Origin of the sequence: Micromonospora sp. MP36, from assembly GCF_008119785.1 — a bacterium.
Classification (GTDB): domain Bacteria; phylum Actinomycetota; class Actinomycetes; order Mycobacteriales; family Micromonosporaceae; genus Micromonospora.
Genome location: NZ_VSFA01000003.1, coordinates 108,780 through 166,450, shown reverse-complemented (window position 1 = coordinate 166,450; position 57,671 = coordinate 108,780). Strand labels below are relative to the sequence as shown.

47 protein-coding genes (2 of these 47 cut by a window edge) are annotated in these 57,671 nt (G+C 72.9%); 28 read left to right on the top strand and 19 right to left on the bottom strand.

Going from position 1 to position 57,671, the window contains the following annotated elements; genetic code table 11:
- The 3 genes from FXF52_RS05840 to FXF52_RS05830 form a co-directional block, all read right to left on the bottom strand.
- Positions 1–638: the 5' portion of a hypothetical protein gene (locus FXF52_RS05840; protein WP_148794219.1), read on the bottom strand. Its footprint begins 28 nt before the window's first position; the window shows 638 of its 666 coding nt (coding positions 1–638); its start codon is at positions 636–638; the stop codon falls past the left edge of the window.
- A gap of 96 nt (positions 639–734) precedes the next feature.
- Positions 735–1,532: a peroxide stress protein YaaA gene (gene yaaA, locus FXF52_RS05835; protein WP_148794218.1), complete on the bottom strand. Its 798-nt coding sequence runs from the start codon at positions 1,530–1,532 to the stop codon at positions 735–737.
- A 22-nt stretch (positions 1,533–1,554) separates the two neighbouring features.
- Positions 1,555–3,165, bottom strand: coding sequence for a hypothetical protein (locus FXF52_RS05830; protein ID WP_187413342.1), 1,611 nt, complete (start codon positions 3,163–3,165; stop codon positions 1,555–1,557).
- A gap of 128 nt (positions 3,166–3,293) precedes the next feature.
- Between FXF52_RS05830 and FXF52_RS05825 the strand changes: the two genes are divergently transcribed.
- Together FXF52_RS05825 and FXF52_RS05820 are read left to right on the top strand one after the other, a co-directional pair.
- Positions 3,294–4,334 (top strand): App1 family protein, encoded by a 1,041-nt coding sequence (locus tag FXF52_RS05825; protein ID WP_148794217.1) that lies wholly within the window; start codon positions 3,294–3,296, stop codon positions 4,332–4,334.
- Positions 4,335–4,690: 356 nt separating this feature from the next.
- On the top strand, positions 4,691–5,854 hold the full coding sequence (locus FXF52_RS05820) for an acyltransferase (RefSeq protein ID WP_148794216.1): 1,164 nt from the start codon (positions 4,691–4,693) through the stop codon (positions 5,852–5,854).
- An 88-nt stretch (positions 5,855–5,942) separates the two neighbouring features.
- Here the strand turns inward: FXF52_RS05820 and glgB are convergent, their stop codons facing one another.
- Together glgB and FXF52_RS05810 are read right to left on the bottom strand one after the other, a co-directional pair.
- The gene (gene glgB / locus FXF52_RS05815; RefSeq protein WP_148794215.1) at positions 5,943–8,045 is read right to left on the bottom strand and encodes a 1,4-alpha-glucan branching protein GlgB; all 2,103 of its coding nucleotides are present in this window, start codon (positions 8,043–8,045) and stop codon (positions 5,943–5,945) included.
- Positions 8,033–10,129 carry an alpha-1,4-glucan--maltose-1-phosphate maltosyltransferase gene (locus FXF52_RS05810; protein ID WP_148794214.1) on the bottom strand — a complete coding sequence of 699 codons (2,097 nt, stop codon included), beginning with the start codon at positions 10,127–10,129 and terminating at the stop codon, positions 8,033–8,035. Before FXF52_RS05810 ends, glgB begins: the two co-directional genes overlap by 13 nt.
- Before the next feature lie 119 nt (positions 10,130–10,248).
- Between FXF52_RS05810 and FXF52_RS05805 the strand changes: the two genes are divergently transcribed.
- A complete protein-coding gene (locus tag FXF52_RS05805) occupies positions 10,249–10,488 on the top strand; it encodes an AbrB/MazE/SpoVT family DNA-binding domain-containing protein (protein WP_148794213.1) in 240 nt (79 codons plus the stop codon).
- Positions 10,478–10,933: a type II toxin-antitoxin system VapC family toxin gene (locus FXF52_RS05800; RefSeq protein ID WP_148794212.1), complete on the top strand. Its 456-nt coding sequence runs from the start codon at positions 10,478–10,480 to the stop codon at positions 10,931–10,933. The genes FXF52_RS05805 and FXF52_RS05800 overlap by 11 nt, the downstream gene beginning before the upstream one ends.
- Positions 10,934–10,940: 7 nt before the next feature.
- On the opposite strand, the gene glgA is transcribed toward FXF52_RS05800, so the two are convergent.
- Positions 10,941–12,149 (bottom strand): glycogen synthase, encoded by a 1,209-nt coding sequence (glgA, locus tag FXF52_RS05795; protein WP_148794211.1) that lies wholly within the window; start codon positions 12,147–12,149, stop codon positions 10,941–10,943.
- Between the two features lie 95 nt (positions 12,150–12,244).
- On the opposite strand from glgA, the gene glgC reads away from it, so the two are divergent.
- Both glgC and pgm read left to right on the top strand, forming a co-directional pair.
- The gene (glgC, locus tag FXF52_RS05790; protein WP_148794210.1) at positions 12,245–13,477 is read left to right on the top strand and encodes a glucose-1-phosphate adenylyltransferase; all 1,233 of its coding nucleotides are present in this window, start codon (positions 12,245–12,247) and stop codon (positions 13,475–13,477) included.
- Between the two features lie 32 nt (positions 13,478–13,509).
- Complete coding sequence (gene pgm / locus FXF52_RS05785; protein ID WP_148794209.1) at positions 13,510–15,153, top strand: phosphoglucomutase (alpha-D-glucose-1,6-bisphosphate-dependent); 1,644 nt, start codon at positions 13,510–13,512, stop codon at positions 15,151–15,153.
- A 30-nt stretch (positions 15,154–15,183) separates the two neighbouring features.
- Here the strand turns inward: pgm and FXF52_RS05780 are convergent, their stop codons facing one another.
- Positions 15,184–16,113, bottom strand: coding sequence for an NAD(+)/NADH kinase (locus tag FXF52_RS05780; RefSeq protein WP_148794208.1), 930 nt, complete (start codon positions 16,111–16,113; stop codon positions 15,184–15,186).
- 270 nt (positions 16,114–16,383) lie between these two features.
- On the opposite strand from FXF52_RS05780, the gene FXF52_RS05775 reads away from it, so the two are divergent.
- The 11 genes from FXF52_RS05775 (at position 16,384) to wecB (ending at position 30,298) form a co-directional block, all read left to right on the top strand.
- The gene (locus FXF52_RS05775) at positions 16,384–17,580 is read left to right on the top strand and encodes an acyltransferase (protein WP_255471755.1); all 1,197 of its coding nucleotides are present in this window, start codon (positions 16,384–16,386) and stop codon (positions 17,578–17,580) included.
- Between the two features lie 195 nt (positions 17,581–17,775).
- Positions 17,776–19,323: a lipopolysaccharide biosynthesis protein gene (locus FXF52_RS05770; protein ID WP_187413341.1), complete on the top strand. Its 1,548-nt coding sequence runs from the start codon at positions 17,776–17,778 to the stop codon at positions 19,321–19,323.
- A gap of 41 nt (positions 19,324–19,364) precedes the next feature.
- Positions 19,365–20,498 carry a hypothetical protein gene (locus FXF52_RS05765; RefSeq protein WP_148794205.1) on the top strand — a complete coding sequence of 378 codons (1,134 nt, stop codon included), beginning with the start codon at positions 19,365–19,367 and terminating at the stop codon, positions 20,496–20,498.
- 173 nt (positions 20,499–20,671) lie between these two features.
- Positions 20,672–21,661, top strand: coding sequence for an NAD-dependent epimerase/dehydratase family protein (locus tag FXF52_RS05760; protein WP_148794204.1), 990 nt, complete (start codon positions 20,672–20,674; stop codon positions 21,659–21,661).
- A gap of 24 nt (positions 21,662–21,685) precedes the next feature.
- Positions 21,686–22,948: an O-antigen ligase family protein gene (locus FXF52_RS05755; RefSeq protein ID WP_255471771.1), complete on the top strand. Its 1,263-nt coding sequence runs from the start codon at positions 21,686–21,688 to the stop codon at positions 22,946–22,948.
- On the top strand, positions 22,945–24,171 hold the full coding sequence (locus FXF52_RS05750; protein WP_187413340.1) for a glycosyltransferase family 4 protein: 1,227 nt from the start codon (positions 22,945–22,947) through the stop codon (positions 24,169–24,171). The genes FXF52_RS05755 and FXF52_RS05750 overlap by 4 nt, the downstream gene beginning before the upstream one ends.
- Positions 24,172–24,179: 8 nt before the next feature.
- Positions 24,180–25,343 (top strand): glycosyltransferase family 4 protein, encoded by a 1,164-nt coding sequence (locus tag FXF52_RS05745; protein WP_148794201.1) that lies wholly within the window; start codon positions 24,180–24,182, stop codon positions 25,341–25,343.
- Positions 25,340–26,749, top strand: coding sequence for a glycosyltransferase (locus tag FXF52_RS05740; RefSeq protein ID WP_148794200.1), 1,410 nt, complete (start codon positions 25,340–25,342; stop codon positions 26,747–26,749). Before FXF52_RS05745 ends, FXF52_RS05740 begins: the two co-directional genes overlap by 4 nt.
- A 231-nt stretch (positions 26,750–26,980) precedes the next feature.
- A complete protein-coding gene (locus FXF52_RS05735) occupies positions 26,981–28,021 on the top strand; it encodes a polysaccharide biosynthesis protein (protein WP_148794199.1) in 1,041 nt (346 codons plus the stop codon).
- Entirely contained in the window at positions 28,015–29,142 is a 1,128-nt protein-coding gene (locus FXF52_RS05730) for an NAD-dependent epimerase/dehydratase family protein (protein ID WP_148794198.1), read from the top strand. The genes FXF52_RS05735 and FXF52_RS05730 overlap by 7 nt, the downstream gene beginning before the upstream one ends.
- 31 nt (positions 29,143–29,173) lie before the next feature.
- Positions 29,174–30,298: a non-hydrolyzing UDP-N-acetylglucosamine 2-epimerase gene (gene wecB / locus FXF52_RS05725; protein ID WP_148794197.1), complete on the top strand. Its 1,125-nt coding sequence runs from the start codon at positions 29,174–29,176 to the stop codon at positions 30,296–30,298.
- 86 nt (positions 30,299–30,384) lie between these two features.
- On the opposite strand, the gene FXF52_RS05720 is transcribed toward wecB, so the two are convergent.
- On the bottom strand, positions 30,385–30,972 hold the full coding sequence (locus FXF52_RS05720) for a sugar transferase (protein ID WP_148794196.1): 588 nt from the start codon (positions 30,970–30,972) through the stop codon (positions 30,385–30,387).
- A complete protein-coding gene (locus tag FXF52_RS05715) occupies positions 30,969–32,123 on the bottom strand; it encodes a DegT/DnrJ/EryC1/StrS aminotransferase family protein (RefSeq protein ID WP_255471754.1) in 1,155 nt (384 codons plus the stop codon). The genes FXF52_RS05720 and FXF52_RS05715 overlap by 4 nt, the downstream gene beginning before the upstream one ends.
- Positions 32,124–32,235: 112 nt before the next feature.
- Here FXF52_RS05715 and FXF52_RS05710 point away from each other — a divergent pair, with 112 nt between their 5' ends.
- The 3 genes from FXF52_RS05710 to FXF52_RS05700 are packed head-to-tail and all read left to right on the top strand — an operon-like array spanning position 32,236 to position 35,194.
- Positions 32,236–33,477 carry a glycosyltransferase family 4 protein gene (locus tag FXF52_RS05710; RefSeq protein WP_148794194.1) on the top strand — a complete coding sequence of 414 codons (1,242 nt, stop codon included), beginning with the start codon at positions 32,236–32,238 and terminating at the stop codon, positions 33,475–33,477.
- The gene (locus FXF52_RS05705) at positions 33,474–34,124 is read left to right on the top strand and encodes an N-acetyltransferase (RefSeq protein ID WP_148794193.1); all 651 of its coding nucleotides are present in this window, start codon (positions 33,474–33,476) and stop codon (positions 34,122–34,124) included. The genes FXF52_RS05710 and FXF52_RS05705 overlap by 4 nt, the downstream gene beginning before the upstream one ends.
- Before the next feature lie 59 nt (positions 34,125–34,183).
- Positions 34,184–35,194 (top strand): DUF389 domain-containing protein, encoded by a 1,011-nt coding sequence (locus tag FXF52_RS05700; RefSeq protein ID WP_148794192.1) that lies wholly within the window; start codon positions 34,184–34,186, stop codon positions 35,192–35,194.
- On the opposite strand, the gene FXF52_RS05695 is transcribed toward FXF52_RS05700, so the two are convergent.
- Both FXF52_RS05695 and FXF52_RS05690 read right to left on the bottom strand, forming a co-directional pair.
- Positions 35,157–35,588: a hypothetical protein gene (locus FXF52_RS05695; RefSeq protein ID WP_148794191.1), complete on the bottom strand. Its 432-nt coding sequence runs from the start codon at positions 35,586–35,588 to the stop codon at positions 35,157–35,159. The genes FXF52_RS05700 and FXF52_RS05695 overlap by 38 nt on opposite strands.
- A 142-nt stretch (positions 35,589–35,730) precedes the next feature.
- Positions 35,731–38,151 (bottom strand): Tex family protein, encoded by a 2,421-nt coding sequence (locus FXF52_RS05690; protein WP_148794190.1) that lies wholly within the window; start codon positions 38,149–38,151, stop codon positions 35,731–35,733.
- Positions 38,152–38,326: 175 nt separating this feature from the next.
- Between FXF52_RS05690 and FXF52_RS05685 the strand changes: the two genes are divergently transcribed.
- The gene (locus FXF52_RS05685) at positions 38,327–39,838 is read left to right on the top strand and encodes a deoxyguanosinetriphosphate triphosphohydrolase family protein (RefSeq protein WP_148794189.1); all 1,512 of its coding nucleotides are present in this window, start codon (positions 38,327–38,329) and stop codon (positions 39,836–39,838) included.
- Positions 39,839–39,840: 2 nt separating this feature from the next.
- On the opposite strand, the gene FXF52_RS05680 is transcribed toward FXF52_RS05685, so the two are convergent.
- The 6 genes from FXF52_RS05680 to FXF52_RS05655 form a co-directional block, all read right to left on the bottom strand.
- Positions 39,841–40,983 (bottom strand): MBL fold metallo-hydrolase, encoded by a 1,143-nt coding sequence (locus FXF52_RS05680; RefSeq protein WP_148794188.1) that lies wholly within the window; start codon positions 40,981–40,983, stop codon positions 39,841–39,843.
- Between the two features lie 65 nt (positions 40,984–41,048).
- Positions 41,049–41,993: an SDR family NAD(P)-dependent oxidoreductase gene (locus FXF52_RS05675; RefSeq protein ID WP_148794187.1), complete on the bottom strand. Its 945-nt coding sequence runs from the start codon at positions 41,991–41,993 to the stop codon at positions 41,049–41,051.
- On the bottom strand, positions 41,990–42,403 hold the full coding sequence (locus FXF52_RS05670; protein ID WP_255471753.1) for a hypothetical protein: 414 nt from the start codon (positions 42,401–42,403) through the stop codon (positions 41,990–41,992). The genes FXF52_RS05675 and FXF52_RS05670 overlap by 4 nt, the downstream gene beginning before the upstream one ends.
- A 325-nt stretch (positions 42,404–42,728) precedes the next feature.
- A complete protein-coding gene (locus FXF52_RS05665) occupies positions 42,729–43,490 on the bottom strand; it encodes a succinate dehydrogenase/fumarate reductase iron-sulfur subunit (RefSeq protein ID WP_148794186.1) in 762 nt (253 codons plus the stop codon).
- The gene (locus tag FXF52_RS05660; RefSeq protein ID WP_148794185.1) at positions 43,487–45,421 is read right to left on the bottom strand and encodes a fumarate reductase/succinate dehydrogenase flavoprotein subunit; all 1,935 of its coding nucleotides are present in this window, start codon (positions 45,419–45,421) and stop codon (positions 43,487–43,489) included. The genes FXF52_RS05665 and FXF52_RS05660 overlap by 4 nt, the downstream gene beginning before the upstream one ends.
- 1 nt (position 45,422) lies before the next feature.
- On the bottom strand, positions 45,423–46,154 hold the full coding sequence (locus FXF52_RS05655) for a succinate dehydrogenase cytochrome b subunit (protein ID WP_148794184.1): 732 nt from the start codon (positions 46,152–46,154) through the stop codon (positions 45,423–45,425).
- A 35-nt stretch (positions 46,155–46,189) separates the two neighbouring features.
- Here FXF52_RS05655 and FXF52_RS05650 point away from each other — a divergent pair, with 35 nt between their 5' ends.
- Positions 46,190–47,119, top strand: a complete 930-nt coding sequence (locus FXF52_RS05650) for a LysR family transcriptional regulator (RefSeq protein ID WP_148794183.1) — start codon at positions 46,190–46,192, stop codon at positions 47,117–47,119.
- Positions 47,120–47,241: 122 nt separating this feature from the next.
- Entirely contained in the window at positions 47,242–48,549 is a 1,308-nt protein-coding gene (locus FXF52_RS05645) for a hypothetical protein (protein WP_148794182.1), read from the top strand.
- 62 nt (positions 48,550–48,611) lie between these two features.
- Here FXF52_RS05645 and hrpA read toward each other — a convergent pair whose 3' ends face one another.
- Positions 48,612–52,652: an ATP-dependent RNA helicase HrpA gene (hrpA, locus tag FXF52_RS05640; RefSeq protein WP_148794181.1), complete on the bottom strand. Its 4,041-nt coding sequence runs from the start codon at positions 52,650–52,652 to the stop codon at positions 48,612–48,614.
- A gap of 146 nt (positions 52,653–52,798) precedes the next feature.
- On the opposite strand from hrpA, the gene FXF52_RS05635 reads away from it, so the two are divergent.
- A complete protein-coding gene (locus FXF52_RS05635; protein WP_255471752.1) occupies positions 52,799–53,266 on the top strand; it encodes a cytidine deaminase in 468 nt (155 codons plus the stop codon).
- 6 nt (positions 53,267–53,272) lie between these two features.
- Here FXF52_RS05635 and FXF52_RS05630 read toward each other — a convergent pair whose 3' ends face one another.
- Positions 53,273–53,632 carry a YciI family protein gene (locus tag FXF52_RS05630; RefSeq protein ID WP_148794348.1) on the bottom strand — a complete coding sequence of 120 codons (360 nt, stop codon included), beginning with the start codon at positions 53,630–53,632 and terminating at the stop codon, positions 53,273–53,275.
- 301 nt (positions 53,633–53,933) lie between these two features.
- On the opposite strand from FXF52_RS05630, the gene FXF52_RS05620 reads away from it, so the two are divergent.
- The 4 genes in view from FXF52_RS05620 to FXF52_RS05605 are tightly spaced (at most 33 nt apart) and all read left to right on the top strand, a layout consistent with a single transcriptional unit that may run on beyond the window.
- Positions 53,934–54,980, top strand: a complete 1,047-nt coding sequence (locus FXF52_RS05620) for an iron ABC transporter permease (RefSeq protein ID WP_148794179.1) — start codon at positions 53,934–53,936, stop codon at positions 54,978–54,980.
- 20 nt (positions 54,981–55,000) lie between these two features.
- Positions 55,001–56,041 (top strand): iron chelate uptake ABC transporter family permease subunit, encoded by a 1,041-nt coding sequence (locus FXF52_RS05615; protein ID WP_255471751.1) that lies wholly within the window; start codon positions 55,001–55,003, stop codon positions 56,039–56,041.
- Positions 56,038–56,877 (top strand): ABC transporter ATP-binding protein, encoded by an 840-nt coding sequence (locus FXF52_RS05610; protein WP_148794178.1) that lies wholly within the window; start codon positions 56,038–56,040, stop codon positions 56,875–56,877. Before FXF52_RS05615 ends, FXF52_RS05610 begins: the two co-directional genes overlap by 4 nt.
- 33 nt (positions 56,878–56,910) lie before the next feature.
- A protein-coding gene (locus tag FXF52_RS05605) for an ABC transporter substrate-binding protein (RefSeq protein WP_148794177.1) crosses the window boundary here: on the top strand, positions 56,911–57,671 show its 5' portion. The gene runs 184 nt beyond the window's last position; the window shows 761 of its 945 coding nt (coding positions 1–761); its start codon is at positions 56,911–56,913; its stop codon lies beyond the right edge, outside the window.

Sequence of the window (57,671 nt, the reverse complement as noted above, 5' to 3'; positions counted from 1 at the left end):
GCGCTGTCCACGATCCGTGCGCGGTGCGGGCCGTTGGGCACGCTCACCAGGAAGCAGCCGCCGCCGGGCCGGAGCACCGCCGGGACGTCCAGCAGCGCCGCGCTGCGGACCAGCACCGCGGCCAGGTCCCGATCGGTGAGCCGGACACCGAGGCAGTGCCGGCGGACGTGCCGCCCGCCGGCCAGCAGTGCCGCGCGCCACGCCGCGGCGGCCAGCCGGGGCCGCCACACCCGCCGGGCCGGGGAGGCGCCGGGGACCGGGCCGCCGAGCAGCTCCCGGCGGCCCTGCCGCCAGCCGGCCTCCAGCAGCATCGCGTACGCCGTGCGGTGCTCGCGGGGCACGGAGAGCCGGTGCAGTTCGTAGCGGCGGCGCAGGCCGCCGGTGGTCAGCTCGTGCTCCACCGGCACGTCCAGGCGGCCGAGCAGCTGCCGCATCCGGTGCGCCGCGGCCTCGTGGTTGAACTCGGCCACCCCGCCCCGGTAGGTGCCGGTGTCGGCGCGGCGGCCGTCGATGGCCGGGGGCGGGGTGCAGCGCACCAGGCAGGCGACCTCGAACGCGTCAGCCAGGGTCAGCCAGTCCAGCGGTGGGGGCGGCAGCGAACGGTGCGGCCGGTCGAGCAGCGTGGAGTCGGAGGCCATCGGAGGAACTCCTTGTCGGCGTCGGGGTTCCCCTACCGTGGCCCCCTGGCCGGCATGGCGAAACCGCTGCGCCCGAGCCTTGAGCAAAAATTGCGGCTACAGCTCCGTAACCACCACGTCGATCTGGCGTGGCCGGCCGGACACTGCCGGCTGCTCCTCGACCGTGTACTTCAGGTCCCGCAGCGCGCCCACCAGAGCGGCGGGGGTGCGCGGCCGGGCGCCGGCGGTCAGCAGGTCGCGGACCAGCCGGCCCTTGGTGGCCTTGTTGAAGTGGCTCACCACCGACCGGGTCGGCGCCCCGTCGACCTCGCGCTCGTGCAGCACCCGCACCGTCACCGTGCGCTCCGCGACCGCCCCGCGTGGGGCCCAGGTGGCCGCGTACGCGCCGGAGCGCAGGTCCAGCACCGGCCCCCGGCCGGCCGCCGCCGCCATCGCCGGCTCCAGCGCCCGACGCCAGTACGCCGACAGCGCGCCGATCCCCGGCAGCCGCGCCCCGACCGGGCAGCGGTACGGCGGGATCCGGTCGGCGAGGCGTACCGCGCCCCACAGGCCGGAGCTGATCAGCACCGACCGGCGGGCCAGCCGTTCCGCCGTGGGCGACAGCGAGGCCAGGTCGAGCGCCTCGTAGAGCACCCCGGTGTAGATCCGCCCCGCCGGGGCGGTCGCCGCCGCGCGGAGCCGGGCGTTGCGGCGCAGCTCGCCGCCCTGTCCCTCGCTGAGGCCCAGCGCGGCCCGGGCCGCCGCCTCGTCCGGCCCGGCGCAGAGCGCGACCAGGGCGGTCAGCACCTCCTCCCGGGCCGGGGTCAGCTCCGGCAGGGAGAGCCGGGACAGGTCCAGCCGCCGGCCGGTGCCGGCCTCGGCCTTCCCCTCGGACGGGGGCAGCAGGATGAGCATCGGCTCAGCCTACGGGCCACCCTCAGCGCCACGGCCGCACGGCGCTCTCCGGGTGGTACACGCGATAGCCGCCCACCTCGGCGACCACGGCCGCGTCGGCCCCGTCGCCGAGCCAGCGGCGCAGCGCGCGCTCCGCCGACGACCCGGCCTCGAGCACGTACCCGGGCCGGGCCGCCCGCCCGACCTGCCGCCAGTACGGCGGGTAGCGGTTCTGCCCCGGGGTCAGGTTGCCGTCGAGCACCCCGCAGGCCACCGTCTCGCCGGTGTTGAAGATCAGCCGGTTGCAGGTCCAGTAGTCCCCGTACACCTCGTGCAGCCCGGCCCCGCGCACCGCGTCGGCCAGCTCGCGGGCCCGCCGCTCCTCGGCCCGCAGCGACGGCGCGTCCGCGACGAACGCCACGGTGGCCGCGAGCGTGGCGGCGGCCAGCGCGGCCAGCACCAGGTGCGCCGCCGCGCCGCCGATCCGCGCGGCCACCCCCGCCGTGCCCCGCCAGGCGTGCGCGGCGGCCAGCCAGATCGGCCACAGCACCGCCGGCAGCGAGATCTGCAGCACCGACAGGTAGCGGGCGTTGCCCAGCGGGTCGGTCGCGGCGAGCGGGCTGCGCACGTACAGGAGCAGGGTCAGCGCGGCCCCGACGACCAGGGCGAGTTGCGCGACCGCCCGGACCCGTCCGGCGGCGACGGCGGCCCGCCGGTACGCGACCAGCCCCAGCACGGCGGCGGCCACCAGCAGCACGGGGTAGAGCAACCCGAACCACTCCTGCCACCGGGCGCAGCCGGCCGCCCGGCACAGCCCGCCGGCCAGCGGCACCCCCTCCAGCAGGCCGCCGTGCACCCGGTCCGACCAGGACGGCACCGCGCCCGGCCGGGTGCTGATCTGCCGGAACACCGACAGCGAGTCCTGCCCGGGCGGGGCTACCAGGTTGTCCTTGATCATCGGTGCGACCCCGAGCAGGAAGCCGGCGATCAGCAGCACGCCGGGCCAGCCGACCAGGTCCCGGGGCGCCGCCCAGAACAGCACCAGCCCGGCCGCCGCCAGGTAGGGCACGATCAGCCAGTCCGACCAGAGCGCCAGGCCAGCGAGCAGCCCGAACACGCCGGTGGCCAGCCAGCGGTGCCGCACCCGGCGTTCGCCGAGGGCCACCGCGATCAGCAGCATCGCCAGCACCGCCGGCTTCACCTCCGGTCGGCCGCCCACCACGGTGAGCTGGTCGCGGACCACCCGCTCCGAGCCGAGCGCCAGCAGCCCGACCACGAAGGTGGCCAGCCAGGGGGAGAAGAGGCGGCGGGTCAGCCGGTAGGCCAGCCAGAGGAAGACCGCGTAGAGCGCCAGCAGGGGCAGCCGCAGCACCGGCCAGCTCGGCCCGGCCCACCGGACCAGCGGCGCCGCCAGGTACGACTCCAGCACGCCCATGTAGTGCTGGCCGTACAGGAAGACCGGCCGCTCGTGGCCGGCGGCGATGTGCAGCGCGGCGAGGCCGAAGGTGGCCTCGTCGCTGTTCGAGGTGGGCAGGGTCAGCAGCGTCAGGACCAGCCGGTAACCGACCCCGGCCGCCCCGAGCACCAGCGCGACGAGCGCCGGCCGGTCGAGCGTGGGGTGCCACCACCCGCGGTGCTGCACTGCTGTCGACACGACCAACGCCCCCGTCGTCGTCCCGACCGCAGTTTTTCACGGTGCCGCCCGGGGGCGGGGCGGATCGGCGGAGTCGGGCCGGCCGCACTCGCGTGGCCGGTGTCGCCCCGGTGTGGCAGGGTGGCAGCGTGCCCGCCACACCTGCCGGAGACCTCGCCGTACCGCGGCTGCACCGGGCCGCACGGATCGAGGACGCGGTCCACAACCTGGTGGCGCGCCGGCTGCGGCGCACCGGGTGGCGGGTCAACATCATCGCGTACGCCGGGTACGGCGCCCCGGGCTGGGCGCGGGTGCTGTGCCGGGTGCTGCTCGGCCGCCCGGACGTCCGGCAGCGGGCCCGACCGGAGAAGGTTCGCGGCTGGCGCAGCTTCGCCACCCTGCCCGCCAAGTACGCCACCGTGACCATCGAGGCCGGCGACGTACGCCACGAGACGACGGCGGACCGCAGCGGCTTCGTCGACACCGTCATCGAGGCCGACTTCACCCCCGGCTGGGCCTCCGTACGCCTCAGCGTCCCCGACGCCGAGCCGGTGGAGGCTCTGGTCCGCGTGCTCGACCCGAACGTCCGGTTCGGCATCCTCTCCGACATCGACGACACGGTCATGGTCACCGCGCTGCCCCGGCCGTTGCTCGCCGCCTGGAACACCTTCGTCCTCGACGAACACGCCCGGGCCGCCGTGCCCGGCATGGCGGTGCTGTACGAGCGGTTGGTCACCGCCCACCCCGGCGCCCCGGTCTTCTACCTGTCCACCGGCGCCTGGAACGTCGCCCCGACACTCACCCGGTTCCTCTCCCGGCACCTCTATCCGGCGGGGCCGTTGCTGCTCACCGACTGGGGGCCGACGGCCGACCGGTGGTTCCGCAGCGGCAAGGAGCACAAGCGGGCCACCCTGGCCCGGCTGGCCCGGGAGTTCCCGGACGTCCGGTGGCTGCTGATCGGCGACGACGGGCAGCACGACCAGGAGATCTACCGCGAGTTCGCCGCCGCGCACCCGGACAACGTGGCCGGGGTGGCGATCCGCCGGCTGTCGCCCACCCAGTCGGTGCTCGCCGGTAGCCTGCCGGCCGCGCCCGGACGCCCCTCCGCCGGCCCGGTGGGGCAGAAGTGGCTCGCCGCACCGGACGGTGCCGGGCTCTGGAAGCTGCTGCGGGACGCGGGCCTGGTCTGACGTATGCCGGTCCCACACGCAAGGAACGCGAGAAGGAGTTATGAGCGACACAACCGCTCCCGGCTTCGACCGCGTGCGAGGCCAGCGTCGTAGCTGCAGTCATGCGCGCGGCGGCGTTGCGGCGCAGCTCCCGGCTAATCGTCGCCGGCGAAAGTCCCGGTGCCGCAGATCCGGGCCACTGCCAGCGGGCCGTCTTTGACCGCCGCCAAATGGGCGGACACGGCGATGCCCAATCTGGGAGCCGAGCCAACGGTGCCGTGCGGTCGCTCATCCTGGGTAGGGGGCCCAGCGGTGCCGAAGTGTGCTGGAGAACCGGCGCGTGACGGTGTGGCGCCTCATGCCCGAATGCTGACCAGATGTACGCTTTCGCCATGCTTGCAGAGGATCTGAAGCGGCGTGTGAACGCCTACGACTTCATTCGGCTGATCGCTGCTGTTGAGGTTCTGCTGGAGCACACATCGAACCACCTCGGCGTCCCGTTTCTGTGGCACCGGTCAGGCGACGCGCTCTGGGTATACGAGGGCTTGCATACGTTCTTCATCATCAGCGGCCTTTTCGTCTTTCGGTCCGCTGACCGACTGATGGAACGGGACCGAACCGGCACCTGGTGGCGCGACTTCTACGAGAACCGGGTCCTGCGAATCGGGCCCGCCCTGTGGGTTTACGGGGTGATCGCGGTGATCTTCGTAGTCGCGGTCGGTGCCGCCGCCTCCTCCGACATCGCTTCCGTCCGTGGCGTCTCCTGGATCCTGTCGATGGCCTTCCTTGCGCCGTTCTACAGCCCTGGCTTTCTGGAAGATTTCGGGGTCGGAAACGTCAACGGCAGCCTGGCGGCAATTGCGGTCGAGGTCTCTTTCTATGTCTTCGTTCCGCTCCTCGTGCTTGCCAGTCGCCGGATCAGGATCCGAGTCTTCTTGGGAGTTCTCCTCACGGCCGGTGCTGTTACCTGGGTGCTGTCACCCGGCGTCGACGGCATGGCCGGAAAGCTGTTGAAGGTCACCTTCCTGCCCTACCTTTGGTGGTTCGGTCTCGGCGTCGCCTGGTACTTGTGGGGCCTCAAGCATGTCCGTCTGACCTGGCCCCGTGCCGCGGTTGCGGCAGCCGTCTACATCGCCGCAGTCCAAGCAAACGAGCACCTCTTCGATATCCCGCTGGTCGCCCTGATCAAGGGGCTCGCCCTCTCTTACGTCGTTGTGTGCGTGGGCGAGCGCGGACCGCGGGCGTTCGAGAAGTTCCCGAAGCGATTCGGTGACCTCAGTTACGGCAGCTACATCTGGCACATGCTGATTGTGAACGCCATCCTCTGGTGGGGCCTGGACAGCCACCTGCCCGAATACACGGTGGCCTTCGTCGTCTTGGCGGTCTCCCTGACCCTCGCGGCGTTGTCGTGGAACTTCGTCGAGAAGCCGGCCTTGAAGCGAAAGCGGGTGAGCTCCCGCTCCGGACGCGGCCTCAACGAAGGTACGCCAGCGGATGGGATCGGGCCGCAGCCGAAGGCGCCTAGTGTCCTGAATCGGTAATTCGTTGCTAACGCCGCTCGAATCCCGACCATCGTGTTCCGCGCGACTTCAGGGGACGATGACCACACCTGCCGCCGCCTGACCACGGTCAGTCCCGATGGAGCCAGAGGACGCCGAGCGGGGGGAGCCGCAGCGTCGCCGAGGCGGCCATCCCGTGCCAGGGCACGCTCTCCGCGTGCACCGCGCCGAGGTTCCCCACCCCGGACCCGCCGTAGTGGTCGGCGTCGGTGTTGATCACCTCGGTCCAGGTGCCGCTGGCCGGCAGGCCGACCCGGTAGCCCTCCAGCGGCCGGGCCGAGAAGTTGGCTACGCAGACCAGCGTGGCGCCGTCCGGGGCGATCCGCACGAACGAGACGCTGTTGTTGGCGACGTCGTCCCCGGCGATCCAGCGGAAGCCGGCGGGTTCGGTGTCCTGCGCCCACAGCGCCGGGGTGGCCCGGTAGACCCGGTTCAGGTCGCCGACGAGGCGTTGCACGCCGGCCCGCGCCGGGTCGTGCAGCAGGTACCAGTCGAGGCCGCGCTCCTCGCTCCACTCCCGGTCGTCGGCCAGCTCGCAGCCCATGAAGAGCAACTGCTTGCCGGGGTGCGCCCACATGTACGCCAGGAGCGCCCGCACGTTGGCCAGCCGCTGCCAGGTGTCGCCGGGCATCTTGCCGACCAGGGAGCCCTTGCCGTGCACCACCTCGTCGTGGCTGATCGGCAGCACGTAGTTCTCGCTCCAGGCGTACGCCAGCGAGAAGGTGAGCTGATGGTGGTGGTGCTGCCGGTAGATCGGGTCCTTCGAGGTGTAGAGCAGGGTGTCGTGCATCCAGCCCATGTTCCACTTGAAGCCGAAGCCCAGCCCGCCCTCACCGGTCGGGCGGGTGACGCCGGGCCAGGCGGTGGACTCCTCGGCGACCATCACCACCCCGGGGTGGTGCTTGTAGACGGTGGCGTTGGCCTCCTGGAGGAACGCGATGGCCTCCAGGTGCTCCCGGCCGCCGTGCACGTTGGGCACCCACTGGCCCTCCTGGCGGGAGTAGTCCAGGTAGAGCATCGATGCCACCGCATCGACGCGCAGCCCGTCAGCGTGGAACTGCTCGCACCAGTAGAGCGCGTTGGCCACCAGGAAGTTGCGCACCTCCCGGCGGCCGAAGTCGAAGACGTACGTGCCCCAGTCGGGATGCTCGCCGCGGCGCGGGTCGGGGTGCTCGTACAGCGGGGTGCCGTCGAAGCGGCCCAAGGCCCACTCGTCGCGCGGGAAGTGCGCCGGCACCCAGTCGAGGAGCACCCCGATGCCGGCCTGGTGCAGCCGGTCGACCAGGTAGCGGAAGTCGTCCGGGTCGCCGAACCGGGCGGTGGGGGCGTAGTAGCCGGTGACCTGGTAGCCCCAGGAGCCGCCGAACGGGTGCTCCATCACCGGCAGGAACTCCACGTGGGTGAACCCCATGCCGGTCACGTACTCGGTGAGCTGCTCGGCCAGTTCCCGGTAGCCGAGGCCCGGCCGCCAGGAGCCGAGGTGCACCTCGTACACGCTCATCGGCTCCTGGTGCGGTCGCCGCTTCGCCCGCCGCTCCAACCAGGCGGCGTCGCCCCACTCGTACGTCGAGTGGTGCACGACGGAGGCGGTGGCCGGCGGCACCTCGGCGCGGGCGGCCATCGGGTCGGCCTTGTCCCGCCAGTGCCCGTCGGCGCCGAGGATCCGGTACTTGTAGCGGGCCCCGGCCGGCACGCCCGGCACGAAGATCTCCCACACCCCGCTGGCGCCGAGCGAGCGCATCGGCCAGCCGTCGTCCGGCGCCCAGCCGGTGAAGTCGCCGACCACCCGCACCCCGCGGGCGTTGGGCGCCCAGACGGTGAACGCCACGCCCTCGTCGAACACCCGGGCGCCGAGCGCCTCCCAGAGCCGCTCGTGCCGCCCCTCGCCGATCAGGTGCAGGTCCAGCTCGCCGAGGGTGGGTGGGTAGCGGTAGGGGTCGTCGAGCACCGTCCCGTCGACCTCGACCCGGTAGTCGAGCACCTCGCCGGGCAGCACGGCCTCGAAGACGCCGACGTCGTGCACCCGTTTCATCGGGTGCCGCTCGTCGCCGACGAGCACGACCACGTCGGCCGCGCCCCGGCGCATGGTCCGGACGGTGGTGCGCCCGGCCGCCGGATGCGCGCCGAGCACGGCGTGCGGGTCGTACGCCTCGCCGGAGATCAGCTGCTCCATCGTTCGTCATCCTCCACGGCCGGTGCGGTCGGGGCGGTGCCGCCGGACAGGTCGGCGGGCACGTCCTCGACGGTCAGGTCGGGCGCCGCCGGGTGCTCCGGTTCCGGTGCGGCCGGCGCGTCGGGCCGCCGCACCGTGAAGACGTGCGCGGGTTGCAGGTACGGGTCGAGCCGGACGGCGTTGCGCTGCCCCCACTCGTAGCTGACCCCGGACAGCTCGTCGTGCACGGTGAAGCGTTCGTGCCAGTCGAGGCCGAGCGCCGGCATGTCCAGCGTGGTGTTGCCCCACTGCACCTCGCGGGAGTCGAACGAGCAGACCACCAGCACCGTGTTGCCGGTGTCCGGGTCGTGCTTGGACCAGCAGAGCAGGGCCGGGTTGTCGATGTCGTGGAAGCGCAGGTTGCGCAGCCGGTGCAGGGCGGGGTTGTCGCGGCGTACCCGGTTGAGGGTGGCGATGAACGGGGCGAGCGAGCGGCCCTGCGCCTGGGCCTCGGCCCACTCTCGGGGGCGCAGCTCGTACTTCTCGTTGTCCAGGTACTCCTCGGCGCCGGGGCGGGCGACGTGTTCGAACAGCTCGAAGCCGGCGTACATGCCCCAGGAGGGGGAGAGCAGCGCGGCCAGCACCGCCCGGATCTTGAACATCGGCGGGCCGCCGTGCTGGAGCGACTCGTGCAGGATGTCGGGCGTGTTGGGCCAGAAGTTCGGTCGCATGTAGTCCGCCGCCGCGACCAGCTCCGCGCAGTACGCCCGCATCTCCGCCGCGCTGGTACGCCAGGTGAAGTACGTGTACGACTGGGTGAAGCCGATCTTGCCGAGGCCGTGCATGATCGCCGGGCGGGTGAACGCCTCGGCGAGGAAGAGCACGTCCGGCTCGACCTTCTTGACCTCCCAGATCAGCCAGTGCCAGAAGTCGAACGGCTTGGTGTGCGGGTTGTCGACCCGGAAGATCCGGATCCCCTCGCCGACCCAGTGCAGCACCACCCGCAGGATCTCCGCCCGGATCCCCTCCGGGTCGTTGTCGAAGTTCAGCGGGTAGATGTCCTGGTACTTCTTCGGCGGGTTCTCCGCGTACGCGATGCTGCCGTCGGCCCGGGTGGTGAACCACTCCGGGTGCTCGGTCACCCACGGGTGGTCCGGGGCGCACTGCAACGCCAGGTCCATCGCCACCTCCAAGCCCTGCTCGGCGGCGGCGGCGAGGAAGTCGCGGAAGTCCTCCGGCGTACCCAGGTCGGGGTGGATGGCGTCGTGGCCGCCCTCGGCGGCGCCGATCGCCCACGGCGAGCCGACGTCGTCCGGCCCGGCGGTGAGCGAGTTGTTACGGCCCTTGCGGTTGACCCGGCCGATCGGGTGGATCGGCGGCAGGTAGAGCACGTCGAAGCCCATCGCCGCGACCCCGGGGAGCCGCTCCGTCGCGGTCCCGAAGGTCCCCGACCGGGCCGGCGCGTCGACGGTGGCCGGGATCGCCCCCTCGGAGCGGGGGAAGAACTCGTACCAGGCGGAGAAGAGGGCCCGGGGCCGGTCCACCCAGAGCTGGTACTCGTCGCCGGTGGTGACCAGCTCCCGGACCGGGTGGTCCCAGAGCAGCGCGGCCAGGTCGAGCGCCGGGACAACCCGCCGGCGCAGCTCCCGGTCGTCGTCGCGCAGCGCGGCCGCCGCCGCCCGCACCCGCGCCCGGTCGGCGTCCGGGACCAACTCCAGCGCCGCCTCCAGCACCCGGGCGCCCTCGGCCAGGTCGTTGGCCAGCTCCGCCGCGCCCTGGCCGGCGGCCAGCTTCTTGGTGACCGCGTTCTGCCAGGTCAGGTACGGATCGTGGAACGCCTCGACGGCGAATCGCCAGGCACCGACCGCGTCCGGCCGGATGGTGGCGTGCCAGCGGTCCTGGCCGGGCTCGCCGGGCCGCATCCGGGTGAACGGGCGGGCCACGCCGTCCGGGCCGAGCCACACCACGTTGCAGCCGAGCGCGTCGTGTCCCTCGCGGTAGGCGCGGGCGGACACCGGGACCAGCTCGCCCACCACCGCCTTGGCCGGGTAGCGACCGCAGGAGACGACGGGGGAGACGTCTTCGATCGGGAACCGTCCACTCACCGGTTCAACCTACTGCGCGAGATCGCTTCGCGCTCGGGTCGAGGCGTGCGCCACCTGTCGGGCCTACGCGGAACCCGTCCGACACGTATCATTGGTAATACGTGTCACGAGGAGGCGGGATGAAGCTCAACAGCAAAGGCCAGGTGACCATCCCCGCCGCCCTGCGTGCCCGGCACGGGCTGCACGAGGGCGACGAGGTCGACGTCGTCGAGGAGGGTGGCGCGCTGCGAATCGTGCGGGTGAGCGGCGCGGAGAGCCGGGGGCAACGCCTGGTCCGGCACATGCGCGGGCGTGGGGGAGCCCGACAGGCCGAGGGGATGTCCACGGATGAGTTGATGGAACTGCTTCGTGGCGAGTGAGCTGGTCCGGGCCGTCCCCACCCGATCGGATGACGCGGCCACCACCCTGGTCGACACCAACGTCCTGCTGGACATCTTCACCGAGGACCCGCGCTGGGCCGAATGGTCGGGCAACGCCCTGGCCGCCGCCCGGGACAGCGGCGCCCTGGTCATCAACCCGATCGTGTACGCCGAGGTGTCGGTGCGTTTCGCCAGCATCGAGGAGCTCGACGAGGCGCTGCCGGCCGCGGACTTCCTGCGCGAGGAACTGCCGTATCCGGCGGGCTTCCTCGCCGGCAAGGCGTACGCGAGGTACCGCGCGCAGGGCGGCACCAAGCGTTCACCGATCGCGGATTTCTACATCGGAGCCCATGCGGCCGTGTGCGGCTACCGCCTGTTGACCCGGGACGGTGCCCGCTACCGTACGTATTTCCCCAAGCTGGCGGTTGCTTCGCCCAGCACCTGAGCGGTGGTCAGCCGGCGGCGCCCACCGACCGGTACACCTCCAGCGTCCGCTGCGCGATCGTGTCCCAGGAGAAGTGCTCCACGGCCCGGCGTCGCCCGGCGCGGCCGAACTCCGCGGTGCGTGCCGGGTCGGTCAGCAGCTCGTTGAGCCGGGCCGCCAGGTCGGCCACGAACCGCGCCGGGTCCAGCGGCCGGCCACTGCCGTCGCTGGCCTGGTCGATCGGCACCAGCAGCCCGGTCTCGCCGTCGACGACCACCTCGGGGATGCCGCCGGTGGCGGTAGCCACCACGGCCGTCTCGCAGGCCATCGCCTCCAGGTTGACGATGCCCATCGGCTCGTACACCGACGGACAGGCGAAGATCGTGGCGTGGGTGAGCACCTGGATCACCTCGTGCTTGGGCAGCATCGCGGCCACCCAGACCACCCCGGAGCGGTTGGCCCGCAGCTCGGCGACCAGCTCCTCCACCTCGGCCGCGATGTCCGGCGTGTCGGGGGCGCCGGCGAGCAGCACGAGCTGGGTGTCGGCGGGCAGCTCCCGGGCCGCCCGCAGCAGGTACGGCAGGCCCTTCTGCCGGGTGATCCGCCCGACGTAGACCACGCTGGGGCGGGACGGGTCGATGCCGAGCCGGTCCATCACGTCGGTGCCGAGGTCCGGGGCGTACTGCCCGGTGTCGATGCCGTTGTAGACCACCCGCACCCGGTCCGGGTTCACCGCCGGGTAGGCCATCAGGACGTCCCGCCGCATTCCCTCGCTGACCGCGATCACCGCGTCGGCGGACTCCACCGCCGTGCGCTCGCACCAGGAGGAGAGTGCGTACCCGCCGCCGAGCTGTTCGGCCTTCCACGGCCGCAGCGGCTCCAGGCTGTGCGCGGTGACCACGTGCGGCACCCCGTACAGCAGCTTCGCGGTGTGTCCGGCCAGGTTGGCGTACCAGGTGTGGCTGTGCACCACGTCGGTGCCGGCGCAGCCGGCCGCCATCTCCAGGTCGACGCCCATGGTCCGCAGCGCCGGGTTCGCGTCGGCCAGTGCGGCCGGCTCGGCGTACGCGGTGACGCCCGGCTCGTCGCGTGGTGCGCCGAAGCAGTGCACCCGTACGTCGGCGAGGCGGCGCAGCTCGCGCGCCAGGTACTCGACGTGGACCCCGGCCCCGCCGTACACCTCCGGCGGGTACTCCCGGGTGAGCAGATCAACGCGCAGCCGAGCGGAATCCGTCATGCCCGGCACCCTAGTGCAGTTCCGCGCCGCGCACCCGGTGCAGAACTGTGCCCGTACGAGTGGTGAACTTGGGGCGGGATCGATAGCGTCTGAGCATGGCTGCCAAGGTGCTCGCGATCGTCCTGGCCGGCGGGGAGGGCAAGCGCCTGATGCCCCTCACCACCGACCGCGCGAAGCCCGCCGTCCCCTTCGGCGGGATGTACCGCATGGTCGACTTCGTCCTCTCCAACCTGGCGAACGCCGGCTATCTCAAGATCGTCGTGCTGACCCAGTACAAGTCCCACTCGCTGGACCGCCACATCACCCAGACGTGGCGCATGTCGACCATGCTCGGCAACTACGTCACCCCGGTGCCGGCGCAGCAGCGCCGCGGCCCGTGGTGGTTCGCCGGCTCCGCCGACGCGATCTACCAGAGCTTCAACCTGATCAACGACGAGCAGCCGGACTATGTGATCGTCTTCGGCGCCGACCACATCTACCGGATGGACCCGCGGCAGATGGTGGAGGCCCACATCGCCTCCGGCGCCGCCGTCACCGTGGCGGGCATCCGCCAGCCGCTGTCGATGGCGGACCAGTTCGGCGTGATCGAGGTCGGCGAGGACGGCCGGCGGATCCGGGCCTTCCGCGAGAAGCCCACCGACGCGGTGGGGCTGCCCGACGCACCCGACCAGATCTACGCCTCGATGGGCAACTATGTCTTCACCACCAGGGCGCTCTGCGAGGCCGTCGAGCGCGACGCCGAGGACAAGACCAGCAAGCACGACATGGGCGGCAGCATCATCCCGATGCTGGTCGAGCGGGGCGAGGCCAACGTCTACGACTTCAAGGACAACGAAGTGCCCGGCAGCACCGACCGGGACCGCGGCTACTGGCGGGACGTGGGAACGCTCGACTCGTTCTACGACGCCCACATGGACCTGATCAACGTCCACCCCGTGTTCAACCTCTACAACTTCGACTGGCCGATCTACAGCAACCAGCCGCCGTACCCGCCGGCCAAGTTCGTCCACGCCTGGGGGGAACGGGTCGGCCGGGCGGTCAGCTCGATGGTCTCGCCCGGGTCGGTGATCTCGGGTTCGCTGGTGGAGAACTCGATCGTCTCGCCGAAGGTGAAGGTCCACTCCTGGGCGCACGTGGACGGCGCGGTGCTCATGGAGGGTGTCGAGATCGGCCGACACGCGGTGGTCCGACGGGCCATCCTGGACAAGAACGTCTACGTCCCGGAGGGCGCCGAGATCGGCGTCGACCTGGAGAAGGACCGCCAGCGCTACACCGTCTCCGACAACGGCATCGTCGTGATCGGCAAGGGCCAGACCGTCGAGCCCTGACCGCCGTCCATCTCTTCGAGGAGGTCCCCGCAGTGGCCCACCCCCGTGCCGGCCAACCCGCCGAGCCCGCCGACCTGGTCGACGTACCCCGGCTGGTCACCGCCTACTACGCCGAGCACCCCGATCCGGCGGACGCCGCGCAGCAGGTCTCCTTCGGCACCTCCGGCCATCGCGGGTCCAGCCTGAGGAACGCCTTCAACGAGGACCACATCCTCGCCGTCACCCAGGCGCTCTGCGAATACCGCCGGGAGCGCGGCGTGGACGGGCCGCTGTTCCTCGCCCGGGACACCCACGCGCTCTCCGCCCCGGCGGCGGTCAGCGCGCTGGAGGTGCTCGCCGCCAACGAGGTCACCGTGCTGCTGGACAGCCGCGACGGCTGCACGCCGACCCCGGCCCTGTCGCACGCCATCCTCACGCACAACCGCGGGCGGACCACCGGCCTCGCCGACGGCATCGTGATCACCCCGTCGCACAACCCGCCGGACGACGGCGGCTTCAAGTACAACCCCACCCACGGCGGGCCCGCCGACACCGACGTCACGAAGTGGATCCAGGACCGCGCGAACGCCATCCTCACCGCCGGGCTCAAGGAGGTGAAACGCCTCCCGTACGCGCGGGCGCGCGCCGCCGACACCACCGGGGAGTACGACTTCCTGGCCCGGTACGTCGACGACCTACCGGCCGTGCTGGACATCGCCGCGATCCGCGACGCCGGGGTGCGCATCGGCGCCGACCCGATGGGCGGGGCGAGCGTGGCGTACTGGGGGGAGATCGCCGAGCGGCACCGGCTCGACCTGACGGTGACCAACCCGACCGTCGACCCGACCTGGCGGTTCATGACCCTCGACGGCGACGGCAAGATCCGGATGGACTGCTCCTCGCCGAACGCGATGGCCTCGCTGATCGCCGCCCGCGACCGTTACCAGGTCTCCACCGGCAACGACGCCGACGCCGACCGGCACGGCATCGTCACCCCCGACGGCGGCCTGATGAACCCCAACCACTATCTCGCCGTGGCGATCGGTCACCTGTTCCGGACCCGGGACCAGTGGGGGCCCGCGGCGGCGGTCGGCAAGACCCTCGTCTCCTCCTCGATGATCGACCGGGTGGCCGCCGACCTGGGTCGTCCGCTGCTGGAGGTGCCGGTCGGCTTCAAGTGGTTCGTGCCCGGCCTGCTCGACGGGGCGGTCGGGTTCGGCGGCGAGGAGAGCGCCGGCGCGTCCTTCCTGCGCCGGGACGGCGGCACCTGGACCACCGACAAGGACGGCATCCTGCTCTGCCTGCTCGCCGCGGAGATCATCGCCAGCACCGGGCGCAGCCCCAGCCAGCACTGGGCCGAGCTGGCGGAGCGCTTCGGCGCGCCCGCGTACGCCCGGATCGACGCGCCGGCCAGCCGGGAGGAGAAGGCCGTGCTCGGCAAGCTCTCCCCGGAGCAGGTGACCGCGACCGAGTTGGCCGGCGAGCCGATCACCGGCATCCTCACCACCGCCCCCGGCAACGGCGCGCCGATCGGCGGGCTGAAGGTGACCACCGAGTCGGGCTGGTTCGCCGCCCGGCCCTCCGGCACGGAGGACGTCTACAAGATCTACGCCGAGTCGTTCCAGGGACCCGAGCACCTGACCCGGATCCAGGACGAGGCGAAGGCCCTGGTCGACGAGGTGCTGTCGAAGGCCTGAGTCCAGCTCCTGGGCGCCGGCGCGCAGCGGTCAGCGGGGCGGGGGCAGCTCGCGCCGGCTGAGCTGCTCGCGCAGCTCGTCGGGAAGCAACTCCCGGAGCTGGTCGGGCAGCAGCGGCAGGTCGAGCAGGCTGAGCTTGAGCTGGCTGCGTTCCTGGTAGCGGCGGGGGTCGAGCCGGACGACCAGGCCGGCGTCGCGGACGTACCGGGCCTCCACCGCACCCTCGGTGGCGGCGTCGCGGATCACGAGGCCGTCGACCTCGACAGCCACCGGCGCCGAACTGGGCCGGAGGTCGAACCGGATGCTCTCCTCGGGGGAGAACACCACCGATCGGGAGATGCCCGACATGGGCGCCGAGGGCGTCACCACCACCGCCTGGGTGGCGGGCGACACCAGCGGCCCGCCGGCGGCGTAGCTGTAGGCGGTGGAGCCGGTGGGTGTGCTCACCACCAGGGCGTCGCAGCGGTAGTAGCCGTACTCCTGCCCGTCGACGGCGAGGCTGGCGGTGACGAAGCCCAGGCCCGGCTGGCGGACCAGGGCGACGTCGTTGAACGCCACCACGTCGTCCCCGCAGACGTCGCAGGCCAGGCAGGCGTGCGACTCGACGGTGAAGTCGTGCGCCACCAGCCGGTCCAGCGCCCGCGGCAGGTCCGGCGGCTCCACCTCGACCAGGAAGCCGACCCGGCCCAGGTGCACCCCGAGCACCGGCTTCGGATCATGTACCGCCGCGCGCAGGGCGCCCAGCATGGTGCCGTCCCCACCGATGCTGATCAACGCGTCCGAGCGGGCGGCCAGCTCCGGCCCCGGGACCGGCTCCACGGAGGACGGGACCCGGTGCCGGTCCTCGGCACGGACGGCCAGCGTCTTGCCGTGCCGGGCCGCCCACCGGTCGATGATCCCGACCACCTCGGAGACGTCCCGGGTGGGATGGAGGACCAGCCCGAACACATACCCCGCCACCGGTACAGCTCACCACAGGACCGGGGACAAGGCGCGCAAACCGGGCACGACGACGCGGGCGAGGGCGGTCCGTGGCACCGCCCCGACCTTCCGCCAGGTATCGCCCTCGCCGCCCGGACCGCCGACTCGCCGGGCCGGCGTGGCTTTGCTGCCCGTGCCGCTGACCTGCTAGTTTGCCGATCTGGTACCGGCGTCGAACCGGCGCGGGCAGCGAACCGACGACAGCCCCGGTCGCCGAACGGCGCCGGGCGCCGAGCATCGGGAGATCATGTGGAAAACCCCTCCAGGATCGCGCCGGCGCGGTTGTACGTCCTCGACGGCCTGCGGCTGGTCGCCGCACTTCTCGTCGTGGCTTTCCACTTCACCGTGTTCTCCCGGCCCTGGGGTGTCCCGAACGGTGCCGCACTACCCGCGGTGGTCCCGGTCACCCAGTTCGGCTGGCTCGGCGTCTACCTCTTCTTCCTGATCAGCGGTTTCGTGATTTGCATGAGCGCCGAGGGGCGCGGCCTGGCGCAGTTCGCCACCGCCCGGATCACCCGGCTATACCCCGCGTACTGGTTCGCGGTGCTCGCCACGACGGCGGTGGTCGCCCTGTGGCCGGTCGTCACCAGGCCGCTGCGCCCCGGTGACGTGTTGACCAACCTGACCATGTTCCAGGAGCTGCTCGGCGTGCCGAGTGTCGACGTCGTCTACTGGACCCTGACGGTCGAACTGCGGTTCTACCTGCTCTTCGGCGTGTTCGTGCTGCTCCGCGGCTACACCCCGCGCCGAGTGCTGCTCTTCGCCGCGGGCTGGCTGGTCGCCGGCCTCTTCGCCGCGGACGTCCCGCTGCTGGCCAAGCTGCTGGTCCCCCGGGACTCCGCCTTCTTCGTCGCCGGCATGGCGCTGTACCTGATCTACCGGCACGGAGGCAACCTCTACCTGTGGGGCCTGGTCGGGGCGTCCTGGCTGGTCGCGCTGGAGATGGTGAGCACGGTGACGCCGCGCGGCCCGGTCCACAACCCGTTCTCCCCGACCGAGGTCGCCATCGTCGAGGCGGGGCTGGTCACACTGTTCTTCCTGATAATCGCTGGCGTGGCCACGCATCGCCTGGCGGTCGGTTGGCGCTGGTTGACCCTCGCCGGGGCGCTGACCTATCCGCTCTACCTGCTGCACGAGTACGTCGGCTGGACGATGATCCACTACGTCCGTGCGGTTCTGCCACCGTGGGCCGCAGTCCTCGTCGTGCTGGCGGCGCTCCTGGTGATCTCCTGGCTCGTGTACCGGTACGTCGAAAAGCCGCTCTCCGGCTGGTTGCGGCGCCGGTTCCGGGCGAGCCGGTTGCCGGCGACCTTCCTGCAGCAGCCACCCGCCGACCGGCCGCCATCTCAAGGGACCGGGTCGACGTCGGTGCCCAGGCAGTCGGAACACCGGTCGCCGGTGACCGACGGAGCGCTGGCCCTGATCCCGCGGTCGAACTCGCACTGACCCGGGCGCGGCGGGCAGCTCCCCTGGACCGGTTCCGGGCCTTGAGCCGGGTACGGGGGACGTGAGCAGGGCTTTTCCATCACCATGCCCGGTTTCCCTCGTTGGGTGAGCGAGGTCCTCGCACGATCACCCGAGGCCGCAGCGGCCGACCAGGCAGCGTGGCGGCCCCGCGCCCTGCCTAGGCCGAGGGGAGCCATGCCCGCACCGACGACCGGAGCCGTCCTCGTCCGACGGCCGGACGGCAGCCTCCGGAGCCGGCTCGCCGGGCTGCTCCCCAGTTCCTTCTATCGACAGGTGTCCGCACTGACCCTGGCCACCGCCGCGTCCCAGGTGGTCTCCCTGATCGCCACCGTGCTGTTGGCCCGGCTGTACGCGCCGGTCGACTTCGGGCAGTACTCCATTGCCTTGGCCGCCGCGACGATCCTCGCCACGGTCGCCACCCTCCGCCTGGAGATGGCTGTGCCGCTGGCCGAGGACGACCAGGAGGCAGGCATGGTGGCCTTCGCGGCGGTCCTGCTGTCGGCCCTGGCGGCCGCCGGCCTGCTCGCCGTCCTCATCGTGGCGATGTTGCTGACCGGCCGACCCTGGTTCGACCTCGGCGCCGGTACCTCGGTCTGGCTGGTGCCACCAGCTGTCGCGGCCGTCGGCGCGTTGGCGGCGTTCCGCATGCTGCTCAGCCGTCAGCAACGGTTCGGCGCGATCAGCCGGAGCCGGTTCACCGCTTCGCTGGTGCAGAACGCCGCGCAACTCGGTGCAGGCCGGCTGGGCCTGGGCGGAGTTGGGCTATCGCTCGGCTTCGTTTGCGCGCAGGTGTGGAACACCGTGTCGATGTGGCGGGGATCAGGTTTGGGCATGCTCCGGCTGTCGACCTGTGGTGCCGCAGTGGTGAAGTGGCGGCGGTTCTCCCTGATGCTGCTCTGGCCGAGCCTGCTCAACACTGTGACCGTCAGCGCCGTGGCCCCCCTGGTCGCCCTCTGCTATGGGGTGACCGTCTCGGGCCTGTTCGCCTTCGCCATCCGCATCGTCGCCCTGCCAGCGACGTTGGTCGGGCAGGCCGTCGCCACGGTCTTCTACCCGAAGATGGCCGAGCAGGAACGCGCCGGCGTCGACCAGGAGCCGGCCATCCAGCGCGCGATCACCGGGCTGACCATGCTCGGCACGCCGTTCTTCGGGCTGGTCATGCTCCTCGGGCCGGACCTGTACGCGATGTTTTTCGGCGAGCAGTGGCGCGCGGCGGGCCTCATCTCCGCAGTGCTCGCCCCCTGGCTTGCCGTCTCCTTCGTCTCCTCGCCGCTGAGCAGCCTGATGACAGTGAAGAAGCAGCTGACCCGGCTGCTGCTGCTCTCGGTTGTGGAGGCCGCGCTGCGCCTCGGAGCGCTGGCCGCGGGGGTGCTGAGGGACCGGCCGATGATGGGGATCGCGGCCTACTCCGTCAGTGGCGTCCTGATCTGCCTCTACTACGTCCGTTGGTCGCTGCGGATCGCCGGTTCACGCCTGCGGTCCTGGGCGTGGGGCAACCGGCGCTACCTGCTGGTCGTCGGCGTGGGCTATCCGGCGCTGCTGCTGCTCCGGGAGCCGCTGCCGCGTCCGCTGCACGCGGCCCTGGCCGGCTCGCTGACGGTGGCCCTGGTCGGCTGGGCGGCGGGGTGGCTCTACCGCCAGGGCCGCAGGCCGGGCGGGGCCCCGCCCCGGGAGGCGTCGCCCGGCCACATCGCGCCGGCCGGTGTCGGCGCCGCCGAGTGACGGCGTCCCCTCGGTTTCTCGTGATACGGAGAGGAGACGCGGTGACCTGGTCGACGGAGCGCGTGACGCTGGCCATCGGCCCGGCGAACTACGCCGGGCAGGCTTACCACTGGGCGGTCGCGGCGCAGCGGCACCGGGGTGTGCCGGCCACCTCGTTCGCCTTTGACCTGGCGCCCCCCGGCCGGCGGCGCCACGGCGATTTCCGCTTCCCCGTCCACCACCGGGTCCCCGCGCACCGGCTCACCACGCCCTGGGGTCGGGCGGTCCGGCTGAGCCGCGCCCTCCGTACGGCGACCCACGTGGCCGTCGACGGATTCCTGCCGCTGAGCGGGCCCGACCTCGAGGCCGACCTGCGCGGGCTGGTCGGACAGGGCCGTCGGCTGGCCCTGATTGCGCACGGGACCGAGGTGCGGGACCCGGAGGCCCACCGGGACCGGCTGCCATTCTCCTACTACGCCGACGCGGATCGGGGCTGGGTGGACGCGGTCCGCCGCGCGGCTGGCAACCGGGCGCTCGCCACCCGTCTCGGCCTGCCGGTCTTCGTCAGCACCCCCGACCTGCTGCTGGACCTCCAGTCTGCCACCTGGCTCCCGGTGACGGTCGATCCCCGGCCGTGGTCGACCGCGCGCCCCGCGCTCGCTGGTGGCGGCCCGCCCGTCGTGCTGCACCGACCCAGCCGGAGCCTCCCGCCGATCAAGGGCACCGAGCTGGTCGACCCGATCCTGCGCGACCTCGCCGCGCGGGGGCTGATCCGTTACCTGCGTCCGGAGAGCGTCCCGCACGACGCCATGCCGGCGCTGGTGGCGCAGGCTGACGTGGTGGTCGACCAGATCCTGACCGGCAGCTACGGCGTCGCCGCCGTGGAGGGACTTGCCGCCGGACGCCTCGTCGTCGGCTACGTCTGCCCCGCCACGCGGGCGCTGATGCCGGAGGACCCGCCCGTGGTCGACGCCCCGCCGTCGACGTTCGGCGAGGTGATGAGGCGGATCGTCGCGGACCCGGAGAGCTTCGCCCGGCGCGCGGCACAGGGGCCGCGCTTCGTGCGGCGCTGGCACGACGGGCGGACCGCCGCCGCCGTCCTCGCGCCGTTCTGCGGGGTCACGGCAGCGGAGACGGCCGCCACGGCGGGCGGCGGGCAGAGTCCGTCTACCACGATAAACGTGAAAACGCGATAAATCATGATATTCCACTTTAGGCTGACACCACGCTTCGTCGGCAGGAAGGCAGTGCAACCGATGCGATGCCGCTGCGAGCTCTATCTCGGCGCCCAGGTCACCGGTGCACCGTACGGTCCGCCGACCGGCCGGCGAGCCAACCTGCTGTCGCGTGTGGAAGGGACGGAATGCGGATGCGACTGCTGATCACTGGCGGCGCCGGCTTCATCGGCGCGAACCTGGTCCGGATCGCGGCGGCCGATCCGACCGTGACCGACATCCGGGTGCTCGACGACCTCTCCACCGGCAGCCGGGCCAACCTGGCCGGCCTCGATGTGGAGCTGCGCGAGGCCTCCATCCTGGACGAGACCCGGCTGTCCCGGGCGATGACCGGCCGGGACGTGGTCGTCCACCTGGCGGCGATGTCCAGCGTGCCCGGCTCGATCCAGGAGCCGGTCGCCGCGCACAGCGCCAACGCCACCGGCACGCTCTGCGTGCTCGAGGCTGCCCGCCGGGAAGGGGTCCGGCACGTCGTGCTGGCCTCGTCGTCGTCGGTGTACGGGGCCAACCCCGAGCTGCCGAAGAGCGAGCTGACCTGGACCAGCGCCCTCAGCCCGTACGCCGCCGGCAAGCTCGCCACCGAGGCGTACGCCTCCGCGTACCAGGCCTGCTACGGCCTGCCTACCCTCGCCTTCCGGTTTTTCAACGTCTACGGGCCGGGGCAGCGCCACGACCACACGTACGCCGCGGTCATCCCCCGGTTCGTGCACGCCGCGCTGCGCAACGAGCCGGTGGTCGTCTACGGCGACGGCCAGCAGACTCGGGACTTCACCTACGTGGACACGGTCTGCGAGGTCATCCTCGACGCCGTCCGGCGCCACGTGCACCATCCCCTACCGGTGAACCTGGCCTACGGGACCCGGACCGACCTGCACGCCGTGCTCGCCGAGCTGGAGCTGATCCTCGGCCGACCGGTCGCCCGGCGATACGCCCCGGCCCGGGTGGGGGACATCCTGCACTCCGAAGCGGACAACAAGCTCCTGCGTCAGCTGTTTCCGCAGGTGGAAGCCGTACCGCTCGGTGACGGGCTCGCTGCCACCGTGGCCTGGCACGAGGCGCAGCTTCCCCTGCGGGCTCAGTTGGTCCCACCGTCCGAGCGCCAGGTCCAGCCGGTCGTCGGCTGAGGCGACGAAGGGGAGGTCCAGTTGGTGTACCTGCGAGAGAGCAGCAAGGTCGGGGCGCCGTTGGCGGTGGCCGATGCGGGTGGCGGTCGTCACCGCCTACGGCCCGGCATCGGGCCGGCCGACGGTGCGCGGGTGCCGGCGCCGCGGCGCCCGCCATCCCGGCGGCCGTCGCTCGCCGGCGGTCTCGCCGTGGTCTACGTGACGAGCGTGCCGTTCGACGGGCTGCCGCTCGGTGACCGCAGCGTGCCGTTCGTGGTGAGCCTCGTCTTCGTCGTCGCCGCGCTGGCCGACCTGCTCCGGCCCGGGCGTCCGCCGGCCGGTGGGACGCCGCTGGGGCTGGCCGCGGTCGCCGCGCTCATGGTGTGGGCGGTGGCGTCTTACTTCTGGGCGTTCGATCCGGACGTCTACCTGCTCCGCCTGCCGACGGCGGCCCTGGTGGCGATCGTGACGGTGCTGCTGCCGGCCTTCCTGGGTCCGGTGTGGCGGGCGGCCGTGTGGGGCTACTGCGCCAGCTCGACCATCCTCGCCGTCGCGGTGCTGCTGGCGCCTGCCGACATGTACGCGCAACGTCGCACGGCCTCGGGGAACGCCAATGACGTCGCGGCGTTCCTGGCGATGGCGGTGGTCATGGCGTTGCACCTGGCCCTGACCTCCCGGGCCCGCTCGACCTGGTGGGGTTTCGCCTTCGCCGTGCCGTGCGCCGTCGGTCTGGTCGCCACCGGCTCGCGTACCGGGGCGGTGGCCGTGGTGGCCGGCACCGTGCTGGTCCTCGTGCACGCGCTGTGGAAGCACCGCGCCGTCGCCGTGGCCCGGATGCCCCTGGTGGTCGGGGCCGGCCTGCTCATCGCACTCGGCCTCTCGACGCAGTACGTCCCGCCCCGGCTCACCTCGCTCTTCGACTCGGTCGAAACCGGCGAACTCTCCGGGCGGGAGTACATCTGGTCGGCGGTTCTCTCCGACGGCCTGCGCCTGCGCGGCGTTGGGCTCGGCAACTCGCAGAGCTACCTCGAAGGGGTGCACGGGATGCACGCGGTCACGCACAACGTGGCGCTCGGCCTCATCCTCGAACTGGGCCTCGTCGGGCTGGCGCTCTTTGCCGTTGTCGTCCTCGTCGCTGTCGCACAGGCCCGCCGTTCGATCTTCCGTCCGATGCTGCTGCCCCTGGGCCTGGTGATCTGTGTCATGTCGACGACCCTGTCGCTGGAATGGCGCCGGTCGCTGTGGCTCGTGGTCGCCTTCGCGCTCACCACTTACCCGTCGCTCCAGCGGGCCGGGGAGCGACGGTGAGCCGCCCCCGGGTGCTGCTCCTGGCACCCACCAGCACGACCGGCGGGATCGCCTCCTGGGCGGCCATCCTGCTGGATCGGGCCCGGCGGACGGACTTCCTGGTCGAGAACACCTCGCGGCACTTCGCGGTGCTCGGCGAGCGGGAAACCGTGCGGCACCGGTGGCTGGCCGGCCGGGCGGCCGTCGCTCGGGTGTGGCGGGTACTGCGCCGGGCGCGCGCGGAGGCGGTGGACGCTGTCTACGTCACCTCGTCGCCCGGACTCGGCTTCCTGCTGCGCGATCTCCCGTTGGCGCTCGGCCTGCGGCTGCTGCGCCGGCCCGTCGTCGTCCATCTGCACGGCGGCGACCAGGCGAGGTTGTTCGGCACCGGCGTGCTGCGCCGTCGGTTCACGCTCTGGGCCCTCGACCGGGTGTCGCTGGTCGTGGTCATCACCCGGCCGATCGAACACTTCCTGGCTCGGCGACTGGCCAACACCCCCGTCCGGTACCTGCCGAACATGCTGCCCGACGAGTACTGGGCGCAGGCATGCCCGCCCGAGCCGCGGCGCCGCGACCAGGGACTCACCCTCGCGCTGGTGGCCTGGCAGGCGGCCGCGAAGGGCACGTTCGCCGCGTTGCACGCCCTCGCGCTGCTGCCCCCGGACGTCCGGCTGCTGCTGGTGGGGCAGGCCTCCGCGGAGAACGCCGCCGCGATCGAGGCCACCGTCGAGGAGTTGGGGCTCACCGCTCGCGTGGTCGTCACCGGACCGCTCGACCGGGCTGGCGTCGACGCGACGCTTGCCCGTACGGACGTCCTGCTCCTGCCCTCGGCCACCGAGGGGTTCCCGATGGCGGTGATCGAAGCCATGGCGCATGCCGTCCCGGTGGTCGCCACCCGGGTCGGAGCCATCGCCGAGATGGTGGGGGAGACCGGCCCGGAACCGTGTGGCCTGCTCGTCACGGCGCGCCCCGAGGACCCGCGCTGTCCGGCCGACCCCGCCGAACTCGCCGACGCGGTCCGTCGGTTGTCGAGCGCGCCCGGACTGGCTGCGGCGCTCGGCGCGGCGGGCCGACGCCGGGTCGGCGCGCACTACCTGGTCAGCGTCGTGCTGCCCGAGTTGGAGGACCTTATCGCGGCGGTGGCGTCGGGGCATTCGGTCAGTCGGTCGGCCGGTGCCGGGACGGCCGTCCCGCCCGCCCGATCCGACGCCGGGACGCCCAGGCGGACCGCGGTCGGACGGTGAGGGGCGAGATGCGAGTACTCATGGTCGGCCCGTTCCCGCGGGACATGGCGTCACCCACCGGGGGCGTGGAATCCGCCACCGTCAACCTGGTCGCCGGACTGGCCGCGCTCGGCGGCGTGGACCTGGAGATCGTCGGGAACCCGGGCTCGGGCGGCCCGGCGGAGTCCGTCGACCTCCCCGTCGGCCGGGTGCGGTACGTGCCCTGTGCCGGCGGGTGGGCCGGCTGGCGGCGCGACCTGCACGGCCCGTTCCTCCGGGCCGCTCGCCGGGAGGCCGACGTGGTCCACGTGCAGGGATACGCCTCGATCGCGGCCCGACTGCCCGGCTCCCTGCTGACCGTGCACGGCATCGCTGAGCGGGACACCCTGCTCACCCGCCGCGGCCCGGGCCGAGTGCCCCGCGCCGCAGTGGCGTACGCCCTGGAAGGGCTGCCCCGGCGGAAGGCCCGGCGGGTGATCGCCATCTCCGCGCAGGTGGCCCGGCGACTGCCGCGGGCCGAGCGGGTCTGGCAGATCCCGAACGCCATCGACCCGGTCTTTTTCACCGGCGTGGAACCCGCGCCGCCCGCCGATCCCACGTCATTCCTGGTGCTCGGCCGGATGACGCCGCTCAAGGACGTGGCCGGCGTGATCCGGGCCTTCCGGGCGGTCGCGGCCGCCACCGGATCCGCCCACCTGGTCATCGCCGGCAGCGGCATGGACGGCGAGTACGCCGCCTACTGCCGTCGACTGGCCGAGAAGATCGGGCTGCGGCGGAGCGTGACGTTCCTCGGCCAGCAGTCGGTCAAGGACACGGCCCAGCTGCTGCGCGAGGTTGGCACGTTGGTGCTCTTCTCCAGGCAGGAGAATGCGCCGATGGTGGTCGCGGAGGCGCTGGCGTCCGGTCGGGGGGTGGTGGCGACGAAGGTCGGCGGGGTGCCCGAGATGCTCCGCGGGCTCCCCGGTTGTCACCTTGTCGCGCCGCGGGACGGGGACGCCCTCGCCAGCCGGCTGCTGCGCCGGTGCGCCGGCGACGACCCGCACGCGGCGGTGGCCCGGCGTCGCGGCGCGCACCGCTACCGACCCGACGCGGTCGCCCGGGCAACCCGCGCCGCGTACGCGGAGCTGGCGGGCGGCGGCCCGGCGGAGCATGACGCGACGGCGGCGTCCGGCGGCAGGGGTACGGACGAGTGAGCCCGTCGGTTGGCGGCGCGGGTGTCCCGCGTCCATCACGGCAGGCGCCCCGGCCGAGCCGCCCGCCCCGGCTGCTCGTCGTCGCGTACCACTTCCCGCCGGCCGAGGCGGTGGGCGCCCGGCGCCCCGCGGCGCTGGCCCGGGCGGCCGTCGCGGCGGGTTGGGAGGTTCGGGTGCTGTGCGCGGGCGGACCGGACGCGACGGTCGACGGCCTGGCGCCGGCGGACGTTGTCCGGGTCCGCTCGTGGCGGCTGCCGTCCGGCCGGTTGGGCGGCGGCGCTGCAGCCGTCGGTCTGCCCGTCAGCGGCTCCGCCTGGCCCCCGGGACGTGGTCGTCTCGCGCCCGCCAGGATCGCCGCGCCGGTCCGGGCAGTCGCCCGCGAGATCCTGCACCTGCCCGACCCGGAGGCGGGCTGGATCGTCCCCGCAGTCCGCGCGGGCCGGGCCCTCTGTCATCGCTGGAGCCCGGACGTCGTCGTGGCCAGCGGACCACCCTTCTCGGTGCTGCTCGTGGCGGCGCTGCTGGCCCGCCGGCTGGGCGTGCCGTGGGTGGCGGACTACCGCGACCTGTGGACGGTCGGCAACGAGTACTGGGGGCACGGCCGCTCGCGGATCCGGCGGTTCCTCGACCACCGCCTGGAACGCCGGATGCTGCATACCGTCGCCCGCTGCGTGACCGTGTCGGAGCCGTTGGCGCGTACGCTGCGCGAGACGTTCGGCGTCCCGGCCGACGTCGTCATGAACGGCGTCGACGGGCGTCCCCGGCCCACCGGCCCGACGACCTCCCTGGTGGCCCCTGACGTGGATCCGTCGTCGCTCGTGCTTGTGCACACCGGGCTGCTCTACCCGGGACGGAGGGATCCCACGCCGCTGCTGCGCGCGGTGGCGCTGCTCGGCGACGACCGGCGCCGGGTACGCGTGGTACTCGCCGGCCCGGAGACCGCGGCGGCCCACGAGGCGGCCGCGAGGTGCGGGGTGCCGGACGTGGTCTCCGTCGTCGGGCAGGTCTCCGCGGTGGACTCGTGGCAGCTCCAGGCCGCAGCCGACGTGCTCGTCCTGTTGATGTGGGACGACCCGCGGGACGCCGGCACGGTGCCGGGCAAACTCTTCGACTACCTGCTGGCAAGGCGGCCGATCCTGATGGTGGGCCACCCCGACGGGGTGGCGGCCGACCTGATCCGCTCGCGTGGCGCCGGAGTGGTGCTCGGCGATCCGGTCGCGATCGCCGCCCGGCTGCGGGACTGGCTCGCGCTGAAGGAGCGGACCGGCCGGATCGAGGCGCTGCCGGAGAACGTCATGGACGGTCTGTTCCGGGAGGACCAGATGCGGGGCTACCTGGACCTGCTGGCCACGGTGGCGGGTCGGGAGCGTGCTCCAGCGACGGCCGACGTGGTCGCACGGTCCTGATCGAGGGACCTGTCCTCGCCCGGCCCGCCGGGCGAGGACAGTCCTGACGATCACCGTCCTCGCAGGTCACGGCCTTGGTGCTGGTTGCCCGAACTGCTGGTATCTGCCACATATTCCGATACTTGACGGCTATTGCCTCGTTCTTCAAGGAGGCCGTCCGACACGGTCAGGCAGGCCGGGCGGAGCCGCTACGACCGGCGCACCGCCGACCCGATGTGAACAGGAGCGTCAGTGACAGACTCGACCACCGGCCGCCGGGTGCTCATCACCGGCGGGACGGGTTCCTTCGGCCGGACGATGGTGCGCCGGCTCCTCGACCGTGGCGTCGCGGAAGTCCGGGTGTTGAGCCGGGACGAGGCCAAACAGGACGCCATGCGCCGGGAGATCGGCGACGACCGGGTGCGTTACCACGTCGGGGACGTACGCGACCTCCAGTCGGTGCTGCTCGCCAGCCGGAACGTCGACTACGTCTTCCACGCGGCGGCCCTCAAGCAGGTGCCCTCCTGCGAGTTCTTCCCGTTGGAGGCGGTGCGCACCAACATCGCCGGCAGCGCCAACGTGGTGGAGGCGGCCGAGGCCAACGACGTGTCCTCGGTGGTCCTGCTCAGCACCGACAAGGCTGTCTGCCCGGTGAACGCGATGGGGCTGAGCAAGGCACTGATGGAGAAGGTCGCCCAGGCTCACGCCCGGAACCACCCCGGCAGCCGGACCGTGGTCTCCTGCGTCCGCTACGGCAACGTCATGTACTCCCGCGGTTCGGTCATCCCGCTGTTCATCGAGCAGATCAAGGCGGGCCGGACGCCCACGGTGACCGACTCCGGGATGACCCGCTTCCTCATGTCGCTGGCCGAATCGGTCGAACTGGTCGAGCACGCGTTCCAGCGGGCCAGCTCCGGCGACGTGTTCATCCGCAAGGCGCCCGCCTGCACGATCGGCGACCTGGCCGAGGCGATCTGCCAGCTCTTCGGGGTGCCGGCCAAGCTGGACGTCATCGGCGTACGGCACGGCGAGAAGCAACACGAGACGCTGGCCACGCGGGAGGAACTCGCCCGGGCCGAGGACTTCGGCGATTTCTTCCGGGTGCCGATGGACACCCGGGACCTGAACTACGCGCTCTACGTCTCCGAAGGAGAGCTGCGGGACGTGCCGGTCGCCGACTTCACCTCGGCCAACGCGCCCCGGTTGGCCGTACCGGAGATCGTCGAGCTGCTGAAGACGCTGCCTGAGGTGCGGGCCGAGCTCGCGCTGCGGGACCCGGTGCTGGCGTGCTGAGGCTCGCCGTCACCGGCGCCGGCGGGTTCCTCGGCTGGCACGTCCGGGTGCTGCTGCACGCCCTCGGTTGGCCGGAGCCCGTCCTGGTGAGCCGGGCGGACCTGGCCGACCCGGCAGCGGTCGCCGCGAAGGTCAGCGGGGTCGACCGCGTGCTGCACCTGGCCGGGATCAACCGCGGCGAGCCGGCGGAGGTCGCAGCCGGCAACGTGCGGCTGGCGGCGCAGCTGGCCGAGGGTCTGCGGCGGGTCGCCGTCCCGCCCGGGTCCGTGGGCTACGCGAACTCCGTCCAGGCCGGCAACGGCAGCCCGTACGGGGACGCCAAGGCCGCCGCGGCGGAGCTACTGGCCGACACCGGCCTGCCGCTCGACGACCTGCGCCTGCCGAACCTCTACGGCGAGCACGGCCGGCCCTGGTACAACTCCGCGGTCGCCACGTTCTGCCGGGTGCTCGCCGACGGCGGCGCTCCTGACGTGCACGGCGATCGCGAACTGGAACTGGTGCACGTCACCGACGCCGCCGCCCGGCTCACCGGCGTACCGGCCGGCGGCTCCTGGGATCCGGCGATGCCGGTGCTGCGGATCGGCGTGCCCGCGCTCGCCGATCGGCTCACCCGCCTCGCCGCGACCTACCGCAGCGGCGACGTGCCGTCCCTGGTGGACCGCCACGAGGTCCGGCTGTTCAACACCTACCGCTCGCACTGCTTCCCGGACCACTACCCGATGCCCTTGACCCGGCGAGCGGACGCCCGCGGCGAGCTGGTCGAGACGGTCCGGGTGCACGGCGGTGGGGGACAGATCTTCTGCTCCACCACGCGGCCGGGAATCACCCGTGGGGAGCACTTCCATCTGGCCAAGGTGGAGCGGTTCGTGGTGCTACGCGGATCGGCCGAGATCAGCCTGCGCCGGGTCGGTGACGACGAGGTGGTGCGGTTCCGGGTGTCCGGGGACGAGCCGGTGCTGGTCGACATGCCGACCATGTGGGTGCACAAGCTGGTCAACACCGGCACCGACGAACTGGTCACCCTGTTCTGGACGAACGAGGTGTTCGACCCGCAGCGGCCGGACACCTGGCCCGAGCCGGTGGAGTCGCTACGGCCACAGCCGTTGGCGGTCGCGGTGTGAGGACCGTTGTGGTGGAGCGGAGAGGAGCGGCATGACCCGGATCATGACCGTGGTGGGCACCCGGCCGGAGATCATCCGCCTGTCCCGGGTGATCGCTCGGCTGGAGGACACCGTCGACCATGTGCTGGTGCATACCGGCCAGAACTGGGCCAGCAGCCTCTCCGACGTGTTCTTCACGGAGCTGCGGCTGCGCGAGCCGGACCGGTTCCTGCGGGTCGACACCACCTCGCTCGGGCGGGTGCTCGGCGGGGTGCTGATCGGCATGGAGGAGGCCATCGCCGAGCTGCGGCCGGACGCCCTGCTGGTGCTCGGCGACACCAACAGCTGCATCGCCGCCCTGATGGCCCGTCGGATGCGGGTGCCGGTTTACCACATGGAGGCGGGCAACCGCTGCTTCGACCTGAACGTGCCGGAGGAGACCAACCGCCGGTTGGTCGACCACGTCGCCGACTTCAACCTGGTCTACACCGAGCACGCCCGGCGCAACCTGCTCGCCGAAGGGCTGCATCCGCGACGCATCCTGCACACCGGCTCGCCGATGCGCGAGGTGCTTACGCACTACCTGCCGGACATCGAGCGCTCGACCGTCCTGGACCAGCTCGGGCTGGATGAGGGCGGGTACTTCCTGGTCAGTGCGCACCGGGAAGAGAACGTCGACCGGCCGGACCGGCTGGGCCGGCTGCTCGACTGCCTGCGGGCCGTCCGGGACGCCTGGGGCCTGCCGGTGCTGGTGTCCACCCACCCGCGTACCCGCAAGCGGCTGGAGGCGCTGGCGGCCGACGCGTTGACCCTCGACGGGATCACCTTCCACGAGCCGTTCGGGCTCATCGACTACGTCCAGTTGCAGCGCCGGGCCCGGTGCACCCTCTCCGACAGCGGCACCATCAGCGAGGAGTCCGCGATCCTCGGCTTCCCCGCGGTGACGCTGCGCGAGTCGATCGAGCGGCCCGAGGCCCTGGACGCGGGCGGCATCGTGATGACCGGCCTCGACCCGGCCGGGGTCGTGGAGGCGGTCGGCGTGGTGACCGCGCAGGTCGCCGCCGACGGCGTCCCCTGCCCGGCCGACTACCAGGTGACCGACACCTCCCGCCGGGTGGTCGACTTCATCCTCTCCACCGTCCGCCGCCACCACGACTGGGCCGGCATCCGTCGCTGACCGTCCGAGCCATGACAAGCTGACCCGTCCAGGCCACGGGAAAGAGGGCCGGGGACCACCAGGTCCCCGGCCCTCTTCCTGCGCGGTCAACGGCCGATGACCGCCTGCACGGTCCGGGCGAGGATCAGCAGGTCGCCGAGGAAGCTGCGGGTCTCGACGTAGCGCACGTACATCTCCACCTTCCGCGGCAGCACCACCGACACGTAGTACTCCTCCGGCCGCGGCGCCCGGGCCAGCTCCGCCGACTCGTTGCGGTACGCGATCGATGCCGGGTCGGTGATGCCGGGACGCACCGAGAGGATGCGCCAGCGGGCCAGCGGCGGCCAGCAGTCGACGTATCTGCGCACCTCGGGACGCGGACCGACCAGGCTCATGTGGCCGATCAGCACGTCGAAGAGCTGGGGGAGTTCGTCGAGCTTGCTCGCCCGCAGCAGCCGCCCGACCCGGGTGATCCGATCGTCGGTGTCGGAGGTGACGGCGGCGCCGGGTCCGGTCCGCATGGTGCGGAACTTGTGGATGTGGAAGGTGCGCCCGGCCCGGCCGGCGCGTTCCTGACGGAAGAGCACCGGCCCGCCGTCGTCCAGCCGGATCGCCAGGGCGATCAGGGCCAGGACGGGCGCGCAGAGGACCAGGGCCGCCGCCGCGACGGCGACGTCGAAGAGCCTTTTGATCATTGAAGCACCTTGTGGACGGTGGTGATGACGCGGTCGACCTGCTCGTCGGTCATGGCCGAGAAGATGGGCAGGCTGACCACGCGCGCGAACTCGGCGCTGGCGACGGGGAACATGGCATCGGCGAGTCGGTACCGATGCCGCCAGTAGGTGTGCTGGTGCAGCGGGATGAAGTGCACGCTGCACCCCACGCCGAGGCGGGACATCTCCTGGATGAAGTCGTCCCGCCCGGGTGCCGCCCCGGGGTGCAGGCGGACCACGAAGAGGTGCCAGGCGTGCACGTCGCCGGCGGGGGCCGGGACGGGCAGGTCGAGCGGGAGTCCGGCGAACGCCTCGCGGTACCGGCGGGCGATCGCCTCCCGGCGCGAGCGCATGGCCTCCGCGCGGTCGAGCTGGACCAGGCCGAGCGCGGCCGCCGGATCGGTGAGGTTGCACTTCCAGCCGGCCTCGACCACGTCGTACCGCCAGGCCGGCCGGTCGCTGCGGTACCGGTCGAAGCCGTCCCGGTCGAACCCGTGCAGCCGGGTGGTGCGGATCCGCCGGGCGAGGTCGGGGTCGCGGGTGACCACCATCCCGCCCTCGCCGGTGGTGATCGTCTTCGTCGCGTAGAAGCTGAACACCGTCGCCGCGCTCGTTCCGGCTCCGACGGCGACGCCCTGGCTGCTCGCGGGGAACGAGTGGGCGGCGTCCTCGACCACGGCCAGCTGGTGGCGCTCGGCGAACGCACGCAGCTCCGCCGGGGCGACGAGTTGGCCGGCGAAGTGGACGGGCAGCACCGCGACGGTCCTCGGCGTGACCTTCCGGGCCGCGTCGACGAAGTCGATGTGCAGGGTCACCGGGTCGACGTCGACCAGCACCGGTTCGGCGCCCAGGTGCACGACGACCTCGGCGGTGGCGGTGAAGGTCCAGGTCGGCACCAGCACCTCCATGCCCGGCCCGACGCCGAGCGCCTCCAGTGCCAGGTGCAGGCCGGCCGTCGCCGAGTTCACCGCGATGGCGCTGACCCCCGGTCCACACGCCTCGGCGAACCGCTGCTCGAAGCGCGGCACCAGCGGCCCGCTGGAGAGCCATCCTGAGCGGAGGGCGGCCGTGACGGCAGCGATTTCCTCCTCGCCGATGTCAGGCAACGCGAAGGGAAGCCTGCTGTCGTCCACCGGAACTCCTCTTTGGTGCCTTGCGTCCGTTTTGCCTTGCCGGAGGTTAAACTCCGTTCGCCCGTTCTGGTGACTATTTGCCCATTTGTGAATCTTGTTCGTGAGGTGACGCATGCGGGTCGGTCTGCTGACCCAGTGGTACGACCCCGAGCCGGGGCCGGCGGCGCTGCCGGGCACGCTCGCGCGCGGCCTCGCCCGACGCGGCCACGACGTCCAGGTGCTCACCGGCTTTCCGAACTACCCGACCGGCCGGCTGGCCCCGGGCTACCGGATGAGCCGGCGGCAGGACGAGGTGGACGCCGACGGGGTGCGGATCCGCCGGGTCGCCCTCTACCCGAGCCACGACGACTCCCCGCTACGCCGCCTGGCCACCTACGGCTCCTTCGCCGCCTCGGCCCTCGCCTCCGGCACGGACGCCCTGCGTGGCCTGGACGCGCTCTGGGTGAGCAACTCCCCGATCACCGTCTCGTTGCCGATGTGGTTCGCCCGCTACGCGCAGCGGATCCCGGTGGTGCTGCACGTGCTCGACCTGTGGCCGGACAGCGCGCAGGCCAGCGGCTTCCTCGGACCAGGGCGGCGGGGGGCGCTGCTGGCCCGGGGCATGGCCGGCTGGTGCACGGCGATGTACCGGTGCGCCGCCCAGGTGGCGTACATCTCGCCCAGCGTCGGTGAGCTGCTGCTCCGGCGCGGAGTGCCCGAGCACAAGCTGGTGCACATCCCGATGTGGGCCGACGAGAACCCGTGGGCCGCTCCGGGCGACCTCCGTGCGGAGCTGGGCCTGCGCGACGACCAGATCGTCCTGGTGTACGCCGGGACGATGGGGGAGGCACAGGGGCTCGACGCCCTCGTCGACGCCGTGGCGATGGTCGACGACCCCCGGCTGGTCTGCCTGTTCGCCGGCTCCGGGGTGTGCGAGGAACGCCTGCGCCGGCAGGTCGCGCAGCACGGGCTGCCGAACGTGCGGTTCCTCGGCCGGCTACCGGCCGAGCGGATGCCGGCGCTGATGCGCACCGGGGATGCGCACGTGGTCAGCCTCCGGCCCACCGGGATGTCGGCGTACACGATGCCGAGCAAGGTCCAGGCCATCCTTGCCGCCGGCCGCGCACTGCTGGTCGCGGCGGACGGTGACGCCGCGGCGGTGGCATCGGCGAGCGGCGCCGGGATCACCGCCCGACCCGGCGACCCCGGCTCGATCGCCGACGCCGTCCAGGAGGTGTGCGCGTTGGGACGCGAGAAGCTGGACCTGCTCGGCCGTGCCGGGCGGGAGTTCTACGACCGGGAGTACTCCGTGGCCTCCGGGGTGCGACGGGTGGAGGAGGCGCTGCGCGCCGCCTGGTCGGGGAGGCGCCGATGAGTCCCGCGAGCCCCGGCGACCTCGACGTCCTGCGCCCCGGTGACGTCCGCCCGGCCGCGGCGTTGCACGTCCGCGCGTTCGACCGGTTCTTCCTGTCGACTCTGGGCGAACCCTTCCTGCGCGAGTTCTACGCCGGCTTCGTCCGGGATCCCGACGCGGTCACCGCGGTCGCCCGGAACCCGGAAGGCCGCCTGGTCGGCATGGTCGTCGGCACCGTCGCCCCGGAGCTGTTCTTCCGCCGCCTGCTGCGGCAGCGCGGCCCGCGGCTCGCGCTGGCGAGCATGCCGGCGGTGCTACGCCGTCCGGCGGTCGCACTGCGGGTGCTGCGTGGGGTCGCCTACCGCGGCGGTGTGCCGGTCGAGACCCGGGGCGCCCTGCTCAGCTCGATCTGCGTCGACCCAGGAGCCGAGCACGGTGGGCACGGGCGGCGGCTCGTCGATGCCTGGTGGCAGGGGGTCCGCCAGCGGGGGGTGACCTCGGCGTACCTGACCACCGACGCGGACGGCAACGACCGGGTGAACGCCTTCTACGCGCGCGCGGGCTGGACGCTGCGGGGCAGTTGGACCACCCGCGAGGGACGGCGGATGAACTGCTACGGCATCGCGGCCACGCCCTCCGTGCCGCGTGTGGGCGAGCCGGCCGGCTGATCGGTACAGTGCGGCGACCGGCGGCGTGAGAGCCGCCCCGACCGCAGGGAGTACCCGCTGTGTTGCACCTCCGGGTGATCGCACCTCCGGACCGGTCGTCCGAGGTGATCGACCTGCTCGCGGCGGAACCCGGCGTCACCCACCTCGTGGTGCTGGCCGGCGCCGCCCGCCAGCCGGCCGGCGACTACATCACGTGCGACGTGGTCCGGGAGAGCGCCGACAACGTGCTGCGCCGGCTCCAGGAACTCGGCGTCGAGGCGCGGGGCGGCATCGCGGCCGACGACGTGGAGCTGACCCTCTCGGCGGCGGCGGACCGGGCCGCCCACGACGCCCCCGGGCACGGCGAGGACGCCGTGGTGTGGGACGAGATCGCCGCGAAGACCGGGGAGCAGACGGTCCTCACCGGCACGTTCCTGGCGCTGATCATGGTGGCCACGATGATCGCCGGCATCGGGGTGCTGCTGGACCAGCCGATCCTCATCGTCGGCGCGATGGTGGTCGGCCCGGAGTTCGGCCCGCTCGCCGCGCTCTGCGTGGCCCTGCTGCGCCGGCAGCGGCAGGTCGTCGTCCGTTCGGTCAAGGCCCTGGTGGTGGGCTTCCTGGCGGCCATGCTGATCACCGTGCTGAGCACCTGGGCGTTGACCTCGGCCGGGCTGGTCAGCCGGGACATGCTGCTGGCCGACCGGCCGCTGACCGACTTCATCTGGCGTCCCGACGCGCTGTCCTGGGTGGTCGGCCTGCTGGCCGGCGTCGCCGGAATGCTCTCGTTGACCTCGAAGAAGTCCGGTTCCCTGGTCGGCGTGCTGATCTCGGTGACCACCGTGCCGGCCGCGGCGAACGTGGCGGTCGCGGCGGCCTACGGGGTCTGGCCCGAGGCGGCGGGCTCGGCCCTCCAGTTGGTGATCAACCTGGCGGCGATCGTGGTGGCCGGCCTGCTCACCCTGCTCGCGCAGCTGTGCTGGTGGCGGCGGGTGGCACGGCGGACCGGCCGGAGCGTGCCGCGGCAGCGGGCCGACCGGGAGCCGGGGCGGGTCAGCGCCAGTCGTCGCCCGCCGCGAGACGCCGGCTGAGCAACGCCGCCAGCGGCATCGACTCCCCGTCCCGGCCACCCCGCCCGACGACCAGCGGCGGCGGGGACGGCTCGGGGTCGGCCCCGAACAGCCGCGACCGGAGGCTGGGCGGCATAGTCAGCAAGTAGAACCGCCCCTCGGCGTCGACCGCCCGGCTGCGCGCCCGATCCACGTACCAGCCGGTGAGCCGGGTGCGGTAGCGGGCGCGACCGTCGTAGGACGTGACGGTCAGCCGGTCCGGGCGCAGGCCGCGCCGGGTCGCCTCGGCCGCGAACCGGGCCACCAGCTCCGCCGCCTCGGCCTGCTCAGTGGCGCGCTGCCGGGCGTCGGCCTCGGCGTGTGCCCGCACCGCGCGGCGCTGCCGCTCCCGCCACTCCAGGCCGTCATCCGTCACGCGTGCCACGGTACGCGGGCCTCGCCCGCCCGCCGCGGGTCCGACTCCCCGGCTGGGCGCCCCGGTCACGCTGTCGAGCTGACTCGTTCCCGACATCGGCCCACCGATGCGGTCGCGACGTCAGCTCGACAGCGTGTGGCACTCAGGCCAGGCCGGCGCGGCGCAGCGCGTCCGCCATGGCGCTGTTGGCCGGGGCCGGCGCGCCAGCGCCCCGCCCCTGCCGCTGAGGAGACCCACCGCGCGAGCCGCCCCGGTCCCCGCGTGGCGCGCCGCCCTGGCCGCCGCGCTGACCGCCGCCGCCCTGGCCGCCCCGGCCACCGCCGCCCTGGCCACCGCGCTCCCGCCGGCCGTCGGCCGGGCGGTCACCGCCGGCGGGCGCCTCGTCGTCCAGCCGCAGGGTCAACGAGATGCGCTTGCGGGGCACGTCGACGTCGAGCACCCGGACCCGGACCACGTCGCCGGACTTCACCACGTCCCGCGGGTCCTTCACGAAGGTGTGCGACATGGCCGAGACGTGCACCAGGCCGTCCTGGTGCACGCCGACGTCGACGAACGCGCCGAACGCCGCCACGTTGGTGACCACGCCCTCCAGCACCATGCCCGGCTTCAGGTCGCCGAGCGTCTCGACCCCCTCGACGAACGTGGCCGTCCTGAACTCGGGGCGCGGGTCACGGCCGGGCTTCTCCAGCTCGCGCAGGATGTCGGTGACGGTGGGCAGGCCGAAGGTGTCGTCGACGAAGTCACCGGCGCGCAGCCCGCGCAGGATCCCGCTCTGCCCGATCAGGGCGCGCAGGTCCTGCCCGGTGTGGGCGAGGATCCGCCGCACCACCGGGTACGCCTCGGGGTGCACGCTGGAGGAGTCCAGCGGGTCGTCGCCGCCGGGGATGCGCAGGAAGCCGGCGCACTGCTCGAACGCCTTCGGCCCGAGCCGGGGCACCTTCTTCAGGTCGGTCCGGGTGCGGAACGGCCCGTTGGCGTCCCGGTGCAGCACGATGTTCTCCGCCAGCCCGGCGCCGATGCCCGAAACCCGGGTCAGCAGGGGAGCGGAGGCGGTGTTGACGTCGACGCCAACGCCGTTGACGCAGTCCTCGACCACCGCGTCCAGCGAGCGGGACAGCTTCACCTCGGACAGGTCGTGCTGGTACTGCCCGACGCCGATCGAGCGCGGGTCGATCTTCACCAGCTCGGCTAGCGGGTCCTGCAGGCGGCGGGCGATGGAGACCGCGCCGCGCAGCGACACGTCCAGGCCGGGCAGCTCCTGCGAGGCGTACGCGGAGGCGGAGTAGACCGACGCGCCGGCTTCGGAGACCACCACCTTGGTCAGCGTCAGCTCCGGGTGCCGCTTGATCAGGTCGCCGGCCAGCTTGTCGGTCTCCCGGCTGGCGGTGCCGTTGCCGATTGCGATCAGCTCCACCTGGTGCGCGGCGGCCAGCTTGGCCAGGATGTCGATCGAGGCGTCCCACTGCCGGCGCGGCTCGTGCGGGTAGATCGTATGGGTGGCGACGACCTTGCCGGTGGCATCCACCACGGCCACCTTCACGCCGGTGCGCAGGCCCGGGTCCAGGCCCATGGTCGGCCGGGTGCCGGCGGGCGCGGCCAGCAGCAGGTCGCGCAGGTTGGTGGCGAACACCCGCACGGCCTCCTCCTCGGCCGCCTGCCAGAGCCGCATCCGCAGGTCCGCGCCGAGGTGGATGAGGATCCGGGTGCGCCAGGCCCAGCGCACCGTGTCGGTCAGCCACTTGTCGGCCGGGCGCCCCTGGTCGCTGACGCCGAACCGGCCGGCGATCGCCGCCTCGTACCGCGTCGGACCGCTGGCCACCGCGTCGGCGTCACCCTCCGGCTCCGGGTCCATGGTCAGGTCGAGCACGCCCTCCTTCTCGCCGCGGAACATGGCGAGGATCCGGTGCGAGGGCAGCTTCGGGTACGGCTCGGCGAAGTCGAAGTAGTCGGCGAACTTGGCGCCGGCGCTCTCCTGGCCGTCGCGTACCCGGGCGACCAGCCGGCCCCGCGACCACATCTGCTCCCGGAGCGTGCCGATCAGGTCGGCGTCCTCGGCGAAGCGTTCGATGAGGATGGCCCGGGCGCCCTCGAGCACGGCCGTCGCGTCGGCGAACCCCTTGTCGGCGTCGACGTAACCGGCGGCCGCCTCCCGGGGGTCGTGCGTCGGGTCGCCGAGCAGCGCGTCGGCCAGGGGCTCCAGCCCGGCCTCGCGGGCGATCTGCGCCCGGGTCCGCCGCTTCGGCTTGTACGGCAGGTAGATGTCCTCCAGCCGGGACTTCGAGTCGGCGGCCATGATCTGCGCTTCCAGGGCCTCGTCGAGCTTGCCCTGGGACCGGATCGACTCCAGCACCGCGGCGCGCCGCTCGTCCAGCTCGCGCAGGTAGCGCAGCCGCTCCTCGAGGGTGCGCAGCTGCGCGTCGTCGAGCGAGCCGGTGGCCTCCTTGCGGTACCGGGCGATGAACGGCACGGTGGCGCCGCCGTCGAGCAGCTCCACGGCCGCCCGTACCTGACGTTCGGCGACGCCGAGCTCGTCGGCGATCCGCTGATGAACAGACTGGGTCACGATCTGATCCGCCTTCTCGGGTGGGTTCCGCCGTGCATTCTGCCGCCCGCCCCCGACGCCCCGCACCACCCCCGCCCATGGCGCGTCGCCGCCGCCGGAGACACCCGGCGCCATCCCCGCCCGTGCCACCGGACCCGTCGCTGGTGATCGGTCCGCTGCGCTACGGTGGGCGATCATGGAGCAACCTGCGGATCCGCGGGCCCGGCGGCTCTTCGGCGGCAGCGCCCGGGCGCTGGGCGACCTGGCCGCCAGCCCGTTCCGGGCCGACCGGGACCGGATCGTCGCGTCGCCGTTCTTCGCCCGGCTGAACGGGGTGACCCAGGTGGTCAGCCCGGGCGGGTCCGGCCTGCTGGTGCACAACCGGCTCACCCACAGCCTGAAGGTCGCCCAGGTGGCCCGGGCGGTCGCCGAGCGGCTCACCGCCGAGGAGGCGCACCGCGCGCTGCTGGAGAAGCTGGGCGGCTGCGACCCGGACGTGGTGGAGGCCGCCGCGCTCGCCCACGACCTGGGCCACCCGCCCTTCGGCCATCTGGGGGAGCGGGTGCTGGACCGGCTGGCCCGCCAGCGCCTCGGGCTGCCCGACGGCTTCGAGGGCAATGCCCAGTCGTACCGGATCGTCACCAGTACGGAGATCCGGGGCGCGGCGACCACCGGCCTGGACCTGACGGCGGCGGTCCGGGCGGCGATGCTGAAGTATCCGTGGACCCGCCTGGACCATCCGGACCCGCACCCGCGGCACCTCGACCCGACGCCCCGCGGCGCGGCTGCCCCGCCCGACGACCCGGAGAGCGGGTCGGCGAAGTTCGGCGCGTACCGGACCGAGCTGGACGATCTGCGGCAGGCCCGGGAGCCGTTCGCCGGGCGGATCCCGGACTGGCAGCAGACGCCGGAGGCGTCGATCATGGACACCGCCGACGACATCGCGTACGCGATCCACGATGTGGAGGACTTCTACCGGGTCGGGGTGCTCCAGCAGGGCGCGGTGGCCGCCGAGCTGATGGCCTGGCAGCGGGAGAGCGGGCACTTCCGCTCGATCACCGGCGCCGCGCTGACCACCGCCGGCCGGCGCCCCGGCGCGGCCATCGAACGGCTGCGCCGCCAACTGCACCGCAAGGACGCCTGGATCGCCGACGACGAGGCGTTCGCCGCCGCCGTGGAGCACGTCCGCGAGGAGTTGGTCGAGGGGCTGCTGGCACTGCCGTTCGACGGCTCGATCGAGGCGGAGCAGTACGTGGCCCGCTTCTCCGCCCGCTGGTCGACCCGGTTCGTCGAGGCCATCACGGTGACCCCGGAGCCGAACGTCCGCTCCGGCCACGTGCTGCTCGCCAAGGCGCAGTGGCACGAGGTGCAGGTGCTCAAGTTCGTCCACCACCGGTTCGTGCTGGCCCGCCCCGACCTGGCCCTGCACCAGCGGGGGCAGGCGCGGCTGCTCGGCACCCTGGTGGAGGCGCTCTGGGAGTGGCTGCTCGACCCGGAGGAGGAGTCCCGGTTGCCCCGCCGGCTGCACGACCTGGTCGAGCTGGCGGAGGCGGAGCTGCACCCGCGTACGCCGGACCGGATCGGCCGGGCCCGCGGCCGGGCGATCGTGGACTTCGTCGCCCAGCTCACCGACGGGCAGGCGGTGGCGATGCTGGACGCCCTCTCCGGCCGCTCGGGCGCGCTCTGGACCGACGCCTTCGTGCTCTGAGCTCAGGCGACCGCCTGCCACCAGCCGTCCACCGGTGGCGGGTCGTCCACCGCGACCCGCTCGCCGGGGCGCGGCACCGCCAACCGGACGTCGCGGGCCTTCGCCTCGGCCCAGAGCCGGTCCACCGGCTCGGACCAGTCGTGCAGGGCCAGGTTGAAGGTGGCCCAGTGCACCGGGACGAGGAGGTCGCCGCGCAGGTCGAGGTGGGCGGCGACCGCCTCCTCGGGGAACATGTGGATGCTCGGCCAGGCCCGGTCGTACGCCCCGATCTGCATCAGCGTGACGTCGAACGGGCCGTGCTCCGCGCCGATCCGGGCGTAGCCGTCGAAGTAGCCGGAGTCGCCGGTGTAGAAGACCTTGCGGTGCGCCCCGGCCACCACCCAGGAACTCCACAGGGTGCCGTCGCGGCGTAGCCCGCGCCCGGAGAAGTGCTGGGCGGGGGTGGCGGTGACGGTCAACCCGCCGACCCGGTGGCTCTCCGACCAGTCCAGCTCGACGATCCGCTCCTCCGGTACGCCCCACCGGTCGAGGTGGGCGCCGACGCCGAGCGGGACCAGGAACGGTGCGGACTGGTGGGCGAGCAGCCCCCGCACGGTCGCCAGGTCCAGGTGGTCGTAGTGGTCGTGGGAGATGAGGATGGCATCGAGGCGGGGCAGCTCGTCGAGGCGTACCGGCGGCTGGTGGATGCGGCGCGGCCCGATCCGGGCGGACGGCGAGCAGCGGTCGCTCCACACCGGGTCGACCAGCACCCGGTGCCCCTCGATCTCGATCAGGGCCGACGCGTGGCCGTACCAGACGATGCCCAGCTCGCGGGCGGTGTCCGCCGGGGCGGGGTCGGCCGGCCGCAGCAGCGGGACGGAGCCGTCCGGCCGCCGCTTCTGCTTGCCGAAGATCAGCTCCTTGAGCAGGTTGCGGCCCGGGTCGGCGACCATCGTCCGGGTGCCCGCCGGGTTGTGGAAGGTGCCGTCGCGGAACTGGGGGGAGCGGGCGGCGCGGGCCGCCCGGGCGCCGGCGAGCCGGCCGCCGAGCTGCAGGGGCACGTCCCGGCCCACCCAGGCCACCCCGGCCAGCGCGGCCACCCCGGCCATCCGCCACAGCCGGCGGCCCAGCGCCCGCTCGACTGCTTGTTCCTCCGCTGCGCTCATCGCCGTCCCCTCCCGTGTCCCGCCGACTACACGGTAGCCACCCGCACGCCGGTTCGCTTCCGGGCTCAGCGCCGCCGGCGCCGCACCGCCGAGCCGGCCGCCGCCGTCGCGGTGCCCAGCGCGCGGATCACCTGCGGCAGGTCCGGCAGCCAGCCGCCCCGGACCGCCTCGCCGGTCGGGTTCGGGGCGAACACGATGCCCTCGTGCGGCCCGATCGGCTGGTTGCTCAGCCCGGCGAGCCGCATCAGCGGCCCCACCAGCACGTCGTACACGCCGGGCAGGACGGTGAAGCCGAACCGGAAGAACAGGTTGAGCCGGCCCACCGACACCTCCCGGCGGGGGCGGTCGGCGCAGTGCACGATCGCCCGGGCCACCCGCTCGGGAGTGGTGATCGGCGGCGGGGGGCGGCCGGTGCGGCCCAGGTAGTTGGCCGCCTGGCGGTAGACCGGCGTGTCCACGCTGCCCGGGTTGATCAGGCAGATCCGGATGCCGGGGGTCTCCCGGGCCTCCTGCTGCAACGTCCGGGTCAGCCCCTGCAGGCCCCACTTGGCCGCCACGTAGCCGCTCATGTACGGCGCGGTGATGTGCCCCAGGACCGAGCCGGTGAGGATCAGGGTGCCCGCCGAGGCGGCCCGGAACCGGCCCAGCGCCACCCGGGCCACCTCGGCCGCGGCCAGCAGGTCGGTACGCACCACCTGCTCGAAGACCTCGCTGGGCACCTCGTCGAAGCGGCCGTACGCCATCACGGCGGCGGTGTGCACCCAGGCGTCGATGCCGTCGAACTCGGCCGCCGCGGCGTCGGCCAGGTCGGCCAGCGCGCCGGGCGTGCCGACGTCCATCGGTACGCCCAGCACCGCCGCGCCGGCGGCGCGGCACTCGTCGCGTACCTCGGCCAGGGTGGCGGGGGAGCGGGCCGCCAGGACCAGGCGGTCCCCGCGACCGGCGAACTCCCGGGCGGTCGCCCGGCCGATGCCGCTGCTCGCGCCGGTGATCACCACCGTCCGGCTCACGGCGCGAGCACGACCTTGACGCAGCCGTCGCGCTTCTGCTGGAACATCTCGTACGCCTGCGGCGCCTGCTCCAGCGGCAGCCGGTGGGTACGCAGGTCCTCGACGCCCAGCGGGTCGTCGTCGCCGGTGAGCAGCGGCATGATCTCGTCGACCCAGCGGCGTACGTGGCACTGCCCCATGCGCAGCTGGACGCCCCGGTCGAACATCTCCATCAGCGGCATCGGGTCCAGCTCGCCGCCGTACACCCCGGAGACGGAGACCGTGCCGCCGCGCCGGACGGCCTTGAGCGCGGCGTGCAGCACCACCAGGCGGTCCACGCCCGCCCGGTCGGTCATGGCCTGGGCCAGCTTGTCCGGCAGCAGCCCGGCGGCGGTCTGGGCCAGCTTGCCGTGCCAGGTCAGTGCCCTCATGCCCGTTCGTCCCCTCGTCGGTGCCGTCCATCGGACTGCTACCCGGGAGGAGGGACTTGAAGCGGCTGCCCGGGTCCAGGTGCGGCACCCGGTGCCCGGCTGCTCGACGAGCCAATGTCCCAAACGAGTCAGCCTGGCGTGGCGGGGTGCCCGGGAGAGGCTGATCCGGACGCGACATCACAGACGGCTCAGCTCGACAGGAAGCGGTCGAACACGTTCCGGTCCGCCGCGTCGCGCCGTACCCCGGAAGAAAGGCCGACCGCCGCACCCCGGAAGTGGGGTGCGGCGGTCGGTGGGTCGGACGGCGGGCGGACCCGCCGCGGGCTCAGGAGCCGGGGGTGCCGGCGCGCTTGGACGTCGCCTTGAGGTAGTCCCGGTTGAGCCGGCCGATGGTGTTCAGCGGGATGCCCTTCGGGCAGGCCGCCGCGCACTCGCCGATGTTGGTGCAGCCGCCGAAGCCGGCCTCGTCGTGCGCATCCACCATGCCGATCACCCGGGTGTACCGCTCGGGCTGGCCCTGCGGCAGCAGCGAGAGCTGGGTGACCTTGGCGGCGGTGAACAGCATGCCGGAGCCGTTCGGGCAGGCCGCCACGCAGGCGCCGCAGCCGATGCAGGCGGCCGACTCGAAGGCGGCGTCCGCGTTGTTCTTGGCCACCGGCACCGAGTGGGCCTCGGGGGCGCTGCCGGTCGGCGCGGTGATGTACCCGCCGGCGGCGATGATCTTGTCGAAGGCGTTCCGGTTGACCACCAGGTCCTTGACGACCGGGAAGGCCCGGGCACGCCACGGCTCGATGTCGATCGTGTCGCCGTCGGAGAACTGCCGCATGTGCAGCTGGCAGGCGGTGGTGCCACGCTGCGGCCCGTGCGCCTCACCGTTGATCATGAGGCTGCACATGCCGCAGATGCCCTCGCGGCAGTCGTGGTCGAACGCGACCGGCTCCTCGCCCTGGAGGATCAGCCGCTCGTTGAGCACGTCGAGCATCTCCAGGAAGGACATGTCCGGGGACACGTCGTCGACCTGGTAGGTCACCATCCGACCCTTGTCCTCAGGGCCCCGCTGGCGCCAGATGCGCAGGGTCAGATTCACTTGTAGCTCCGCTGCGTGGGGTGGACGTATTCGAACTGCAGGTCTTCCTTGTGCAGCACGGGCTGGTCGCCGGTGTACTCCCAGGCCGCCACGTAGGCGAACCGGTCGTCGTCGCGCTGCGCCTCACCGTCGGGAGTCTGGTGCTCGGCCCGGAAGTGGCCGCCGCAGGACTCCTCGCGGTGCAGGGCGTCGATGCACATGAGCTCGGCCAGCTCGAAGAAGTCGGCCACCCGGCCGGCCTTCTCCAGCGACTGGTTGAGCCCCTCGCCGTCGCCCGGGACGCGGACCCGCTGCCAGAACTGCTCGCGCAGGGCCCGGATCTCGTCGATCGCCTTGCGCAGCCCGGCCTCGGTGCGCTCCATACCGCAGTGCTCCCACATGATCTGGCCCAGCTCGCGGTGGAACGAGTCCACCGTCCGGTCGCCGTTGATCGAGAGCAGCTTCTGGATGCGCTCCTCCACGGCCGCGCGGGCGGCCACCACGTCCGGGTGGCTGGCGTCGACCTTCTCGAACGAGCCGGCGTTGGCCAGGTAGTTGGGCAGGGTGTTCGGCAGCACGAAGTAGCCGTCCGCCAGGCCCTGCATCAGCGCCGAGGCGCCGAGGCGGTTGGCGCCGTGGTCGGAGAAGTTCGCCTCACCGATCACGAACAGGCCCGGGATGCTCGACTGGAGGTCGTAGTCGACCCACAGGCCACCCATCGTGTAGTGCACGGCGGGGTAGATCCGCATCGGGACCTCGTACGGGTCGTCGCCGGTGATCCGCTCGTACATCTCGAAGAGGTTGCCGTACTTCGCCTCGATGGCCTTGCGGCCCAGCCGCTGGATGGCGTCGGCGAAGTCCAGGTAGACGCCGAGCCCGCCCGGGCCGACGCCGCGGCCCTCGTCGCAGACGTTCTTGGCGGCCCGGGAGGCGATGTCCCGGGGCACCAGGTTGCCGAAGGAGGGGTAGATCCGCTCCAGGTAGTAGTCCCGCTCGTCCTCGGGGATGTCCTTCGGAGCGCGGTTGTCGCCCTTCGCCTTGGGCACCCACACCCGGCCGTCGTTGCGCAGCGACTCGCTCATCAGGGTCAGCTTCGACTGGTGGTCGCCGGAGACCGGGATGCAGGTCGGGTGGATCTGCGTGTAGCAGGGGTTGGCGAAGTGCGCGCCCTTGCGGTGGGCCCGCCAGGAGGCGGTGACGTTGCAGCCCTTGGCGTTGGTGGACAGGTAGAACACGTTGCCGTAGCCGCCGGAGGCGAGCACGACCGCGTCGGCCAGCTCGGTGGTGATCTCACCGGTGACCAGGTCCCGCACCACGATGCCGCGCGCCCGGCCGTCGACGACGACCAGCTCGAGCATCTCGTGGCGGGCGTTCATCTCCACGTTGCCCAGGCCGATCTGCCGCTCCAGGGCCTGGTACGCGCCGAGCAGCAGCTGCTGGCCCGTCTGGCCCCGGGCGTAGAAGGTGCGCTGTACCTGCGCGCCGCCGAACGAACGGGTGTCCAGCAGGCCGCCGTACTCGCGGGCGAACGGGACGCCCTGGGCGACGCACTGGTCGATGATGTTGACCGACACCTCGGCCAGCCGGTGCACGTTCGACTCCCGGGAGCGGAAGTCGCCGCCCTTGACGGTGTCGTAGAAGAGCCGGTGCACCGAGTCGCCGTCGTTGCGGTAGTTCTTGGCGGCGTTGATGCCGCCCTGGGCGGCGATCGAGTGGGCCCGGCGCGGGCTGTCCTGGTAGCAGTAGGACTTGACGTGGTAGCCCTGCTCGGCCAGGGTGGCCGCGGCCGAGCCGCCGGCCAGGCCGGTGCCCACCACGATCACGGTCAGCTTCCGGCGGTTGGCCGGGTTGACCAGTTTCGCCTCGAAGCGGCGGCGCTCCCAGCGGGTCTCGATGGGGCCGTCCGGGGCCTTGGTGTCGGCGATCGGGTCGCCTTCGGTGTAGAGATCCATGTCAGGCCACCAATCCGGTGAGTACGGCGAACGGGACCACCAGGTAGCCGGCGACCAGCACGACGGCGAAGACCAGCGCGGCGCTCCGGGCCCGGCGCTCGCCCTTCGGGGTCTGCTGGCCGAGGCTGCGGAACGCGCTGAACGCGCCGTGGCGCAGGTGGAAGCCGAGCGTGACGAGGGCCAGGACGTAGAAGAGGGTGACGTACCAGCGTTCCGGGGCGAAGTCGGCGACGACGTTGCCGTACGGGTTGGCCGGGTCGCCCTGAGGGTTCAGGTGACCGGTGGTCAGGTCCAGGATGTGGTAGATCACGAAGAGCAGGATGATCACCCCACCCCAGCGCATGGTGCGGGCCGCGTAGTTCACGTGGATCTTGCGGCGGTGCGCGTACGGCACCGGGCGGGCGGCGTGGGCGCGCATCGACAGGACGGTGGCGGCCCCGATGTGCGCGAGCACGGCCACGGCCAGCACGGTGCGCTGGATCCACAGGTACCAGGTCGACGGCAGCAGCGGCGTCCCGATCTCGCGCAGCCAGTGTGCGTAGTGGTCGAAGGACGTCTCGCCCGTGAAGACCTTCAGGTTGCCGAGCATGTGCAGGATCAGGAACAGCACCAGGAGAATGCCCGTCACCGCCATGACGACCTTGAGGCCGACGTTCGAGCGGATGGGCGACCGAGTTTTCGTGATTACCACGCGCCCGACGCTAGGAGCACTTCGATCAGTCGTCCAATGCATCGACTGCGCAGTCTTGATAGCCATAAGCTATGTAGATGCAGCTCCATCAGCTCCGGTACTTCGTTGCGGTCGCAGAAGTACGACATTTCACCCAAGCTGCCGACCTGGTGGGCATTACCCAGCCCTCGTTGAGTAAGCAAATTCACGCCCTGGAGACCGACCTCGGGGCCCCGTTGTTCGAGCGGGTAAGGGGCAACATCGCCCTCACCGCGGCCGGCGAGGTGCTGCTGCCGCTGGCCAAGCGGATCCTCGCCGACGTCGACACCGCCACCCGGGAGGTGCAGGAGTTGGTGGGGCTGCGCCGGGGTCGGGTCCGGCTCGGCGCGACGCCCAGCCTGGCCACCTCGCTCGCGCCCCCGGTGCTGCGCCGCTTCCGCGACGCCCACCCCACCGTCGACCTGCGGGTGGAGGAGGGCGGCTCGCAGGACCTGGTCCGCAACCTGCTCCGCGGCGACCTCGACCTGGCGCTGATCATCATGCCGGCGGCGGGCACCGACCCGGGGCTGCGCGCCGACCCGATCCTGCGGGAGAGTCTGGTGGTCGCCTCGGTGGACCCGCTACCGGCCGACCCGGTCACCGGCGAGCTGCGCATCACCGACCTGCGCGACGAACCGCTGGTGATGTTCCGCGAGGGCTACGACCTGCGCGACGCCACCCTCCAGGCGTGCCGGGAGGCCGGCTTCGAGCCGCGGCTCTCGGTGGACGGCGGCGAGCTGGACGCGGTGCTCAGCTTCGTCGAGGCGGGGCTCGGCATCGCGCTGGTGCCCGGCATCGCGGTGGCCCGCCGGCCCGGCATCCGGGTCACCCGGCTCGCCCGGCCCGGCGTACGACGGACCATCGCGGTGGCCCGCCGCCGCGACGTGGTGCCCACCCACGCCGGCCGCGAGCTACGCCGCATCCTGCTGGAGTACGTCCACGACGCCACCGTCGGCAACGAACTCCCGCCGGGCGTGGAGCCGCTCTAGATCGCTGTGGCGGGGCAGCGAACTGCCTGTGGCGCGGGTTACATTCCGGCTGCCTGTCCATTTCAGACCCCAGGGGGCACCTGATGGCACGACAAAGGCATCTGTGGGCTCGGCTCGCCATTGTGGCGGCCACCCTGATCGCGGCGGCCGGGGCGGCATCGCCAGCCGCCGCGGCGCCGACCGCCGACCTTCACGTCACTGCACCGGACGTCACCATGGCCGCGGACTCCGCCGGCAAGCCCGTCCACCTCACCCTGACCAACCATGGCCCCGCCGACGTCCCCGTCGCGACGCTGGTCGTGGACACCCGCGACCTGGACACGTCGAAGGTTCGCGTCGAGCCGGTCCTCTGTGATGAGCCGCAGTCGGGGGTCTACGAGTGTCACTCGGCCAGCCTCGAGATGGACGTCGTGCCGAGCGGCATCGCCCTCGACTGGCCGTTCATGATCACTCGGCTGCGGGGTGCCAGCGGGGACGCCGGCTCGATCACCTTCACCGCCAGGCACGACGGCACGGACCCGGAGCCGGGCAACAACCTGGCCCGCGTCGGCGTGACCATCGGTGGTCACGGTCCGGACCTGATCGTCAGCGCCGGCGACGTGCGGCACGCCGGCCGGGTCCTGCCCAACGGCGACACCGACGTGACCGGGCCGCTGCACCCCGGCGAGAACGGGCTCTTCGGTTACCTCGTGCGCAACGTCGGCGACCGGCCTGCCGCCGGGATCAAGCTCACCGCGAAGCTGCCCGCGCATGTCACCTTCACCCGGGTCGGCAAGGGTTGTGCCCTCGCCCCGGGCCGGGGCTCGATGACCTGTACCTATCCCGACCGGGTCCTGGTGCCGGCCGGCGAGGACCAGGGCGACGACTCCGTGCTGTCCGCTGTCGACCTGGTGAGGGTCGCGGCCGGCACGACCGCCCCGGTCACCCTGACCGGCGGCCTGATCACCGTGGAAGCGCTCGCCGCCGGCCCGGCCGAGGCTGAAGCGCCCGGCCGCACCGACGCCGCGCCGACCGGTGCGGTGGAGACCGAACCGTCCGGCCCCGCCGAGCCGACCCGTGCGGCGGACGCCGAACCGCCGGGGCCGGCCGACGTGGAGCCGTCACCTCCGGCCGTCGCCGGGTCGTCGCCTGCGACCAGGAGCGGCGAGCCGCAGGATGCCCAGGCGGGCGTGGCCACCGAGCTCGATCCCGGCGACAACCGCGACGGGTTCCAGGTGGCGGTGGTCGCCGCGCCGTCGGGCGGCGGATCCGGTGGTGGCGGCAGTGGCGGTGGCACCGGAGGCGGCACCCTGCCGATCACGGGTGTCCAGGTGGGACTCATCGGCGGGATCGGCGCGGCTGTGGTGCTGGCCGGTGTCCTGCTGCTGCTGGCCGGCCGCCGGCGGCGTGTCGTGACGGCGGTGCCGACCGCCGAGAAGCCGGGGTCGTGAGCCCGGACGGGCACGGGGTCACGGTCGAGAGACCGCCCCCGCGCCCGTCCGTCCGGATCGGCTCAACGCCCCTCGGCGTCGTCCATCGCCCGGTAGATGCGCTGCTCCGACACCGGGTACGGGGTGCCGAGCGCCTGGGCGAAGACGTTCACCCGCAACTCCTCGATCATCCAGCGGATCTGCCGGACCGCCGCCGACTGCCGCTTCGCGGGCGGCAGCGCGGCCAGCAGGTCCTGGTACTCCCGCTGCACCACGGCGATGCGGTCCTGCTGCTGCTTGTCCCGCTGCGGGTTGCCGGGCAGCCGGTCCAGCCGGCGCTCGATCGCGGTGAGATAGCGCAGCAGGTCGGGCAGGCGGGCGTACCCGGCCTCGGTGATGAACCCGTTGTGCACCAGGCCGCCGAGCTGGTTGCGGACGTCGGCCAGGGCGGCCACCACGGCCAGGTTCTTCGTCGCGCCGAGCCGCTGCTCCACCGCGTACCCGGCGGCGAGCACCTGACGGACCCGGCCCATCACGTCGACCACGGTGTCGACCAGGTCGGCGCGGACCCGGTCGCGCAGCGCGGCGAACCCGGCGGCGTCCCAGGCCGGCCCGCCCGCGTCCGCCATCAGCTTGTCGATCGCCGCGCCGGTGGCGTCCTCGATGAGCGCCTGCACCCCGCCGTGCGGGTTGCGGCTGAGCGCCAGCTTGGCCTCGTTGCTCAGCCGGCCTTGAAGGAACTTCGCCGGCGACGGCACGGTCAGCCGGAGCAGCCGCCGGGTGCCCGCCCAGTGCGCGGCCTCCTGCTCGGCCGGGGAGTCGAACACCTTCACCCCGACCGTGGCGCCCTCGTCGACCAGGGCCGGGTACGCGGTCACCGCGTACCCGGCGCGGACCTGCTCGATGGTGCGCGGCAGGGTGTCGAGGCTCCACTCGGTGAGCCCGGTCCGGGCCACGTCCGGCGCGGCGGCGGCGACGACCTGGCGTACCTCCTGGCGGAGCTCGCGTTGCAGGGACGGCAGGTCCTTGCCCTCGGCGACCGGCTTGTCGTCCTCGCCGAGCACCCGGAAAGTGACCCGCAGGTGCGGCGGCAGCTTGGCCAGGTCCCAGGCGTCCGACGGCACGGTCACCCCGGTCATCCGGCGCAGCTGCCGGGTGAGCGCGTCGAGCAGCGGCTCCTCGCCGGGGGTGATCGCCGCCAGGGCCGCCCGGGCGTAGTCGGGCACCGGGACGAAGTTGCGCCGGATCGCCTTGGGCAGCGACCGGATCAGCGCGATGACCAGTTCCTCGCGCAGCCCGGGCACCTGCCAGTCGAAGCTCTCCGCCGGCACCTGGTTCAGCAGCGGCAGCGGTATGTCCACGGTCACCCCGTCGGTCGGCGTGCCCGGGTCGAACGTGTAGGTCAGCGGCAGGGTCACCCCGTCGGCCCGCCACTCGTCCGGGTAGTCCGCCTCGTCCACCCCGCCGCGACCCGAGTTGATCAGCAGCTCGCGGGTGAAGGTGAGCAGGTCGGGCTGCTCCCGGCGGGTCTTCTTCCACCAGGAGTCGAAGTGCCGGCCGGAGACCACGTCGGCGGGGATCCGCTCGTCGTAGAACTGGAAGATCGTCTCGTCGTCGACCAGGATGTCCCGGCGCCGGGCCCGGTTCTCCAGCTCCTCCACCTCGGTGAGGAGCCGCTGGTTGTCCTGCCAGAACTGGTGGTGGGTCTGCCAGTCGCCCTCCACCAGGGCGTGCCGGATGAACAGCTCCCGGGACAGCGCCGGGTCGATCCGGCCGAAGTTCACCTTGCGGGAGGTGACGATCGGGACGCCGTACAGGGTGACCTTCTCGTAGGCCATCACCGCGGCCTGCTTCTTTTCCCAGTGCGGCTCGCTGTAGCTGCGCTTGACCAGGTGCTGGGCGAGCGGCTCCACCCACTCGGGCTCGACCCGGCCGGCGACCCGGCCCCACAGCCGCGTGGTCTCCACCAGCTCGGCGGCCATCACCCAGCGCGGCGGCTTCTTGAACAGCGCCGAGCCGGGGAAGATCGCGAACTTCGCCCCGCGCGCGCCCAGGTACTCGTGCTTCTGGGCGTCCTTGAGCCCGATGTGGGACAGCAGGCCGGGCAGCAGCGACTGGTGCACCTTCGGGGTGTCGATCTCCTCCGGCAGGTCCGCACCGGCGCCGCGCCGGCCGCCGTCGGTGTCGGCCGCCGGCCCGCCGCGCCGGCCGCGCCGCCCCTCACCCGGTTCGGGCGTACGCAGCACCTGGCGCAGCTGGCTGACGATGTCCTGCCACTCGCGGACCCGCAGGTAGTTGAGGTACTCCCCCTTGCAGATCCGGCGGAACGCGCTGGACGACAGGGCACGCTGCTGCTCGCGCAGATAGCGCCACAGGTTGAGGAACGCGACGAAGTCCGACTCCTTGTCGGCGAACCGGGCGTGCGCCTGGTCGGCCTGGGCCTGCTTCTCCGCCGGCCGCTCGCGGGGGTCCTGGATGGAGAGCGCCGCGGCGATCACGATCACCTCGGTGGCGCAGCCGTTCCGCTCGCCCTCCAGCACCATCCGGGCCAGCCGCGGGTCGACGGGCAGCTGGGCGAGCCGCCGGCCCAGCGGGGTGAGCCGCTTCGCCGGGTCGGCCTCGGCCGGGTTCAGCGCGCCCAGCTCGTGCAGCAGATTGACGCCGTCGGTGATGTTGCGCCGGTCCGGCGGGTCGATGAACGGGAACGCCCCGACGTCGCCGAGCCCGATCGAGGTCATCTGGAGGATGACCGAGGCGAGGTTGGTCCGCAGGATCTCCGGGTCGGTGAACTCGGGCCGGGACTCGAAGTCCTGCTCGTCGTAGAGGCGGATGCAGATGCCGTCCGAGGTACGCCCGCAGCGCCCCTTGCGCTGGTTGGCCGACGCCTGCGAGATCGGCTCGATCGGCAGCCGCTGCACCTTGAGCCGGCTGGAGTAGCGGGAGATCCGCGCGGTGCCCGGGTCCACCACGTACTTGATGCCGGGGACGGTCAGCGAGGTCTCCGCGACGTTGGTCGCGAGCACCACTCGGCGCCCGGTGTGCGGGGCGAAGACCCGGTGCTGCTCGGCGGTGGAGAGCCGGGCGTACAGCGGGAGGATCTCGGTGCCCAGCAGGGACCGTTTCTTCTGCACCAGCTTGCCCAGCGCCTCCGCGGTGTCCCGGATCTCCCGTTCACCGCTGAGGAACACCAGGATGTCGCCGGGTCCCTCGGCGGCCAGCTCCTCGACCGCGTCGCCGATGGCCTGGATCTGGTCCCGGACGTTCTCCTCGTCCCCGTCGTCCTCCTCCTCGGCCTCGATCACCTCGACCAGCGGCCGGTACCGCACCTCGACCGGGTAGGTCCGCCCGGACACCTCGACGACCGGCGCGGGGTTGCCGTCGGCGTCGGCGAAGTGCCGGGCGAACCGGTCGGTCTCGATGGTCGCCGAGGTGATGACCACCTTGAGGTCGGGTCGCCGGGGGAGGAGCTGCTTGAGGTAGCCCAGGATGAAGTCGATGTTGAGGCTGCGCTCGTGCGCCTCGTCGATGATCAGCGTGTCGTACTGGCGCAGCATCCGGTCGGTCTGCAGCTCGGCCAGCAGGATGCCGTCGGTCATCAGCTTGACCAGGCTCTGCTCGCTGACCTGGTCGGTGAAGCGCACCTTGTAGCCGACCACATCGCCCAGCTCGGTGCCGAGCTCCTCGGCGATCCGGTCCGCCACCGTACGCGCGGCGAGCCGCCGGGGCTGGGTGTGCCCGATCAGCCCGTTGATCCCGCGGCCCAGCTCCAGGCAGATCTTGGGGAGCTGGGTGGTCTTGCCGGACCCGGTCTCGCCGGCCACGATCACCACCTGGTGGTCCCGGATCGCGGCGGCGATGTCGTCCTTGCGCTCGCTGACCGGCAGCTGCGCCGGGTAGGTGACGGCCGGCACGGCGGCCCGCCGGGCGGCCAGCCGCGCCTCGGCCCGCGCCACGTCGGCGGCGATCTCGGCGAGCGCCGACTCGCGCCGCTGCGGGTCCCGCAGCTTCCGCACCCCGTCCAGCCGCCGCTGGAGCCGGCGCTGGTCACGGAACATCAGGGGGGAGAGACGGCGGTGCAGGTCGCGGGCGGTCTCGGGCGCGGCGGGTACGGCTGGATTCTGCATGTCGTGGCCAAGGATAGGCAGCCGCCGGGAACAGCGCCCCCGGGTTATCGCCGCCGGACCGCGTCCCGCGCGCGCCGTCCCAGGTCGCGCTCGGTCACCGGGCTAAAGTGGCCGCCGATCGAGGTCGACGACGGGACGGGATGATCATGCGCGACACCGACCGGGCACTGGTCCAGGCCGCCACGGCCGTTGCCAAGCTGCGCTGCCGCAGCGACAACCACACGGTCGCCGCCGCCGCGCGGACCACCGACGGCCGGGTCTTCACCGGCGTGAACGTCTACCACTTCACCGGCGGACCGTGCGCCGAGGTGGTGGCGATCGGCGCCGCCGCCACCCAGGGCGCCGGCGACCTGGAGACCATCGTCGCGGTGGGGGACCGGGGCCGGGGGGTCATCCCGCCGTGCGGCCGCTGCCGCCAGGTGCTCCTCGACTACTTCCCGTCGATCAAGGTGATCGTCGGCCCGCCCGACGGCCTGCACGCCGTCCCGGTGGCCGACCTGCTGCCCGAGACGTACGTCTGGTCGGACCACCAGGTCGACGTGCCGGCCGTGCCGCGGACCGGGGTGTGGCCGATGCCGGTGGTGCCGGGCAGCCGCCAGGCCACGGAGGACTGAGCCGGGTCAGTCGCCGGCGGCGGCCTCGAGCATCGAGCGGGGCACCGGCACCTGCTCGAAGCGAACCTGGCCCTCCGGCACCATCCAGCTCATCACCTGGGCAACCAGCCGCCCGGCCCGTACGGCCGGGTCGTTGGCGTAGAGCTCGCGGGCCATCTGCGGGTCCACCGACAGCACCACGAAACCGCGGATCCGCTCGTCGTCGCCGCCGAGGAAGGGGCCGGCCGCGAGGACGGCGCCCTGCTCCACCAGCCCGGCCTGGTGGGCCAGGTGCGCGTCCTGCAACCGGTCGGCCGCGTCCCGAGGCAGCTCGGGCGGGTCGTCGGGACGGACCAGGAGGACGATGGTGTGCTGGTCGAATCGCATGACCCCAGGGTAGGAGTGCAAACCGGTCCAAAAGGGGCTACCCCGAGGTCCGGGCCTGCAGGGCGCGGATCGACCAGTCGAGGACCGGGGCCAGTAGAACCGGATGGTCTTGACCGTCAGCCCGGTCCGTCGGGCCAGGTCGCCGATCGAGTAGCGCGTCTCGCCGTTCATGTCCCGCAGCCTCTCGCCTCCCCCTGGTGGAGGCGCAACCTGCCGTTCTCCAGATCGACGGTCCCGAGTTAGGTCCGCCTAACTTCCTCCGCTAAGGTAAGGCGAACCTAATCCGAGAGGGAACAACCCCGTGACCACCGTCGCCGTCCGGCCCGCCCAGGTCGACGCCCCGACCCGCCGCCGCGCCGGTCGTCGCGTCGCGGTGGCCCTGGCGGCGGCGCTCCTGCTCGCCGTCGCGCTGCTGGCCAGCCTGGCGCTGGGCAGCCGCCAGCTTCCCGTCGACCAGGTGTGGGCCGCGCTCACCGCCCCGGACGGCGGGGAGGCCAGCACGATCGTCCGGGAGCTGCGCCTGCCGCGTACCGCCCTGGGGGTGGTCGTCGGCCTCGCCCTGGCGGTTGCCGGGGTGCTCTTCCAGGCCGTCACCCGCAACCCCCTCGCCGAGCCGCGCATCCTCGGGGTCAGCGCCGGGGCGTCCTTCGGCGTGGTGCTGGCGATCGCCGTCTTCGGCGTGAGCACGCTCACCGGATACGTCTGGTTCGGCATCGCCGGCGCGCTGCTGGCCGGCCTGCTGGTCTTCGCCGTCGCCAACCGCACCCGCGAGGGCAGCAGCCCGGTCACCCTCGCGCTGGTCGGCGCGGCCCTCGACGCCAGTCTCGGTGCCGTCGTGTACGCGCTGCTCAGCATCGACGCGCGCACGTTCGAGGACTACCGCTTCTGGGTCGTCGGCGGGCTCACCGGCCGGGACGTCGGAGTCGCGGGGCAGGTACTCCCGTTCGTCCTCGCCGGGGCGGTGCTGGCCGCCGTGGTCGCCCGGGGCCTCGACGCGCTCGCCCTGGGCGACGACGTCGCCCGCGGCCTGGGCCACCGCATCGCCCTGGTACGCCTCGGTGCCGGCCTCGGCGGTGTGCTGCTCACCGGTGCCGCCGTCGCCGCCGCCGGGCCGATCGCCTTCGTCGGGCTGGCCGTGCCGCACCTGGCCCGAGCCCTGGTCGGCGCCGACCACCGGTGGACCCTGCTGGTCGCCGCGCTGCTCGGGCCGGCGCTGCTGCTCGGCGCCGACATCGTCGGCCGGCTCGTCGACCCGCCGGGCGAGGTGCCGGCCGGCATCGTCACCGCGCTGATCGGCGCCCCGCTGCTGGCCTTCCTGGTCCGCCGCGCCCGGGTGGTGACGGCATGAACGCCGCCGGCGGAGGCATCGTGAGCGCGCCGACCACCGCCCTGCCCGGGCGGTCGCTGCTGCGGGTCGGGCCGCTGGCCGTCCAGGTGCGCCGCCGGCCGGCGCTCGTCGCCGCCACGCTGTTCCTGCTGCTCGTCGGCGCCCTCGTGCTCAGCCTCTCGCTCGGCACCCCGTACGTCGCGCCGGCCGACGTGCTGCGCGCGCTCTCCGGCGCCGGCACCCCGTACGACCTCGTGGTCCTCGACCTGCGACTGCCCCGCGCGGTGCTCGCGGCGCTGGCCGGGGCGGCCTTCGGCGTGGCCGGCACCCTGATCCAGAGCGTGGCCCGCAACCCGCTCGCCAGCCCCGACGTCGTCGGCGTCACCCAGGGCGCCGGGCTGGCCGCGACAGTGGCCCTCACCAGCGGCGCGGCCGCCGTCCTGGTGGCCCCGGCGGCGCTGCTCGGCGGCCTGGTCGCGGCGGTCCTGCTGTTCGCCCTCGGCTCCCGGCACGGGCTGGCCGCGCAGCGCTTCGTCCTCGCCGGGGTGGCGGTGGCGTTCGCGTTCCGCGCGCTCACCGAGGTGGTGATGCTCACCGCCGACCCGATCGACGGGCTGCGCGCCCAGATCTGGCTGATCGGCACCCTGGCCGGCAAGGGCTGGACCGAGACGGTCTGGATCGCCGTGACCCTCGCCCTGCTGCTGCCGGTGCTGGCCTGGGCCGGCTGGGCGCTGCGCAGCACCGCCCTGGACGACGACACCGCCCGGGGCGTCGGAGTGCGGCCGGTGGCCCGGCGGATCGGCCTGGCCGCCACCGGCGTGCTGGCCGCCGCCATGGTCACCGCCCAGGTGGGCGCGGTGGACTTCGTCGCCCTGGTCGCCCCGCAGGTGGCCCGCCGGCTGGTCCGGGCGGAGCGGCCGCCGCTGCTCTGCGCGGCGCTGCTCGGGGCGTTGCTGCTGGTGCTGGCCGACCTCGCCGGCCGTCGCCTCTTCGCCCCCACCCAACTCCCGGCCGGCGTGCTCACCGCCGCGATCGGCGGGCCGTACCTGATGTTCCTGCTGCTCCGAGGGAGGCGGTCGTGACCACGCTCTCCACCCGCGACCTGGTCGTCGGCTACGAGGGCCGGACGGTCCTGGACGGGCTCGATCTCGACCTGCCCGCCGACGCGTTCACCGTGATCGTCGGGCCGAACGCCTGTGGCAAATCCACCCTGCTGCGCACCATGGCCCGGCTGCTCACTCCGCGACGTGGCACCGTCCTGCTCGACGGCGCGGTGATACGCGACCTGCCGACCCGCGAGGTGGCCCGCCGCCTCGGCGTGCTGCCGCAGAGCCCGCTCGTGCCCGAGGGGATCAGCGTGGCGGACCTGGTCGGCCGGGGCCGGCAGCCGTACCAGAGCTGGTGGCGGCAGTGGTCCGCCGAAGACGGCCGGGCGGTCGAGCAGGCCATGGCCCTGGCCGATGTCGCCGGGCTCGCCGACCGCCCGGTGGACACCCTCTCCGGCGGGCAGCGCCAACGGGTCTGGATCGCCATGACCCTCGCCCAGGACACCGACGCGCTGCTGCTGGACGAGCCGACCACCTTCCTGGACCTCGCCCACCAGGTCGAGGTGCTCGATCTGCTGCACCGGCTGCGGACCGAACGCGGCCGCACCGTCGTGGCCGTGCTGCACGACCTCAACCAGGCCGCCCGGTACGCCGACCACCTGATCGCCATGCGAGCCGGCGCGGTGGTCGCCGCCGGTCCGCCGCGCGAGATCCTCACCGCCGACCTGGTCCGGGAGGTCTTCGGGCTCGACTGCGTCGTCGTGCCCTGCCCGGTCACCGGCGCCCCGCTGGTGGTGCCGGGCCTCACCCACACCTCGGCCGTACCGGCCACCACGCCGGCCCCGGCCGGCGCCTCCGTCGGCGACGCCTGAACGCGTCGACCCGTACCTCGAGAAAGGACCCTCATGCGTCGCCTTGCCGCCGCTCTCACCGCGGCCCTCGCCCTCGGCGTCGGCCTCACCGCCTGCGGGGAGAGCGACCCCGCGCCCGGTACGGCCACCGGGGAGACCCGGGAGATCACCCACGCGATGGGCACCACCAAGGTGCCGGCCGAGCCGAAGCGCGTGGTGGTGCTCGACACCGACAAGATCGACACCGCGCTCTCGCTCGGAGTCACGCCCGTCGGCGCGGCGGTCGCCGGCCAGGCGAAGAGCTGGCCCACCTACTTCGGCGCGGACAAGCTCGCCGGCATCAAGGAGGTCGGCGTGCTCACCGAGCCCGACCTGGAGGCGATCACCGCGCTCAAGCCCGACCTGATCCTCGGCAGCAAGTTCCGCCAGGAGAAGTTCTACGACGAGCTGTCCGCCATCGCGCCGACGGTCTTCACCGAGAAGGTGGGCATCACCTGGAAGGAGAACTTCCTCCTCGACGGCAAGGCGCTCGGCAAGGAACAGCAGGCCAAGGACCTCCTCGCCCAGTACGAGGCCCGGGCCAAGGAGTTCGGCGGCAAGCTCGGCGACGCCGCCAACCGCAAGGTCTCCATCGTCCGCTTCATGCCGACCGAGATCCGGCTGTACGGGCCGGACTCGTTCTCCGGCATCGTGGTCGGCGACACCGGCCTGGGCCGCCCCGAGCGGCAGCTGCTCGCCAGCAAGGAGGACAAGCGGATGGACCGGGTGAGCCCGGAGCGGATCGGCGAGGCCGACGGAGACGTCATCTTCGTGAC

Excerpts from the sequence above, each read along its gene's own strand:
- yaaA (WP_148794218.1), bottom strand. The coding sequence starts at position 1,532 with ATGCTCATCCTGCTGCCCCCGTCCGAGGGGAAGGCCGAGGCCGGCACC.
- FXF52_RS05820 (WP_148794216.1), top strand. The coding sequence starts at position 4,691 with ATGTACGCTTTCGCCATGCTTGCAGAGGATCTGAAGCGGCGTGTGAAC.
- glgB (WP_148794215.1), bottom strand. The coding sequence starts at position 8,045 with ATGGAGCAGCTGATCTCCGGCGAGGCGTACGACCCGCACGCCGTGCTC.
- FXF52_RS05805 (WP_148794213.1), top strand. The coding sequence starts at position 10,249 with ATGAAGCTCAACAGCAAAGGCCAGGTGACCATCCCCGCCGCCCTGCGT.
- glgA (WP_148794211.1), bottom strand. The coding sequence starts at position 12,149 with ATGACGGATTCCGCTCGGCTGCGCGTTGATCTGCTCACCCGGGAGTAC.
- glgC (WP_148794210.1), top strand. The coding sequence starts at position 12,245 with ATGGCTGCCAAGGTGCTCGCGATCGTCCTGGCCGGCGGGGAGGGCAAG.
- FXF52_RS05770 (WP_187413341.1), top strand. The coding sequence starts at position 17,776 with ATGCCCGCACCGACGACCGGAGCCGTCCTCGTCCGACGGCCGGACGGC.
- FXF52_RS05760 (WP_148794204.1), top strand. The coding sequence starts at position 20,672 with ATGCGACTGCTGATCACTGGCGGCGCCGGCTTCATCGGCGCGAACCTG.
- FXF52_RS05745 (WP_148794201.1), top strand. The coding sequence starts at position 24,180 with ATGCGAGTACTCATGGTCGGCCCGTTCCCGCGGGACATGGCGTCACCC.
- wecB (WP_148794197.1), top strand. The coding sequence starts at position 29,174 with ATGACCCGGATCATGACCGTGGTGGGCACCCGGCCGGAGATCATCCGC.
- FXF52_RS05720 (WP_148794196.1), bottom strand. The coding sequence starts at position 30,972 with ATGATCAAAAGGCTCTTCGACGTCGCCGTCGCGGCGGCGGCCCTGGTC.
- FXF52_RS05710 (WP_148794194.1), top strand. The coding sequence starts at position 32,236 with ATGCGGGTCGGTCTGCTGACCCAGTGGTACGACCCCGAGCCGGGGCCG.
- FXF52_RS05705 (WP_148794193.1), top strand. The coding sequence starts at position 33,474 with ATGAGTCCCGCGAGCCCCGGCGACCTCGACGTCCTGCGCCCCGGTGAC.
- FXF52_RS05685 (WP_148794189.1), top strand. The coding sequence starts at position 38,327 with ATGGAGCAACCTGCGGATCCGCGGGCCCGGCGGCTCTTCGGCGGCAGC.
- FXF52_RS05680 (WP_148794188.1), bottom strand. The coding sequence starts at position 40,983 with ATGAGCGCAGCGGAGGAACAAGCAGTCGAGCGGGCGCTGGGCCGCCGG.
- FXF52_RS05670 (WP_255471753.1), bottom strand. The coding sequence starts at position 42,403 with ATGAGGGCACTGACCTGGCACGGCAAGCTGGCCCAGACCGCCGCCGGG.
- FXF52_RS05660 (WP_148794185.1), bottom strand. The coding sequence starts at position 45,421 with ATGGATCTCTACACCGAAGGCGACCCGATCGCCGACACCAAGGCCCCG.
- FXF52_RS05655 (WP_148794184.1), bottom strand. The coding sequence starts at position 46,154 with ATGCATTGGACGACTGATCGAAGTGCTCCTAGCGTCGGGCGCGTGGTA.
- FXF52_RS05650 (WP_148794183.1), top strand. The coding sequence starts at position 46,190 with ATGCAGCTCCATCAGCTCCGGTACTTCGTTGCGGTCGCAGAAGTACGA.
- hrpA (WP_148794181.1), bottom strand. The coding sequence starts at position 52,652 with ATGCAGAATCCAGCCGTACCCGCCGCGCCCGAGACCGCCCGCGACCTG.
- FXF52_RS05635 (WP_255471752.1), top strand. The coding sequence starts at position 52,799 with ATGCGCGACACCGACCGGGCACTGGTCCAGGCCGCCACGGCCGTTGCC.
- FXF52_RS05630 (WP_148794348.1), bottom strand. The coding sequence starts at position 53,632 with ATGCGATTCGACCAGCACACCATCGTCCTCCTGGTCCGTCCCGACGAC.